Source organism: Lachnospira multipara LB2003 (assembly GCF_000702205.1).
Lineage (GTDB): Bacteria > Bacillota > Clostridia > Lachnospirales > Lachnospiraceae > Lachnospira > Lachnospira multipara_A.
In genome coordinates this window covers 57,672-104,966 of sequence record NZ_JNKW01000009.1, presented here as the reverse complement: position 1 = coordinate 104,966, position 47,295 = coordinate 57,672, and the positions used below count along the sequence as shown (strand labels likewise).

At 34.2% G+C, this 47,295-nt stretch carries 40 protein-coding genes and 1 pseudogene (1 of these 41 cut by a window edge); 33 read left to right on the top strand and 8 right to left on the bottom strand.

Features of this window, described 5'->3' with window-relative positions; all coding sequences use genetic code 11:
* Positions 1 to 216: 216 nt before the first annotated feature.
* Positions 217 to 2,034, top strand: coding sequence for a methyl-accepting chemotaxis protein (locus T537_RS0107095; protein WP_027438131.1), 1,818 nt, complete (start codon positions 217 to 219; stop codon positions 2,032 to 2,034).
* A 91-nt stretch (positions 2,035 to 2,125) separates the two neighbouring features.
* Here T537_RS0107095 and T537_RS0107090 read toward each other — a convergent pair whose 3' ends face one another.
* Entirely contained in the window at positions 2,126 to 3,565 is a 1,440-nt protein-coding gene (locus T537_RS0107090; RefSeq protein ID WP_031556922.1) for a PIG-L deacetylase family protein, read from the bottom strand.
* 117 nt (positions 3,566 to 3,682) lie between these two features.
* Here T537_RS0107090 and T537_RS0107085 point away from each other — a divergent pair, with 117 nt between their 5' ends.
* From T537_RS0107085 to T537_RS0107060, 6 genes are all read left to right on the top strand, one after another.
* On the top strand, positions 3,683 to 4,597 hold the full coding sequence (locus T537_RS0107085) for a hypothetical protein (protein ID WP_031556920.1): 915 nt from the start codon (positions 3,683 to 3,685) through the stop codon (positions 4,595 to 4,597).
* Positions 4,598 to 4,619: 22 nt separating this feature from the next.
* Positions 4,620 to 5,432 (top strand): adaptor protein MecA, encoded by an 813-nt coding sequence (locus T537_RS0107080; protein WP_031556918.1) that lies wholly within the window; start codon positions 4,620 to 4,622, stop codon positions 5,430 to 5,432.
* Positions 5,432 to 6,514: a S66 family peptidase gene (locus T537_RS0107075; RefSeq protein ID WP_031556916.1), complete on the top strand. Its 1,083-nt coding sequence runs from the start codon at positions 5,432 to 5,434 to the stop codon at positions 6,512 to 6,514. The genes T537_RS0107080 and T537_RS0107075 overlap by 1 nt, the downstream gene beginning before the upstream one ends.
* A 119-nt stretch (positions 6,515 to 6,633) precedes the next feature.
* Positions 6,634 to 7,899: a 3-isopropylmalate dehydratase large subunit gene (gene leuC, locus T537_RS0107070; protein ID WP_031556914.1), complete on the top strand. Its 1,266-nt coding sequence runs from the start codon at positions 6,634 to 6,636 to the stop codon at positions 7,897 to 7,899.
* A gap of 25 nt (positions 7,900 to 7,924) precedes the next feature.
* Positions 7,925 to 8,410 carry a 3-isopropylmalate dehydratase small subunit gene (gene leuD / locus T537_RS0107065; RefSeq protein WP_031556913.1) on the top strand — a complete coding sequence of 162 codons (486 nt, stop codon included), beginning with the start codon at positions 7,925 to 7,927 and terminating at the stop codon, positions 8,408 to 8,410.
* A 110-nt stretch (positions 8,411 to 8,520) separates the two neighbouring features.
* Positions 8,521 to 9,258: a CHAP domain-containing protein gene (locus T537_RS0107060; protein ID WP_031556911.1), complete on the top strand. Its 738-nt coding sequence runs from the start codon at positions 8,521 to 8,523 to the stop codon at positions 9,256 to 9,258.
* Between the two features lie 18 nt (positions 9,259 to 9,276).
* Here T537_RS0107060 and T537_RS0107055 read toward each other — a convergent pair whose 3' ends face one another.
* Positions 9,277 to 10,083, bottom strand: a complete 807-nt coding sequence (locus T537_RS0107055) for a hypothetical protein (protein WP_027438123.1) — start codon at positions 10,081 to 10,083, stop codon at positions 9,277 to 9,279.
* A gap of 331 nt (positions 10,084 to 10,414) precedes the next feature.
* Here T537_RS0107055 and thrC point away from each other — a divergent pair, with 331 nt between their 5' ends.
* Positions 10,415 to 11,902 (top strand): threonine synthase, encoded by a 1,488-nt coding sequence (gene thrC / locus T537_RS0107050; RefSeq protein ID WP_027438122.1) that lies wholly within the window; start codon positions 10,415 to 10,417, stop codon positions 11,900 to 11,902.
* 171 nt (positions 11,903 to 12,073) lie between these two features.
* The gene (locus T537_RS0107045) at positions 12,074 to 13,363 is read left to right on the top strand and encodes an EAL domain-containing protein (RefSeq protein ID WP_027438121.1); all 1,290 of its coding nucleotides are present in this window, start codon (positions 12,074 to 12,076) and stop codon (positions 13,361 to 13,363) included.
* Between the two features lie 128 nt (positions 13,364 to 13,491).
* On the opposite strand, the gene T537_RS0107040 is transcribed toward T537_RS0107045, so the two are convergent.
* From T537_RS0107040 to T537_RS0107030, 3 genes are read right to left on the bottom strand one after another with little or no spacing between them, the layout of a single operon-like run.
* Positions 13,492 to 14,346, bottom strand: a complete 855-nt coding sequence (locus T537_RS0107040) for a hypothetical protein (protein WP_027438120.1) — start codon at positions 14,344 to 14,346, stop codon at positions 13,492 to 13,494.
* 37 nt (positions 14,347 to 14,383) lie between these two features.
* On the bottom strand, positions 14,384 to 15,064 hold the full coding sequence (locus T537_RS12410; RefSeq protein ID WP_051637181.1) for a class D sortase: 681 nt from the start codon (positions 15,062 to 15,064) through the stop codon (positions 14,384 to 14,386).
* Position 15,065: 1 nt separating this feature from the next.
* On the bottom strand, positions 15,066 to 15,764 hold the full coding sequence (locus T537_RS0107030) for a hypothetical protein (RefSeq protein WP_027438119.1): 699 nt from the start codon (positions 15,762 to 15,764) through the stop codon (positions 15,066 to 15,068).
* A gap of 255 nt (positions 15,765 to 16,019) precedes the next feature.
* On the opposite strand from T537_RS0107030, the gene hrcA reads away from it, so the two are divergent.
* The 13 genes and pseudogenes from hrcA to T537_RS12030 form a co-directional block, all read left to right on the top strand.
* Positions 16,020 to 17,105 carry a heat-inducible transcriptional repressor HrcA gene (gene hrcA, locus T537_RS0107025; RefSeq protein ID WP_027438118.1) on the top strand — a complete coding sequence of 362 codons (1,086 nt, stop codon included), beginning with the start codon at positions 16,020 to 16,022 and terminating at the stop codon, positions 17,103 to 17,105.
* Between the two features lie 16 nt (positions 17,106 to 17,121).
* Entirely contained in the window at positions 17,122 to 17,733 is a 612-nt protein-coding gene (gene grpE / locus T537_RS0107020; RefSeq protein WP_027438117.1) for a nucleotide exchange factor GrpE, read from the top strand.
* A 71-nt stretch (positions 17,734 to 17,804) separates the two neighbouring features.
* Positions 17,805 to 19,685: a molecular chaperone DnaK gene (gene dnaK / locus T537_RS0107015; protein ID WP_031556906.1), complete on the top strand. Its 1,881-nt coding sequence runs from the start codon at positions 17,805 to 17,807 to the stop codon at positions 19,683 to 19,685.
* Between the two features lie 88 nt (positions 19,686 to 19,773).
* Entirely contained in the window at positions 19,774 to 20,895 is a 1,122-nt protein-coding gene (dnaJ, locus tag T537_RS0107010) for a molecular chaperone DnaJ (RefSeq protein WP_027438115.1), read from the top strand.
* Between the two features lie 183 nt (positions 20,896 to 21,078).
* Positions 21,079 to 22,350, top strand: a complete 1,272-nt coding sequence (locus T537_RS0107005; RefSeq protein ID WP_031556905.1) for an alpha-amylase family glycosyl hydrolase — start codon at positions 21,079 to 21,081, stop codon at positions 22,348 to 22,350.
* Between the two features lie 17 nt (positions 22,351 to 22,367).
* Positions 22,368 to 23,651: a polysaccharide deacetylase family protein gene (locus tag T537_RS12035; RefSeq protein WP_051554972.1), complete on the top strand. Its 1,284-nt coding sequence runs from the start codon at positions 22,368 to 22,370 to the stop codon at positions 23,649 to 23,651.
* A gap of 186 nt (positions 23,652 to 23,837) precedes the next feature.
* Positions 23,838 to 25,025: a CapA family protein gene (locus T537_RS0106995; RefSeq protein ID WP_051637180.1), complete on the top strand. Its 1,188-nt coding sequence runs from the start codon at positions 23,838 to 23,840 to the stop codon at positions 25,023 to 25,025.
* 740 nt (positions 25,026 to 25,765) lie between these two features.
* A complete protein-coding gene (locus T537_RS0106990; RefSeq protein ID WP_242839169.1) occupies positions 25,766 to 25,936 on the top strand; it encodes a thiazolylpeptide-type bacteriocin in 171 nt (56 codons plus the stop codon).
* A 132-nt stretch (positions 25,937 to 26,068) separates the two neighbouring features.
* Entirely contained in the window at positions 26,069 to 26,776 is a 708-nt protein-coding gene (locus T537_RS0106985; protein ID WP_031556897.1) for an ABC transporter ATP-binding protein, read from the top strand.
* The gene (locus T537_RS0106980) at positions 26,757 to 27,506 is read left to right on the top strand and encodes an ABC transporter permease (protein WP_242839168.1); all 750 of its coding nucleotides are present in this window, start codon (positions 26,757 to 26,759) and stop codon (positions 27,504 to 27,506) included. The genes T537_RS0106985 and T537_RS0106980 overlap by 20 nt, the downstream gene beginning before the upstream one ends.
* Before the next feature lies 1 nt (position 27,507).
* Positions 27,508 to 28,179 carry a hypothetical protein gene (locus T537_RS0106975; protein WP_031556894.1) on the top strand — a complete coding sequence of 224 codons (672 nt, stop codon included), beginning with the start codon at positions 27,508 to 27,510 and terminating at the stop codon, positions 28,177 to 28,179.
* Between the two features lie 58 nt (positions 28,180 to 28,237).
* Complete coding sequence (locus T537_RS13235; RefSeq protein WP_278244469.1) at positions 28,238 to 28,468, top strand: site-specific integrase; 231 nt, start codon at positions 28,238 to 28,240, stop codon at positions 28,466 to 28,468.
* A gap of 233 nt (positions 28,469 to 28,701) precedes the next feature.
* A pseudogene (locus T537_RS12030) lies at positions 28,702 to 29,025 on the top strand (HigA family addiction module antitoxin); the annotation flags it as partial.
* A gap of 244 nt (positions 29,026 to 29,269) precedes the next feature.
* Here T537_RS12030 and T537_RS0106965 read toward each other — a convergent pair.
* Positions 29,270 to 30,637, bottom strand: coding sequence for an MATE family efflux transporter (locus T537_RS0106965; protein ID WP_034244389.1), 1,368 nt, complete (start codon positions 30,635 to 30,637; stop codon positions 29,270 to 29,272).
* A 176-nt stretch (positions 30,638 to 30,813) separates the two neighbouring features.
* Here T537_RS0106965 and aspS point away from each other — a divergent pair, with 176 nt between their 5' ends.
* A complete protein-coding gene (aspS, locus tag T537_RS0106960; protein WP_031556889.1) occupies positions 30,814 to 32,613 on the top strand; it encodes an aspartate--tRNA ligase in 1,800 nt (599 codons plus the stop codon).
* Between the two features lie 582 nt (positions 32,614 to 33,195).
* On the top strand, positions 33,196 to 34,431 hold the full coding sequence (gene glyA / locus T537_RS0106950; protein WP_031556886.1) for a serine hydroxymethyltransferase: 1,236 nt from the start codon (positions 33,196 to 33,198) through the stop codon (positions 34,429 to 34,431).
* Positions 34,432 to 34,782: 351 nt separating this feature from the next.
* On the opposite strand, the gene T537_RS0106945 is transcribed toward glyA, so the two are convergent.
* Positions 34,783 to 35,997: an argininosuccinate synthase gene (locus tag T537_RS0106945; RefSeq protein WP_027438109.1), complete on the bottom strand. Its 1,215-nt coding sequence runs from the start codon at positions 35,995 to 35,997 to the stop codon at positions 34,783 to 34,785.
* Between the two features lie 289 nt (positions 35,998 to 36,286).
* On the opposite strand from T537_RS0106945, the gene argC reads away from it, so the two are divergent.
* From argC to T537_RS0106905, 7 genes are all read left to right on the top strand, one after another.
* Positions 36,287 to 37,333 carry an N-acetyl-gamma-glutamyl-phosphate reductase gene (gene argC, locus T537_RS0106940; protein WP_031556884.1) on the top strand — a complete coding sequence of 349 codons (1,047 nt, stop codon included), beginning with the start codon at positions 36,287 to 36,289 and terminating at the stop codon, positions 37,331 to 37,333.
* A 493-nt stretch (positions 37,334 to 37,826) separates the two neighbouring features.
* Complete coding sequence (gene argJ, locus T537_RS0106930) at positions 37,827 to 39,056, top strand: bifunctional ornithine acetyltransferase/N-acetylglutamate synthase (RefSeq protein ID WP_027438107.1); 1,230 nt, start codon at positions 37,827 to 37,829, stop codon at positions 39,054 to 39,056.
* A gap of 57 nt (positions 39,057 to 39,113) precedes the next feature.
* Positions 39,114 to 40,019 (top strand): acetylglutamate kinase, encoded by a 906-nt coding sequence (gene argB / locus T537_RS0106925; protein ID WP_031556879.1) that lies wholly within the window; start codon positions 39,114 to 39,116, stop codon positions 40,017 to 40,019.
* Positions 40,020 to 40,056: 37 nt separating this feature from the next.
* Entirely contained in the window at positions 40,057 to 41,241 is a 1,185-nt protein-coding gene (locus T537_RS0106920; RefSeq protein ID WP_031556877.1) for an aspartate aminotransferase family protein, read from the top strand.
* Between the two features lie 137 nt (positions 41,242 to 41,378).
* Complete coding sequence (locus tag T537_RS0106915) at positions 41,379 to 42,614, top strand: sugar ABC transporter substrate-binding protein (RefSeq protein WP_031556875.1); 1,236 nt, start codon at positions 41,379 to 41,381, stop codon at positions 42,612 to 42,614.
* 8 nt (positions 42,615 to 42,622) lie between these two features.
* The gene (locus T537_RS0106910; RefSeq protein WP_031556874.1) at positions 42,623 to 43,828 is read left to right on the top strand and encodes a class I SAM-dependent rRNA methyltransferase; all 1,206 of its coding nucleotides are present in this window, start codon (positions 42,623 to 42,625) and stop codon (positions 43,826 to 43,828) included.
* A 57-nt stretch (positions 43,829 to 43,885) separates the two neighbouring features.
* Positions 43,886 to 44,449 carry a hypothetical protein gene (locus T537_RS0106905; protein ID WP_031556873.1) on the top strand — a complete coding sequence of 188 codons (564 nt, stop codon included), beginning with the start codon at positions 43,886 to 43,888 and terminating at the stop codon, positions 44,447 to 44,449.
* Here the strand turns inward: T537_RS0106905 and T537_RS0106900 are convergent.
* Complete coding sequence (locus T537_RS0106900; protein WP_031556871.1) at positions 44,443 to 45,351, bottom strand: PHP domain-containing protein; 909 nt, start codon at positions 45,349 to 45,351, stop codon at positions 44,443 to 44,445. The two genes, T537_RS0106905 and T537_RS0106900, sit on opposite strands and share 7 nt — an antisense overlap.
* Before the next feature lie 185 nt (positions 45,352 to 45,536).
* Here T537_RS0106900 and T537_RS0106895 point away from each other — a divergent pair, with 185 nt between their 5' ends.
* Both T537_RS0106895 and T537_RS0106890 read left to right on the top strand, forming a co-directional pair.
* Positions 45,537 to 46,562 (top strand): D-alanine--D-alanine ligase, encoded by a 1,026-nt coding sequence (locus T537_RS0106895; protein WP_031556869.1) that lies wholly within the window; start codon positions 45,537 to 45,539, stop codon positions 46,560 to 46,562.
* A 37-nt stretch (positions 46,563 to 46,599) separates the two neighbouring features.
* Positions 46,600 to 47,295 carry the beginning of a UDP-N-acetylmuramoyl-tripeptide--D-alanyl-D-alanine ligase gene (locus T537_RS0106890; protein ID WP_031556867.1) on the top strand. The gene runs 696 nt beyond the window's last position, so the window shows 696 of its 1,392 coding nt (coding positions 1-696); it begins with the start codon at positions 46,600 to 46,602; its stop codon lies off the right edge, out of view.

Below are 47,295 nucleotides of genomic sequence, written 5' to 3'. Positions count from 1 at the left end.
AAACGCTCCGCGAGGATGCGCACGGATTCGGACAGGAATTTGTCTGCAGTAGCAGACCCGAATCCGGCGCGCAAGACTCGCGAGCGAGTCTTGACAGAGAAGGAGAAATCCTTCTCTTTTTTTATTCTATATTGATATTTTATAAGAAATAATATATAATTATTGATAGACAAAACGTGAAAACTAAATAAGAACATGAAAGTGAGGAATTATCTTATGGCTAATGTTAGTGGGAAAAAGGAATCAAAAATTCCTTTTTTAAAGACTGTTACTGGAATGAGTATGATTAGTTATGCAATACTCTTATGTGTATTTGTGTTTACTATTACGTCTGTAGTTGATAAAACTAAGCGAATTACGGATGCAGCAGAATCAGTATCTGAGGATTTAGAGTCTATGTTAACAAATTTAAGAGTATTTGAGGTTGATATGAGAATCCTTGATAATGATGGATTTGCACTTGCATCAATGTATGATATTCTTTTAAATTTAAAGGATGATAGTGGACAAAGTAATGTAGATTCTAAAATAGATGAAATGAATACTTGCCTTACAGAAATGTCTGATGCAGTTTCAAGTTTGGAAACTTTATTTAATAATTATAGAGGTACTCCTGAAACAGTTGCAACAGCTAAAGAATCATCGAAAGTATTAAAGGATGCTTATACAGATTTAAAAAAAGAATATGAAAGCGCAATATCTGCTGCTAAGACAGGAGATAAATCAACTATTAAAGGTGTTGTATATGGAGATGCTGTTACATTACTTGCAACCATGAAAGAACAACTTGATATTATAAATGTAGAAAGCATTAAGCTTGCAGATCAGATGAAACATTATATTGCTATATGTTCTTCTTCTGCCTTTGCTATTATAAATGTTATGATGATGGTTTATCTTATTGTAATTATTCTTTGCTTAATCTTTAATAATAATGTGGTTGGTAAGAAAGTTAAAGAAATAAGTAATGAGATTAATAATATTATTCAGAATATTAAGAATAATAAAGGTGATCTTACTGCAAGAGTTCAGACTAAGACAAGCTCTGAATTAGTATATATTAAAGACGGCTTTAATGAATTTATTGTTACACTTCAGGATATTCTTGGAGAAGTTAAGAATGGTACAGAATCTTTAAAGACATCTTCAGGGAATATGACTAGCCAGATTGCCCTTGCTAGAGATAACATTACTAATACTAGTGCTGCTCTTGAAGAGTTATCAGCTAGTATGGAAACAGTATCATCTACAGCTTCAATAATTGATAGTAGTCTTTCTGATGTAAATATTGCTACAGAAAGTATTAATACAAAGGTTGAAGATGGTGCAAGTAAGACTAAAGAAATTCAGACAGAAGCTAATAAAATTAAGAATGATGCTCAGCAAAAGAAGAATAATACTGGTAATAAGATGAAGACCTTATCAAGTGTTCTTGAACAGTCAGTTAAGGATAGTGAAAAGGTTAAACAGATTAACGAGTTAACAAATGTAATTTTAGATATTGCTAGTCAGACTAACTTACTTGCCCTTAATGCGTCTATTGAAGCTGCTAGAGCAGGTGAAGCAGGACGAGGCTTTGCTGTAGTTGCTGAAGAAATCAGTACTCTTGCTGATAATTCTAGAGAGACAGCAGGCAATATCCAAAATATCAGTAATGAAGTTACAACAGCAGTTAATTCACTTGCAGATAATGCTATGCAGGTATTAGATTTTATTAACAAGACAGTGCTTGCAGATTACGATGAATACGTAGGTATTGGTGAGAAGTACGAAGAGACAGCTATTTACATTAATGAGATGCTAGAGGGAATTGATGGACAGGTACAGAGTTTAAATAGCGCTATGAATGAAATGTCAAGTTCAGTTGAAAATATTACAAGATCAGTTCAGGAAGCATCAGAAGCAATTTCACAGTCAGCTGATAATTCACAGGATATTGTATATGAAATCAACGATATTAGTGTAGCAATGGATACTAATAACGAGGTAACTAATAAACTTGATGACAGCACTAAGAAGTTTACAACCTTCTAATTAAAAGGCCAAAGATTAATATAAAAATAAGCTAGGATTTAAGATTAAAACTTAAGTCCTAGCTTTATTATTAGTTTACTTATTTGTTTGTTTATTTGTCGTCTTTATGTTCATTTTTGTAGTCTTTAACTCTTTTATTGTATTCCTTTTCATGTCTTTTAAATTGAAAAAATATTACAATAAAAATTATAATTAATGCAATAAGAGTTGATATGATTTGCTTTACGCTAAGTGAAAGTCCTTTACTAGTCTCTTTGCCATCACTAGTTTCTGCATTTTTTTCATTAGCCTGTAAAGCCTCTTGATTAGCAGCTTCTGCCTTACTAGCTTCGGCTTTAGCAAGCTCTTCTTCATACTTTGTGCTTACATTATCTAGCATGTCATTATTAGAATCAGCGCCAACTAAGCTTCTGTATAATCCAAATTTTGCACAGCTGTATTCATATTCATCATCTACATAAAACCAACAGTATTGCTGAGATTCGTGCTTTTTATAAGCCTCTTTACAACAATCTAGGGCAGTTTGGTTATTTAGATATGAAAGAGGTGTTCTTAAATTAAGATTAATCTGATTTTCACCATAAAGATGAAGATATGTCTTTAATACATCATGTGTGCCATACTTAGCAGCAGATTCAGGGTTAAAGCTAGAATCATTGGAATGATCAACGGCCTCTGCTACACAGTGTGCTAGAAGTTGATGCCCACCATGACCATATTCTCCATTTAAATCTTGAGTTACCACAATTGTAGGCTTAAATTTACGAATTTGTTCTGTTACAAAGGCACTAACATCTGCATAGGAATAATTCTTTAATGCAGCATCATAATCTGCGCAGTAATAGTCATAGAAATTACCTTTAACAGGATAGTGTACTAGACCAACAGTCCATAAACCATCTAATTCTTCATGCTCTCTATATGGCTCAGATTGATAAAAATCACACATATAAGCAACTTGAAGATTTACATCATCTCTAGCGCCATAAGTTGCTAAAACTCCCCCAAGGAATAATATTTCATCATCAGCATGAGTGGAAAAAACTAACATATCAGGATTAGTACAAGGCTCTTCCCAGTTTTGAATCTGCATAGGAAGCTTACCATCACTAAGAGCTACAATCTCACAAATTCTCATATCCTCTGTTAGGTTAATAGTAGCTTCTGTAGTTTCCTCATCTAGGGCTATATATTCATGTAGGAATCCCTTGCTTCCACAACTAATCTGTTTTTGATTATAGCTAATTGTATATTCACTACTAGGATTGTGATACCACTTTATATATAAGCCCTTAATAGGAGTAGTTGTAGTAATGCTTACCCCTGTGCCAGCAAGATATTTAACTGAACTTTTATAGGAATTATCAGTAACAAGTGCTGTGTCACTGCTTGAATGATTAATGGTAAAATCCACACTAACAGCTTCATTAGTTTGAGTTTCATCAGCTTTTATAGTGCTTGGATTAATAAGAAAAAGAATGCCAAGCAAAAAAGGCATAAGTAGAATTTTTTTAGAAAATTTTAGCTTCATTTTATAATCTCCCTCCAATTTTTGTGCATAATAAAAATAACATTTTAATAATTAATCTACAAGTGATAATATATAAAATGAGTAGATATTTATTTGAGTAGAGAAGGGTAATTTAATATGAGAAGAGATTTTTGTAATATTAGGCTAGGAGTGTATGCAAGTACTCTATCTGTAAGGCTAGGAGAAAGTGTAATTAAGGAACTTCAGAAAGTAAATCCAGATAGATTTGTGGAGTTAATAAAGATAAAGCCGGTTCTAAAAAACACAAAGGAAGAATTTAGATTATTATCAGAGGCATTAAATAATGACGTCATTGATATGGCAGTTTGCTTTTTAGATAGAATTTATGTAATAGATAATAGGCCGGTTAAGGATGTATTAGCTGATAACGGATTAGGTCTAGCTACGGTTTTAAGCCGACTTAGCACAGATACAGTAATGGTTTTAAAGAAAAATACTATGATAGATAGTAAGCCAATTTTTGCAACTGATTGCAGGGAAAGAGCATATCAGATAAAGGATAGATTTCCGGATAGTAAAGTAAAAATAATAGATGGGGTTAATTCTTGCCTTAATGAATTAAATAGTGGCAATGTAGTGGGTGCGGTTTTACCAGAATGCGCCTTGAAGTTACTTAATAAGGAAAATTTTCGAGGCTTTGAATATTTAAACTATGATCGACATATGATGACACCAATAATGGGTCAGGCAATGGCTCTTTTACTTGAAAGAGATGGGGAAGGTCTAGAAAATTCATCTAAGAGATTATTAGATGGAGATGCCGCTTATGAACTATTTATGGAAAGGGAAATTTATGATAAAATAAAGGACAAGGATTTAGACGAAAGGATAAGTTATATAACAGTTAGTGTAAAATCCACAATGGATTCCCTAGATGTTAATATTTTTCTTATACTTGATAATAAACCTTTTAGAATAAGATTAGGCGGAAACAAATTAGAGAAAAATTTTATTATGCATAGAATATTAGAGGAAATTGATGAACTATTATCAGGCTTAAAGATAAGATAGCTTGGTTAGGAAGGAAGTTAATATGGAATTTAAAAGAATTGATGAAAATAAGTTTCAGTGCAGACTTTTAAAGGAGGATTTAGAGGATAATAACATTACTTTAGATGACTTCTTTAGAAATGATACAACTAAGATTCACAATCTTGTTGATGTAATTATGGAAGAGGCTAAAGAGAGCATAGGAATTGACCTAGATGGCAATGTTATGTCTTTACAGTTAGCACCTCAGCCTGATCATTCAATTGTACTTACAATTTCAGCAGGTAAAGATGATTTTAATAGTATGTTAAAGCAGGCAGGCACTGATATTGCTAAGAGAATAGAAGATAAATTAGATAAGGTCTATAAAGGGATAGAAAATACTAGGACACCTGATTTTAAGGACTTTAGTGAGGATGTTAATGACGAATCTAATGAAGATGATAATAATGAATTAGAAGACTTAGATGATAAAGAAATCGCCAATGTTGATGAAACTAAGGTGGAAAAATCAGAGATAGAAAAAAACAATAAGAAATCTAATAAGTCATATAAGAATAGAAAATTTGTAACTGGCATTTTTGCATTTGATTCATTGGATAACTTAGAAGAAATGTGCAATAGAATAAATAAGACATGGGGTGTAATAAACAGCCTTTATAAAAATGATGGAAAGTATTATTTAATTGTGGAAAAAGGTAAATGTAACAGCGAAAAATATGCTCATTTACTTAATGTAATTATAGAACATGGTAAGATTTATGGAGCCGGAAAAGAAAGAGTTGCATTTATTGAAGAACATTTCACACCATTTATTAAGGACAATGCAATTAATAGAATAAAGAGGTATTTATAATGCGTTATCCAGAATTTTTAAAAGATAAGGGAACGATAGCCTTTGTAGCTCCTTCCTTTGGATGTGCAACAGAACCCTATAAGACAGCCTTTGATATGGCATTAGAAAGATTTAAAAGTATGGGATATTCCCTTGATATTGGTCCTAATGCCTATAAGGGTGAAGGTATTGGAATTAGTTCTACACCAATTAACTGTGCTAAGGAATTAAATGAAATGTATATATCAGATTCTAATGATTGCCTTATTTCATGCGGTGGTGGAGAGTTAATGTGTGAAATATTAGATTACGTTGATTTTGAAGCTATTAAAAATGCCAAGGCAAAATTCTACCTTGGATATTCAGATAATACTAACTTTACATTTTTAGAGAATATACTTTGTGATACAGCAAGTATTTATGGAGTATGTGCAGGGGCCTTTGCTAATCCTAACTGGCATCAGTCTTTAACTGATACATGGGAGTGCTTAACAGGTAAGGGCTTTAAAAGGGATGTAGATGGTACACTTTTTAAGAAGGTAAGTGGATATGATAAATTTGAGCTTGAATCTTTAAAGACTAGTGATAACCCGGCACCAGATTATAACCTAACTCATACAAAAGAACTTAGTCTTTATATTGGTGATAAGGATATTAAGGCAGAAGATAAGAATAGCAAATTAGTATTTGAAGGAAGATTAATTGGTGGTTGCCTCGACTGCCTTTCTAATTTATGTGGAACAAGATTTGATAAGGTTTCAGACTTTATTTCAAAATACAAGGATGAAGGTATTGTATGGTTTTTAGAAAGCTGTGACCTTAATGTGTTTGATATAAGAAGAGTGTTATGGAAATTAAAGGAAGCAGGTTGGTTTAAATATACTAAGGGCTTTATTATTGGAAGACCAATGCATTATGATGAACCGATTATGAATCTTAATAGATTTAATGCAGTAACAGGAATTCTTGGAGAATTAAATGTTCCAATTGTAATGGATGCTGATTTTGGACACTTAAGTCCTAGTATGCCAATAATTTCAGGAAGCTATGCAAAAGTTATTGCAGAGAATAATAATATTGATATTTTTTATTATTTAAGATAAAATACAGATAGACATGTCAGACAATGTTTTAAACTTGTCTGACATTTTTTCTAATTTTTTAGTGGCTTTAAGAATTAGGAAAAAGTCTTTATTGCATAAGTTAATGGAGGATGATTTATATGGGAATGACAATGACACAAAAAATTTTGGCTGCCCATGCAGGACTTCAAAGTGTTAAGGCAGGACAGTTAATTGAGGCAGATCTTGACCTAGTACTTGGTAATGATATTACATCTCCTGTAGCAATTCATGAGATGGATAAGATGAAGTTAAATAAGGTTTTTGATAAGGACAAGATAGCTTTAGTTCCTGATCACTTTGTTCCAAATAAGGATATAAAGTCAGCAGAGCATTGTAAGTGCGTTCGTGAATTTGCAGCTAAACATGATATTACTAATTATTTCGAAGTTGGTGAAATGGGTATTGAACATGCACTTCTTCCTGAATCAGGTTTAACAGTTGCTGGTGATGTAATTATTGGAGCTGATTCACATACTTGTACATATGGTGCACTTGGAGCTTTTTCAACTGGTGTTGGTTCAACAGATATGGCAGCAGGTATGGCAACAGGTAAGGCATGGTTTAAGGTTCCATCAGCTATTAAGTTTAATTTAACTGGAAAGTTAAAGCCTTGGGTTTCTGGTAAGGATGTAATTCTACACATTATTGGTAAGATTGGTGTTGATGGTGCTCTATATAAATCCATGGAATTTAGTGGAGAGGGTGTTTCTTCTTTAACAATGGATGATAGATTTACAATTGCTAATATGGCTATTGAAGCAGGTGGAAAGAATGGAATTTTCCCAGTTGATGACCTTGCAAGAGCTTATATGAAGGAACATTCAAAGAGAGACTTTGTAGAATATAGTGCTGATCCTGATGCAGAATATGATGAGGTTATTGATATTGACCTTTCAAGTCTTGAATCCACTGTAAGTTTCCCACATCTACCAGAGAATACTCATGTAGTGGGAACATTTGATGATATTGAGATTGATCAGGTTGTAATTGGTTCATGTACTAATGGTAGAATAGACGACCTTAGATGTGCTGCTAAGATTTTAGATGGTAGACATGTTAAGAAGGGACTTAGAGTTATTATTATTCCTGCTACTCAAAAGATTTATATGCAGGCTATTAAAGAAGGTTTAATTGAAACTTTCATTAAGGCAGGAGCAGTAGTATCTACACCAACTTGTGGTCCATGTCTTGGTGGTTATATGGGTATTTTGGCATCAGGAGAAAAATGTGTATCAACAACTAATCGTAACTTTGTTGGTCGTATGGGTGCAATTGATTCAGAAATTTATCTTGCAAGCCCTGCAGTTGCTGCAGCAAGTGCAATTACAGGTAAGATAAGTAAACCAAGTGATTTAGGATTATAAGTTTAATATAGAGAGGTGGCCATTAATGAAAGCAGAAGGAAAAGTTTTTAAATTTGGTGATAATGTTGATACAGATGTAATTATTCCAGCTAGATACTTAAATTCATCAGATCCGGCTGAATTAGCTAAGCATTGTATGGAAGATATTGATAAGGATTTTGTATCCAAGGTTTCTAAGGGTGATATTATTGTTGCCAACAAGAATTTTGGTTGTGGTTCATCAAGAGAACATGCACCAATTTCAATTAAGGCAGCAGGAGTTTCTTGTGTAATTGCAGAAACTTTTGCAAGAATTTTTTATAGAAACTCAATTAATATTGGTTTACCAATTATTGAATGCCCAGAGGCTGCTAAGGAAATTAGTGATGGAGATGAAATTAGCGTGGATTTTAACACAGGAATTATTACTAATAAGACAACAGGCAAGTCTTATGAGGGACAAGCATTTCCAGAATTTATGCAGAATCTTATTAATGCAGGTGGATTAATTAACTATATTAACAATAAATAATAAGAAAAGTAAACATTTCGTAATATTTTTATTGCTTTTGTAATATTTATATAGTATGATATGTAGCATCGGGAGTAAAATTATACCAATACAATACAAGGAGAAGAAAAATGAGAAAAATCATAAAGCGTATTGCAAGTATTGTTGCTTACGTTAGCCTTATGAGTTTAACCAGTCTTACTACCTTTGCTTATGGTGAAAGCCCAGATTTTAATAAGGATAGCTATAATTCATCTAATATATTTGCAAGCATTGGATATTACGGACAATGTACATGGTATGCGTATGGAAGGGCAAGTGAAGTTAATAATAAGTCCTATCCTTTTAAGTGGGATGCTGCTAAGTGGTACTATTTCGCACAGTCAAGTGATGAATTTGAAGTAGGCAGTGAGCCAAGAGCTAATTCAATAGCTGTTTGGTCATACTATAATAGTGGACATGTGGCATACGTAGAAGATTACGATGGAGTAAATGTTACAATAAGTGAGGCTAATAATAATCATGCAATTGATTACAAAAGTTATAGTCTTAGTACAGGAATAAATCAGTATGATGGTATTAAGACATATACTAAAGAAGGCATGGTTACTAGATATTCTAAGGGAACACTCTTGGGTTACATATATCTTGGTAATATAGAAGAAACAAGTAGTGATGTGGATTTAATCACAAACGATGATCTTCCTAGTTTAGAAGATAATAATGAACAATTAAAGGAAGATAATAAGAAAAAAGCCAAGAATGAAAGCGTAATTATTTACAGTAAAGATGGTTATTATAGTCAATATAGCCTTAGTGATGATTTAATTATTCAATCAAAGGCCGTAATTTTAGAATTACCACAGTAAATTATAGACATTTGGAGATTATAGTTTTTCAACGTAATCTCTGAATGTCTTTTTTAATCTAACTGAATTATAAAGGGCAGCGTACTCCACACTTGATAGGCCTTCTATGTAGTTTTTGGCGTAGTTTTTATCAAGCTTTTTAGTTACAAGTTCAACTGCTTTATTATATGCCATTGCGGCTTCGTTCTCGCTACTGTAGATTCCAACAGTGTAGAGACCATTTATGTGAATCTTGGTTTTAAATACAATACGTCCGTTTTTTTCAATTTGAGAAACCCCAACGTATTTATTAACTACATATACATTTTCATAACGATAGTCATGGTCATCTCCATTTTTAAAAATATAGTCTGTGCCTTTAACAGAGTGATTTTTAATACCATATCTACTTAGTATGCTAGTTTGCATGCCATAATCGCTTACAAAATAATACCCGCCTCTAGTTTGGATTGTGTGATTACTGTAATAAAAAAGGTCATCTATGGAGAAGGTTAGAATTACACTTTCTGACAAAAAGTAGAGAAAGGACTTTTTTTGTAAATAAATTGGAGTCTTAATATAAATTCCGTTGTCTCTAAAATTAGTAAGAACAATGTATTTATCTAGGGAAATATGCATATTTTTGTAGCCAATGTTTTTATTATCAGGATCAACAAAATACTTCTTTGGATACTTTAGAATTCTTTTGGCTTCGCTATATATAGCTTTAGCCGTGTCTAAATCACTAGTACTTCCAAGGCTTATATGCTTTGATTTGTAAGTAATTGAAACACGGTAATAGGGTGTATTATCCTTTTTTCTAGCATGGTATATTCCTTTTTCCATAAAACCTCCCTATTAGAGATATTAATCACGTTATATATTAATAATATTGTATCATTATTTTTAGATACTATCAATTACATAAAGTGTCAGTGGTATAAATACAAATGTGCACCACAGAAAAACTTTTTGTTGTATTTCTTTGTATAAGTGTTGTATAATTAACCTTAACTTATCTGTATAGATGGAAGCTCTCGCATTAGAATTGCCCTTGGCAATCTGCTCGAGCCTACATGGCAACTGCTTCGCAGTTGTCACAACTAATGGAAGGAAAATGGATAAGGGAAAATATGGCGAAAAAATATAGACTTAGGAGTCTATAACGGAGGTAGTTATGAGTATTTTGTACAGCAGCACAAGAGATGACAGCGTAAAAGTTACAGCATCAGAAGCTATTTTAAAGGGCTTAGCACCAGATGGTGGTTTATTTGTTCCAGATAGTATTCCAGCTCTAGATAAGAGCTTAGTGGAATTTTCTAAGATGACTTACCAGGAAGTGGCTTATGAAGTAATGAAATTATTTTTAGATGACTTTACAAAAGAAGAATTATTACACTGCATTAACAGTGCCTATGATTCTAAGTTTGATACAACTAAGATGGCTCCACTTGTTAAGGCTGATGACGCTTATTTCTTAGAATTATTCCACGGTAAGACAATTGCTTTTAAGGATATGGCTCTTTCAATCTTACCTCATTTACTTACAACATCAGCTAAGAAAAATAATGTTAAGAATGATATTGTAATCCTTACAGCTACATCAGGTGATACAGGTAAGGCAGCTCTAGCTGGTTTTGCAGATGTACCAGGTACTAAGATTATTGTATTTTATCCTAAGGATGGTGTTTCACCAATTCAGGAAAAGCAGATGGTTACTCAGAAGGGTAATAATACATATGTAGTTTCAATTAAGGGTAATTTTGATGATGCTCAGACTGGAGTTAAGAAGATTTTTTCTGATAAGGAATTAGAAAAAAAGATGGATGATGCAGGATACCAGTTCTCATCAGCTAATTCAATTAATATTGGTAGATTAGTTCCACAGGTAGTTTATTATGTATATGCTTATGCACAGCTTTTAGCTAATGGAGAAATTAAGGAGAATGAGAAGATTAATGTTGTAGTTCCAACAGGTAATTTTGGTAATATCCTTGCTGCATTCTATGCTAAGAATATGGGACTTCCAATTAATAAGCTTATTTGTGCATCTAATGAGAATAAGGTATTATACGACTTCTTTACAACAGGTGAGTATGATAGAAATAGAGAATTTATTCTTACAACATCTCCTTCAATGGATATTCTTATTTCAAGTAACCTTGAAAGACTTATTTATAGAATTGCAGGAAATGATGCTAATAAGAATAAAGAATTAATGATGGAATTAAGCTCACAGGGTAAGTATACTATTTCAGATTCTATGAAGAATCAGTTAAAGGATTTCTATGGTAATTATGCATCAGAGGATGAAGATGCTAAGACTATAAAAAGAATTTATGAAGAAACTGGATATGTAATTGATACTCATACAAGTGTTGCAGCAACTGTTTATAATAAATACAGAGCTGAAACAAAGGATGATACTAAGACTGTTATAGCATCAACAGCATCACCTTATAAATTCACAAGAGCTGTTATGAATGCCATTGATACAAAATATGATTCATTATCTGATTTTGAGCTAGTAGATGAACTTGCTAAGATAAGCAAAGTTAAGGTTCCAAATGCTATTGAAGAAATTAGAACTGCTAAGGTTTTACATGATACAACAGTAGAAGTAAATGAAATGAAAGATATTGTAGAGAAGATTCTTTCTTTGTAAAAAATGGACATTATAAAAATTTGTCTAAATATTTATGAATTAATTTACAACAAAATTATATAGTAATATTCACATTTGCTATTGCATTGGTAAAAATACCGTGATACAATATTTTTAGATATTTGTGTAACGATTAAACAATGTAATAGCAAATTTTTTTGGGGTTTTTATATGGGCGTAGATTCAATTACAGGACTCTATGATTTTAATGAATTTTTAAGTAGAGCCAAAGCACACATAGCAAAATATAATAGCAATTATGCAATCATAATTAATGATGTAAGCAATTTTAAATACATCAATAAATTCTATAGTAAAGAGACAGGTGATGTATTTATAGATGATATGGCTAAGTATTATTTAGTCGGCAATCCAAGAAGCGTATGTGCATGTAGAATAGATGCAGAGCAGTTTGTAACTATTCTAGATTTAGGAGATATAAATGCTAATAATGAATTAAAGAGAATAGTATGGATGAATGAGGAATTTGAGAAGGTTATGAATAACAGATTCCCAGATATTTACATTCATGTTTATACTGGCATTTATTTCTTTAATGATAACAAAATCGACATACGAGAAGCTTTTGATAAGGCTAAGATTGCCAAGACAAGTATAAAGGGTAAGTTAGATATTCCATTTAAGGTTTATGATCCTGAAGAATATATTCATAAGGAGAATGAAATGGAGGCATCTAACCTCTTTAGAAAAGCTCATCAAGATGATAGAGTAATTCCGTTTTTACAGCCACAGTATTCCTTTAAGGAGAATAGGGTTGTAAGTGCAGAATTATTATCAAGAATTATTGATGAGGATGGAGATATTGTAGAACCTAAGTATTATATCTCTACTCTTGAACAGACTGGTATTATTAGTACATTAGATAAGCTTATGACAGAGAAAGCTTTTGCAATTCTTAGAAGATGGTTAGATGAGGGCAGAGATCTTATGCCTCTATCTGTTAATGTTGCAAGACAAGAGTATGTTAAGCCTGATTTTGTAAAGCGAATGAAGGACTTACAAAGAATGTTTAATGTACCACCAGAATATATTGAATTTGAAATTTTAGAATCGAGCTTTTTAGAGAATAGTGATTTGATTTTTAAGACAACTAAGGAATTAAGAGACTTTGGATTCCATGTAAGCGTGGATGACTTTGGTTCTGGTTTTTCGTCACTTAATCAGATTGCAACACTACCTGCAGATACAATTAAACTTGATAAGAAATTTGCAAGTAGTTCTCTAAAGACAGAAAAGGGAAAAATAGTTGTAAAATCCCTTGTTAAGATGTTAAAAGACATTGATTATAATGTTGTTTTTGAGGGCATTGAAACTGAGGAACAGTTTGAATTTGCAAAGGAAAATAATTGCGATTTTATACAGGGCTTTATTATTGATAAGCCAATTCCTGTAAGTAAGTTTGAAGAGCACTATAATAAACAACATAGACAAAGAAGCTAACAAGATTTTTTATTTTCATTTTATAATTCCTTTCTTTAGCCGTAGGGTAGATTTACTACCCTACGGTAAAACTATTTTATGGAAAAAATGGACAGGGTTTTAATCTTTCAATCTGTAAATCTTTCAATCTATGAATTTCTTAGGACATTTTTTCTCTTATAATAAGTGATATAAATGCTTATACATCCAAGCATAAAAAAGCAAAGAGAAAAATAAAGATATGTATTAAGGGATGCCCTTAAATACCTAGCAAGCATTCTACTAAAGTAAATAGGAGTGATATTTAGCTTAGCATATAGCTTAGTAAATAATAAAGTTAAGGGGATAATGCTTGTCATAATAGCAGCAGCTAGGCAAGAATAAGAAATAAAACGTAAGTTTCTATGTAGCCACTTATTACTTTTAAAAATAATTACAAGGCATATAGTGCTAAGAATTATAATGACAGGAAGCATTATCATAAATATTTGCTCTATTATTTTTTTTAGTGCGTTGTAATAATAAAGAAAAGGCACTGAAAGATTCTTTGAATACATATCAGCCACATCATCAATAAATATATTAATTCCCTCATTATTAATTGAATCAGCAGCTATATTTTGTTCGCTTATATATTTATTAATATTTTGGCGAAGGCTATCTTTAATGGAATCTGTTTCAATTGTATATTTTTTACCATCAAGACTGGCTATCAAATAAGACTTCCCTTCGTTGTAGGTATGCTGCAAGGTAAAGACTCCATCAAATATACTAGGATCTAAGTTACTAGGAGTTGCATAATCTATGGCAGCTTCTAAGGTATATTTGTTAACTTCTTCATAATAAGAAGATTTATTCATAGCATCAATTACTAGGTCCTTATTAAAAAGTCCTAAAAATGTGCCGGTTAGATATGCCAGAGCAGTAAGCATTATAGAGAGCACAAAAGATGCTATTGTGGGAATAATGTATTTCTTTAAGATTCCTTTTGTATTTTTTTTCATAGGCCCTCCAGTAACTAATAGTGAGTTTAATTTATCTTTAATAACTTACACTTGGTCCGTTGGTTTTCTTAGCATAAATAAATAATCTGTCCGTTTTTGCACCGATTAAATCAAAGGGATAACAAGTGTATAAGATAAGTTCTTCTTCGTTTTTGTTTAGATTAAAAGCTGTAGGATCTGACATATTTAAAACCCTTAGATCATTTATTGTATATTCAAATAAACCATAGTTGGTGCTTATACACAAAACATCCCCAACTTCCATATATTGCATTGGAAGACAGTAGCTTGTGTTGTGACCGCACAAAAGGATTGGTTTTCCAAACCCTGGCATGCTACTACCTATATACTGTCCCACTCCAAGACGAAGTATGTTAGAATCATCTCCAAAGAAAAGAGGAGCTAAAAAACCAACTCTATCACAATAGATTTTTCCATATTGAGTAGAATTAGTAGGCATAGATATATCAGATAGTTCTATACTTTCTAGATTCATTTCTTCTATGGTGTTTGCAGTTTTAATAGCAAGCTCTTCGTCATATAGCTGATACACCTTATTAGATCTAGTATTTACATTACCAGTAACGGCATTTCCAATTGATATAGCGCTTTTTAAAAATGGAGAAAATAAAAGGATAACAATGCCAATTCCTATTAAACTAAAAAATAATGGCATAATAAAATATGCCATTATCGTCTTAACTCGTTTAAAATTCATATTATTGCCTCTCGCTAGAATCTTTTTTAAAGGTTACATAACCACATACACTAAGAATTGCTATAAGACCAATAATAATGCCATATGTTATGTATAAATTGTTTCCAGTTTGCTTAACAACACCAGCTTGATTAGAATTAGTGCCAGCACTATAACCTGCATCCTTTGATGAAGAGCCCTGATTGTTAGTTGTATTGGTTGTATTAGTTGTGCTATTACTTGTGTTGTTATAGTTATTAGTAGTGTTGTAGTTATTAATTGTATAGTTAGTGAGAGAACCTGATGTATAATCTGCAACAGCAACGGTGTTGCCTTGTTTATCTGTAATAATAATTGTATCTGAAGATGCATCAACTGTAACGTTTAATCCAAGTAAATTACAAGAATTTGTTAAATCGTCTAATAGTCGTTGCTTTTGAGTGCTTGAAAGGCTTGAAACCTCTGTAGCATTATTAGCAGTTGCAACTGCATCATTAATATTAGAAATAATCTGATTTGCAGTGCTTGCATCTACCTCTACATCGTCACGTAAAAAATAATTAGAAACCTGTGTTGTATAGTTAGCAGAAATACTATTATTTGAAAGTGCATTAATAATATTTTGCTCATTAGCATTAAGACTTGCACCTAGACAACATGTAAACATCTCAAAGGAAAGAATAGCTGTTAGTATAGCTCCCCCAATTTTTTTAAGATACATAGGTAGCTCCTCCTTATTATAAATACAAAATGTAAAATTTCACGAATTACTTACTATAATAATATCATATTATTGAAAGATGTCAATAATTGAACCTATTCTCCCTTTTATTAGTTTATAAAATGTTTATGGAAAAAAACTTCTAAATTGTTGACATAAAATGCTGAGAGTGATATTTTAATTATGTTGATATTAGCACTCCAACCAAATGAGTGCTAACAAATAATAAACAGTTAATTAGAAGAGAGGTGTGCCATGGATTTAGATGAACGTAAAGTCAAGATTCTTAAGGCGATTATCCATAATTACCTCGAGACTGGAGAGCCTGTTGGTTCAAGAACAATTTCTAAACTAGAAGGTGTTAATTTAAGTTCAGCAACAATACGTAATGAAATGGCTGACCTTGAAGAATTAGGTTATATAATACAGCCACATACATCAGCTGGTAGAATTCCTTCAGATAAAGGATACAGATTCTATGTTGATGATATGATGAGACAGCGTGAAAGCAATGTTTCAAAGAGAGAAGCAAGACTTTCAATTAAGGAAGCAGAACTTGATAATGTAAGAGAAAGCCTAGATGAGCAGGTTGATAAAGTAGAAGAGCTTCTACAAAATGTTGCTAAGGTGTTAGCTACAACAACTAATTATGCCACAATGGTTTCAACTCCTAAGGTTAAGGGCAATAAGTTGAAATTTATTCAATTATCAAGCCTAGAGCCTAACAAGATTTTGGCAGTTTTAGTTATGGAAGGTAACTTAATTCGTAATAAGGTAATTAAGATAAGCGAAGGGATTTCACAGGAGAATCTATTAAAGCTTAATATCTTATTTAATACAACTCTTACAGGTTTAACACTTGAAGAAATGAACTTAAGCCTTATTTCTAAGTTAGAAAGTCAGGTTAAGGAACATGCAGGTATTGTTAAAGAAGTGCTAGATGCAATCGTTGAAACAATTAATAAGGCGGATAGCCTTAAGATTTATACTAGCGGCGCAACTAACATTTTTAAATATCCAGAGCTTAGCGATTCTGATAAAGCAAGCGAACTTATATATGCCCTTGAGGAGAAGAATGATTTATCTAATTTAGTTCTAGATCAGGGTGAATTAGTAGATAATGATGATCCTAAGAACACAGGCATACAGGTTTATATAGGTGATGAAACACCAGTTGAGTCAATGAAAGATTGTAGTGTTGTTACAGCAACCTATGAATTATCAGATGGCTTAAAAGGAACTATTGGAATTATAGGTCCAAAGAGAATGGATTATGAGAAGGTTGTGGAGAATCTCCAGAACATTCGAAGTCAGTTGGACAACGTATTTAAAAAATCTTGATGGAGGCTAGTAAATAATGTCGAAGAAGGAAACAAAGACTGAGACAGAAGAAATTAAGAAGGAAGAAACAGTAGAAGTTAAAGAAGATACAGAAGCTACTAAGACAGAGGGCGAAGTAGAAGAAACTTCTGAAGCTACTGAAGCTACTGAGGATTCAGAAGAGGAAGCTAGTAAAGCTCCTACAAAGAAGGATCCTAAAGATGAAAAAATCGCTGAATTAACAGATAGAGTACAGCGTCAGATGGCTGAATTTGATAATTTCAGAAAGAGAACTGAAAAAGAAAAATCAGCAATGTTTGAAATGGGTGCTTCTGATATTATTAAGAAGTTATTACCAGTTATTGATAACTTTGAAAGAGGCTTTAAATCAGTTTCAGAAGAAGAACTTGAAACACCATTTGCTAAGGGAATGGATATGGTTTATAAGCAGTTTATCAAACTCCTTGAGGATTCAGATGTTAAACCAATAGAGGCAGAAGGTAAGGAATTTAATCCAGACTTACACAATGCAGTAATGCATGTGGATGATGACTCAGTTGGAGAGAACATTGTAGTAGAAGAATTCGAAAAAGGTTACACATACAGAGATACAGTTATTAGACACAGTATGGTAAAGGTTGCTAACTAGAAATTTTAAATATGATAATAAGTAATTTTTGAATATTAAATTTTAGGCCATTGGCCGGAAAGGAATTTATCATGGGAAAGATTATTGGTATTGATTTAGGAACAACAAATTCATGTGTTGCAGTTATGGAAGGCGGTAAGCCAGTTGTTATTACAAACCAGGAAGGCGTTAGAACAACTCCATCTATCGTTGCATTCACAAAGACAGGTGAAAGATTAGTAGGTGATCCTGCTAAGCGTCAGGCAGTAACTAATGCTGACAAGACAATTTCGTCAATTAAGAGACATATGGGTACAGACTATAAGGCTACTATTGATGATAAGAAATATACACCACAGGAAATTTCAGCTATGATTTTACAGAAGTTAAAGGCAGATGCTGAGAACTACTTAGGTGAGAAGGTTACAGAAGCTGTTATTACAGTTCCTGCTTACTTCAACGATGCTCAGCGTCAGGCTACTAAGGATGCTGGTAAGATTGCAGGTCTTGATGTTAAGAGAATCATCAACGAACCTACAGCTGCTGCATTAGCTTATGGCCTTGATAATGAAAATGAGCAGAAGATCATGGTTTACGATTTAGGTGGTGGTACATTCGATGTATCTATTATCGAAATTGGTGATGGTGTTATTGAAGTTCTTGCTACAGCTGGTAACAACAGACTTGGTGGTGATGATTTCGATAACGCAATTACACAGTATATGTTAGATGATTTCAAGGCTAAGGAAGGTGTTGATTTATCATCTGATACAATGGCACTTCAGAGATTAAAGGTTGCTGCTGAGCAGGCTAAGAAGGAATTATCTTCAGCTACAACAACTAACATCAACCTTCCATATATTACAGCTACAGCTGAAGGTCCAAAGCATTTTGATATGACTCTTACAAGAGCTAAGTTTGATGAATTAACACATGACTTAGTTGAGAAGACAGCTGAGCCAGTTAGAAACGCATTATCAGATGCTGGTTTAACAGCTTCAGATCTTTCAAAGGTATTATTAGTTGGTGGTTCTACAAGAATTCCAGCTGTTCAGGATAAAGTAAAGCAGTTAACAGGTCATGAACCTAATAAGTCACTTAACCCAGATGAGTGTGTTGCTATTGGTGCTTCAATTCAGGGTGGTAAGCTTGCTGGTGATGCAGGTGCAGGTGAAATCCTTCTTCTTGATGTAACTCCACTTTCACTTTCAATTGAAACAATGGGTGGTATTGCTACAAGACTTATTGAAAGAAATACAACAATTCCTACAAAGAAGAGCCAGGTATTCTCTACAGCAGTAGATAACCAGACAGCTGTTGATATTAACGTAGTTCAGGGTGAAAGACAGTTCGCTAGAGATAACAAGTCACTTGGACAGTTCCGTCTTGATGGTATCCCTCCAGCAAAGAGAGGTGTTCCACAGATCGAAGTTACATTTGATATCGATGCTAATGGTATTGTAAATGTATCTGCTAAGGATTTAGGAACAGGTAAGGAACAGCATATTACAATTACAGCTGGTTCTAACATGTCTGATGAAGATATTGATAAGGCTGTTAAGGAAGCTGCTGAATTCGAAGCTCAGGATAAGAAGAGAAAGGAAGCTATTGATACAAGAAACGAAGCTGATTCAATTGTATTCCAGACTCAGAAGGCTATGGATGAAGCTGGTGATAAGATTGATGCTAATGAAAAGGCTAATGTACAGGCTGACTTAGATGCATTAAAGAAGCTTGTTGATGAATCAGATCCAGAGAATATGACAGATTCACAGGTTGATGCTATTAAGGCTGCTAAGGAAAAGTTAATGACAAGTGCTCAGAACCTTTTCGCTAAATTATATGAATCACAGGCAGCAGGCGCTAATGCAGGAGCTCAGGGCTTTGCAGGTGGTGCAGATGCTAATGCTAACGCAGGACAGACATCAAGCTATGGTGACGATGTAGTTGATGGAGACTACAAGGAAGTCTAAGCAATTGTGATGCAAAGTATAAATATTTTTGGGAGCCGTATTTCGGCTCCCTTAACATGCATATTAAATTAAGTTTGAGGAATAAAAGATGGCAGATAAGCGAGATTATTATGAAGTCCTTGGCGTTTCTAGAGACGCCAGTGAGGCAGAATTAAAAAAAGCATACAGACAACTTGCCAAGAAATATCATCCAGATATGCATCCTGGTGATGCTGAGGCAGAAGCTAAATTTAAAGAAGCCTCAGAGGCTTATGGCGTATTATCTGATGCAGATAAAAGAAGACAGTATGATCAGTTCGGCCACGCAGCATTTGAAAATGGCGGCGGTGGAGCTGGCGGCGGATTTGATTTTGACTTTAGCGATTTTGGAGATATTTTTGGCGATCTCTTTGGAGGTATGTTTGGCGGCGGTGGTGGCCGACGCAATAGCAATGGCCCTAGACGTGGTGCAGATATAAGAACTAACGTTAGAATTACATTTGCTGAATCAGTAACAGGTACTAAGAAGCAGATTACTGTAGTACTAAAAGATCCATGCCCAAAATGTAATGGAACAGGTGCTAAGCCAGGAACAAGTCCTGAGACTTGTAAGAAATGTAATGGTCGTGGCCAGGTAACAATGCAGCAGCAGTCATTATTTGGTATGGTACAGTCAGTACGTCCATGTCCAGATTGTGGTGGTAGCGGTAAGGTTATTAAGGATAAGTGCCCAGATTGTCAGGGTACTGGTTATATAAGCAGTAAGAAGACTATAGAAGTTACAATTCCAGCTGGTATTGATGATGGTCAGGCAATTAGAATTTCTGGAAAGGGTGAGCCAGGAACTAATGGCGGCCCAAGAGGAGACTTATTAGTAGCTGTTAGCATTTCTAGAGATCCTAATTTTGTAAGAGATGGTTATGATGTATTATCAGAAGTAAGAATTAGTTATCCTACTGCTGTACTTGGTGGAGAAATCAAGGTTAAGACAGTAGATGGCGAAGTTTTATACGATGTTAAGCCAGGTACATCATCAGGCACAAGAGTAAGACTTCGTGGTAAGGGAATGCCAACTCTTCGTAATGAAAATGTACGAGGAGATGCATATATTGACTTAATAGTTGATATTCCAACAAGTCTTACTAAGGAGCAAAAAGAAGCCCTATTAGCTTATGATAAGACTCTTACAGGTGTTGATAGACCAACTAAGAAAAAGGGACTTTTTAAATAAAAAGAAAAATAATATATAAATTTAGGTCATACAGAAACTATCATTTTTGATTTTTCTGTATGACTTTTTTGTTATACCTTTTTAATTATGGAAAATTGTTGTATACTATTTCTAGAAGATATTTGGAAACTTAATATGTAACAAACTCTAGACTTATATAAAAACAATAGGGGGAGTGAAACTATGTGGGCTTATGAAAGTACATTTTATCAGGTTTATCCTATTGGAATGCTTGGGGCACCAAGGGTAAATGAAAGCGTAAATGGAGAATTTAATGTGGTTAATAGGCTTAGTAAATTTAACGAGACATGGATTAATCATATTAAGGATATGGGGGCTGATGCTATTTATTTTTGCCCTGTATTTGAGTCTGATAGTCATGGCTATAATACAAGGGATTATAGGCTGATTGATAGAAGACTTGGCACTAATAATGACTTTAAGGATTTGGTTGCTAGACTACATAAAGCAGGAATAAGAGTGGTTATTGATGGCGTTTTTAATCACGTAGGTAGAGGTTTTTGGGCTTTTTTAGATCTTCTAGAAAAAAGAGAAAATTCCAAATATAAGGATTGGTTTTTTATAGACTTTAATGGAAATTCTAATTACAACGATGGCCTTTATTATGAGGGTTGGGAAGGTTGTTATGACCTTGTAAAGTTGAATTTAAGAAATGAAGAGGTGGTTAGATATTTACTTGATACTATTAAGTTTTGGATTGATGAGTTTGATATTGATGGTTTAAGACTTGATGTAGCTTATTTACTTGATAGGGATTTCTTAAGACGAATGAGGGCTTTTACAGACTCCTATAGGCAAGATTTCTTCTTACTTGGGGAAATTCTAGGAGGAGATTATAAGACTATTATGGGAGATGATATGTGCCATAGTGCCACAAATTATGAGTGCTATAAGGGTATTTATTCTGCACTTAATAGTCAGAATCTTTTTGAGATTATGCATTCCTTAAAGAGGCAGTTTGGAAGTGATAGTTGGGCTCTTTATAGGGATAAACATTTGTTATCTTTTGTAGATAATCATGATGTAACAAGGGCAGCATCAATTGTGGACAAGGAAGAATATATTGTATTAATGTATGCCTTTATCTTTACGATGCCTGGAATACCTTGTGTCTACTATGGAAGTGAATGGGGGATTAAAGGGGATAAAAAAGATGGAGATGATAGTTTAAGACCTGCCATTGAGACACCAGAATGGAATCATATTACAGATACTATAAAGACCTTTAGCGCCTTTAGAAAAAACTTTAAAGAAATGATTTATGGTGATTTTAAGGATATTTTAATTACTAATAAACAGTGTGCCTTTGAAAGAAGTTTAAATGGGGCCACATGTATTTGTTTATTTAATGCTGATGATAAGGAATATACTTTTAATATTAGAGGAAAGGATTACATATTAGATTCTTATACTGCGCAAGTTATAAAAATCTAATTTTAGGGAGGATTAGTATGCATAAGAGGAGTTTTTTAAATTATTGTTTAATAGCAGTAGTGGTGTCTGCTTTTGTTATTTTAATAGCAGGTGTGGCATTTTTTGTAGTAGCAGATGAGAAAAAGAATAAGCACGCCAGCCCCTATGCCAACAATGAGGTGGCTGCAGATGAGTCAGTTCCCCTTACTTTTACCTTAAATGGGGATGCGGTTATGGACTGGCCTGTGGGCGAGGATTTTGTAGATCCAGGTGCATATGCCTTTGATGAATTGGAAGGAGATATATCAAAGAATGTAACAGTAGAGAGTAATGTTAATAAAGACGTTATAGGGACTTATACATGTTTTTATTATATAACTGACGTGGATAATACAAGACTTAGCCTATCAAGAACAGTTAATGTGAAGGATATGACTCCTCCAAATATAAGTATTTCTGGTGCTAATGTCTATTTAAGAAGGGGAACACAGTATGTGGATCCAGGCTATAATGCAGTTGATAATTTAGATGGAGATATAACAGGAAATGTTGAGGTAAGTTCTAACGTTGATGTTAATAGTATCGGTGTATATACAATTACTTATAATGTTAAGGATTCATCTAATAATCCGGCAAGTTCTAGTCGTAAGGTTTTTGTATATGAGCCACAAGCTGATGTTAGTACAATAAATCCTGGTAATAAGATTATTTATCTAACATTTGATGATGGCCCATATATGTACACAAAGGATCTATTAGATACCCTTGATAAATACAATGTAAAGGCAACTTTCTTTGTAACTAACCAGTATAGTGCTTATCAAGGACTAATAGGTGAGGAATATAGAAGAGGACATACAGTTGCTATTCATAGCTATTCTCATGTATATTCTAATATCTATAGTAGTGAGGAAGCTTATTTTAATGATTTAAATGCAATGCGAGAAATAATTATAAATCAAACAGGAGTTGCTCCTTCAATAGTCAGATTTCCAGGTGGAACATCTAATACAGTAAGTGCAAGATATTGCCAAGGTATTATGTCTAAACTTGTGGAAGATTTAAATAATACAGGATATTTGTATTGCGATTGGAATGTGTCATCAGGTGATGCAGGTGAGACTACAAGCACTGAGGTGGTTGTATCTAATGTAATTAATGGAGTATCTAATCATAATGTATCTTATGTATTGCAACATGATATTAAAAAATTTAGCGTAGATGCTGTTGAGGACATAATAGTATGGGGCTTATCTAATGGATATACCTTCCTTCCATTAACTAATAGTTCGCCAATGTCTCATTTTAGCCCTAATAACTAGTAAATAATTCCCCTTAGGTGTTAACTTCACCCAAGGGGATATTTTTATGGAACTAACTAGCATTAATATAGGCATTATCTTTATAAAAATAAAAAAATATGCTAAGATGACATAAGATTTTATGAAAAAATGTGCCATTTACAAAGAAAATATTTTGTAAAAAAAGGACACATAAAGGGAGGGTATATGCGTAGAATAAACGTAGTAAAAAAATTCATGGCTGTACTTATGATGACAAGTCTTATGTCCACTTTATTCACAGGATGCAGTGCAAAAAAAGATGAAAATTCTGTAGAACCTGATGCAGTAGTAGAAGAAACACAAACTGAAGCAGATGCAGAAATCGATTTAATAATGGTTGGAGATATTTTACTTCATACACCAATTGAGGAATACAGTAAACAAGCAGATGGGACTTATGATTACTCTGCAATTTTTACTAATCAAAAGGAAGATATTTCAGATGCAGATTTAAGTCTTGTAAACCAGGAAGTAATAATTGGTGGAGAAGATTTAGGAATTTCAGGATATCCAGCTTTTAATTGCTCTTATAACTTAGCTAACAATTTAGAAAGTACGGGATTTAATGTTATTTTACATGCTACTAATCATGCACTAGATAAGGGCAAGAAGGGTGTTGTTAACTGCCTTAATAACTGGAAAACTAATCATCCTAACATGACAGTTCTTGGAATTAATGATAGTAAGGAAGCTAGTGATAATATCTATGTATATGAAAAGGATGGCATGAAGATAGCTATTCTAAATTATACATATGGAACTAATGGAATTCCTCTTCCATCAGATATGCCATATGCAGTTAATATGCTTGAAGAGGATAAGGTAGTAGCTGATATTGCTAAGGCAAAGGAAATATCTGATTTTGTAGTTGTCTGCCCACATTGGGGAACTGAGTATTTACTTGGTACAGATAGTATGCAGAAGAAGTGGACTAAGATTTTTATGGACAATGGTGTAGATCTAGTAATTGGTACACATCCTCATGTTATTGAGCCAATTGAAATGCTTACCGATGAGACTACAGGTCATCAAATGTTGGTTTATTATTCTCTTGGTAACTTTGTAAACTGGACCTCAAGTACAGGTAGCGGAATTTCAGATAGAATGCTTGGCGGTATGGCCAAAGTTAAATTAGGCCGTGATGATAACGGTAATGTAGTAATTAAGGATTATGGGGTTAAAGCAATAGTATCCCACGTTACAAGTAAGCTAAATGGCATAACAGTTTATAATCTATCTGAGTATACAGATGAGTTGGCAAAGGAAAATGAAATTATAAAGCAAGATTCAAACTTTAGTAAGGAATACCTTGTAAACCTAGCTAATAAGGTTTGGGGAGATTCGTGGAAGTAAGAATTGTTCTTAATAGAAGGGTTTATTGTTGCAGGAAACAAATTCACAAAGCAGCAAAATAACAGTGATTTTGGAGATGTGACATACAATTACATATGGCGAAAGCACACTTGCTCTTAAGTGTGCTTGGCTACCAATAAACAACCCCATCGGGTCGTGTCAAAAGCAGTAAAGATATGCTGTAGTTTGACGCGGTCTGGTGGGGTTGTTAGTTGTTTGAACATATAAATTTTTATCATTGATTATGTCAACAGTGTTGGCACAATTTGAAAAAAATAAAAGATGACAAGGAAATGAAAGTAGGAATCGCTCCGAGTTGGACATTTTGATAAATATTCTTATAAGCCTATAAAAACTCTTAAAATCGCATAGCATAAGGCTTTGCGGAAAATTCTATCCCTATAAATTTTGTTATAGATTCATAAAATTCATAAAAAAAGGCACTCGATGGCACCTGTGGGATTGTCGTCGGAACTTTAAAAATTATCACCAAATCAGCAAAATTGAATATGTAGAGAAAGCCGGAATCTCCAGAACGTATTTGGCTAGTTATGTTAAGGAAAGAGGACTGGAGAATGCATCAATAGTAAAAAGTAGTATACAATCGACTTTTGTTTATTTTTTTTTTATAAAAAAATAAATGAATTTTATTGACAAAAAATAAATTTTAATTAAAATTTAAGAGCATTCTGTGAAAAATATAAATAAAATATAAATAAAATATAAATATGAGGGCACTTATGGAAGACAAGAAAGAATTAGACGATGTTTTTGAGGGAATTGAAATCGTTGAGCTTGACGAGACAACAACTTTATCAGAGACAGCTGCTTCTTCAGGAATCAGCTCATGCAATAGTTGTTCATGTTGTTTATCAACTTCATGTTGTAGCGTACATATTCATGCATATTAGTAGGGATTAGGTAATACAGTAAATAATAAAAGGTAATTAAATGCACTTTCATAGGATGTTGAGACAAATAGATAGGGACCTTCTTACAGAGGGTTCCTATTTTACAGAAAGGTATTGTTGGGAAAGGAAAAAATGAGAGTTAATAATATAAAAAAAGATTTTAAGGATGTTGAAGCTTTAAAGGATATATCCTTTGAATTTGAGGCACCTTCTTTTGTAGGTGTAATTGGGCATAACGGCAGTGGTAAGACTACTATGTTAGAGATATTGATGGGTATTCAGACTGCAACAAGTGGAACCGTTGATTATTCAAATGAGTTTGAATTAAAAGACATGAAAGAGAATATTGGAGTTATTCTTCAGTCTAATGCTTTTTATAGCAATATGAAGGTTATAGAGCTTCTGCGTCTTTTTAAGAGCTACTACAAGGATTCTTTTGATATCAATTATTTGATGGAAAAGCTGAAGATAACAGATTATCAAAACAAATATTATGACAAGCTGTCAGGTGGAATGAAGCAAAAAGTCAACCTGGCTTTAGCATTTATTAATAAGCCAAAGGTTGTATTTCTTGACGAGCCTACAACAGGTCTTGATCCAAGAGCCAGACATGATTTCTGGACAGTACTTAAAGAGCTTTGTAATGACACTCTTCTGTTCTTGTCATCTCACTACATGGAAGAGGTACAGAAGTATTGTGATAAGATCGTATATCTTAAGGATGGTGAACTTTTGTATGCTGGAGCATTAGACAAATTCTTTGATCAGCAAGAAAGTAAGGATTTGTCAGAAATATATTTAAGAATTTCAGGAGGTAAAGATGATGGCGATGTTGATTGAGCAGTTAAAGGTGGAAATAAAAGTGTATCTTAGACAGCCTTTCTATTTGTTGTTTAGTTTACTTATGCCTGTTTTCAGTTTCTTGTTTTTTGGAATGATGTACGGAAATGTAGATTATAACGGATTCAGTTTTTTTGCAAACTACATTCCTGGATTTTCTGTAATTATTCTTTTTGCTTCGTCAGTATATAACATTGGTAATCAGGTTGTGGGTGACAAGGAAAAAGGAATTTATAAGCGTTTATCAGCAACTCCAATCAGTCTTGGCAGAATCATGGGTGTAGTTGTATTTAAGGGCTTTTTACTTGCTCTTTTGGGATTTGTTATTATTTTGCTTTTAGCAGTATTCAGATTCAATGTAACTATTCCTAATCCAGTAATTTACTGCGTGTCATATGTGGTTACTATTGTTTACTCACTGTGTCTTGGATTTGGAGCAGGTATTTTAATAGATAAGCTCAATACATATTCAGCAGCAATGATGGCTTTCTTTATGCCAATGTTCATTCTAAGCGATACTACTATTCCTTTAAGTATGATGCCAGGATCATTCCAGAAGGTAGCTATGATCAATCCGCTTTATCACATGACAAATGTTCTTAGAGTAGCATGGGATATTGAGCGATATAGCAGCGATGTTAAGGGCTTTTGGTTTTCAATGGTATTCTTAGTAGGCTTGATTATTGTAGCGGGAATTTTTGTTGGAATTAAATGGAAGAAGAAAAAATAAGATGAAAATACATCCTATAACAGTTTGCAGAGAAAAACTGCAGAATAATGATTTTATTACAACAAATTATAGAAAAAAAGCAGAAATGTTGGAAGATATTATAGCGGAGGAAGAGGAGTTAAGGAATTTTGCGGCTGAGATATATTTTGAAATCAGCAATAAGATTCTTGTTCGTAATAGCAAGAGAAGAAAGGTTCTTGATTGCCTTAAGAAACTTGACCTCGAATACAATTACACTTCCTATGTCACTGATTTTGATGAAATAAACACTACGCTTGAGCAGTTTGAGAATCGTTGCCGACAGTTGCACGAGAAGAAAAATGATTTTTCTGATGCGATTGAAAATGATTATTTAAATTCAAGAAATATTCTTCGTAATTCAATTATGGATGATACAGATATTTACAATTCTATATCAACTGTTAATCCCAAAATATACGAGAAGATGAAATGGTATCTTGAAGGTGAATTGAGGAATAATACTGAGACAAGAAAATTGGAGCTTGTGCTTGCAAGAATAGTGTCTCATGCATTTACCAAAACAAGTCCAATGGGCTGGCTTAATAAGGTTGGAATCATAGGTACTATGAATCCAATCAGATATGAACTCAAAAAGAATAATATATCATTGAATTTTGTCCTTCTTTTCCGGATGTATAGGATTAGCCTATAGTATTTATGAGGGTTCTAGAGTTGCGAAGTTTTTTATTCTATTTCACACGTGACTTAGAATTTCAGAGTTTGTAGGACTTACCATAAATGATATTGATTATACAGAGATGAGGATCAATGTTACGCATCAGCTTCAGCGAAAGAGAAATATGGAATATATCATTAAAAATACCAAGGCTTCCAGTTGTACCAGAGATGTTCCGATGACTTCCGAAGTGGCAGAGTGCTTTCATAGGATTATTGATAAGAGAAAGAAAGCAAAGATGGATCGACTATCAAAGGCTCAGTAATAGCGAGTTGTATGGAATTAAAATTTATAACTTTTTATAGCTAATTTACCTCTGAGGTAAATCAGTGGTTGACTATTATATGAATATAAGTTATTGTTAATTTACCTCAAAGGTAAAACTTGTGAAAGATATGATGCGTTGGAAATTACGTACAAAACTAATAAGATCAAGAAAGTTTGTACTGATGCCAAATTTTCAGATAGAACCTATGAAAATGAATAGGAGGTAGCACTATGGTGAGAAGTCGCAGTTATATTGCAACACCACCTGGAGCGACAATTAAGGAACAGCTTAATGACAGAGGAATGAGTCAGAGAGAGTTTGCTGCTAGAATGGATATGTCCGAAAAACATATTAGCAGGCTCATAGACGGAAACGTACAGTTGACTCCAGAGGTTGCTGTGAGATTGGAAGTGGTACTTGGTGTACCAGCAAAGTTTTGGAATAATTTAGAGGCTATTTATAGAGAGAAGTTAGTTAAGGTTGAAGCTGAAAATGCTATGGAAGAAGACGAAATTTTAGCAAAGCAACTTCCTTATAGAGAGATGGCTAAATTTGTAGAAAAAAGTAGCTTTTCTGAATTTAGTGTTCGTTCATTCGCTAAGCAACAAGGCATTGCACCAGGAATTGTAGTTGGTAGATTACAAAACGAAGGATTTATAAAACACAGTATGATGAATGATCTTAAAGAACATTATGAAATTGCAATATAAAATGTGTATTTCAGATGGTTGGTTATTCTAATGGAATTAATGAAAAAGGATTATCCAAAAGACATTAAGTCTAGGATAATCCTTTTATTTAAATCAATATTGCTTCATGCTTGTTAGTTGTCGAATCGGATTTAAAAGAAATCTTTTTATAACAGTAAACAAAGTATGCAACTTCAGCAACACCTGTAATTATAAATGAGAATGGGTAGAGTAAATAAAGGGAAGGAATGCTTCCTATAAGTGCAAATACTGTCTTTACCCATAAAACTCTAAATACGCAAGAGCCCATTATAACAATAAAAGTTGGCCATGCACTTTTATGTAGGGCGCGGCTTGCAGCAATTGATACATCCATTAATGCTGAAATAAAATAAGATGCAGCCATAAGATTAAGTCTTTTTAGACCAGCATTTATTACATTTGTCTCATTGGAAAAAAGAGACAAGAATTCTTTACCAAAGAATAATAGGGCAATTCCCATAATCAAACCTAAGGTCATTGATGAGAATAGGGCTGTTAAGTAGCTTTTTAGCATACGCTTTTTATCTTTAGCACCGTAGTTTTGTCCGATAAATGTAGCGCCTGCTGTATTAAAGGCAGCCATACTTTCATAGACAATGCTATCTGCGTTAGTGGCAGCAGAATTGCCTGATACAAGAATGGTATCAAAGCTGTTAACACCGGCTTGAACAAAGAGGTTAGCAAAGTGAAAAACTGCACTTTGAAAGCCAGATAACACGCCAAGAGACACAATAGGTTTTACCTTTTTTTCTGTGATTCTTATCTTTTTTAATTCTAATTTTGCGTCAGATTTTTCATTAAGCATAGCAACAATAATAATAATTGCCAAAATATATTGAGAAATAACACTAGCTAATGCCACGCCTGCAACTCCCAAGTGGCAAATAATTACAAAAAATAAGTTTAATACTATATTTATTACGCCGCTAATTGTTAGGAAATAAAGCGGTTTTTTAGTATTACCTGTAGCTGATAATACGGCATTACCCCAGTTATAAATTCCAAGAGCTGGCATTCCTACAGAACATATTCTTGCATAAAGAATGGCACCGCTAATTAAATCATCTTTAGTGTGGAGTAATTTTAAAATGATAGGAGAGAAAGTTATACCAATAATTAGTATAATAACTCCTTCTACAAAACTGATAATAATACTGGTATGAACTGTTTCTGATAACTCTTTTTTATTCTTGGCGCCAATATACAAAGCTGTGAGAACGTTAATACTTCCACTCATACCAATTATGAAAGCAAGAAAAAGTTGCACCAAGATTACTGATGAACCAACACTTCCTAAGGCAATTGAACCTGCGAATCGACCAACAACTGCAACGTCACATAGGTTAAATAAGACTTGGAGCAGATTGGTAAAAATCAAAGGTATGCTAAAAATAAGCATTTGCCCAAAGATTGGACCTTTCGTATAATTTTTCATTGTATCCTTCCTTCTTTTCTTTTTAAGCAAGGGTAATATAGCATTATAAATGTAGCTCTATCAAGCCAACGCTTTAAACGAACGAAGACAATTGCCTATTGAAAAATTAGCGATAATTTATTATTATAAAGGTTGTGTTTTATGACTTATATTTTTTTAGAAAGAGGTAACTAATCATGGCAGAGTCAATGGTAGGTTTGAAGAGAACTCATAGATGTACAGAAGTATCTAGCGCCAACGTTGGAGAGAAAGTTACAGTTATGGGTTGGGTACAAAAAAGAAGAAATTTAGGTGCTTTAATCTTCGTAGATTTAAGAGATAGAAGTGGTCTTTTACAGATCCTTTTTGATGAAAATGTAATTGGTAAGGAAGGCTTTGATAAGGCTTATACACTTCGTAACGAATTCGTTATTGCTGTAGAGGGTACAGTTAATAAGCGTTCAGGTGCCGTAAATGAGAATTTAAAGACTGGTGATATTGAAGTTATCGCAGAGTCTCTTAGAATTCTTTCAGAATCTGAGACACCTCCTTTCCCAATTGAAGAAAATATTCAAACTAAGGAAGAAATTAGACTTAAATATAGATGTCTTGATTTAAGAAGACCTGATATTCAGTCAAATATCATTATGAGAAGTAAGGTTGCTACTTTAACAAGAGCTTTCCTTGCTAATGAAGGTTTCCTTGAAATCGAAACACCAATGCTTACTAAGTCTACACCAGAAGGTGCTAGAGATTATTTAGTACCATCAAGAGTTCATCCTGGTAAGTTCTATGCACTTCCACAGTCACCACAGTTATTTAAGCAGATGCTTATGTGCTCTGGCTATGATAGATATATGCAGATTGCAAGATGTTTCAGAGATGAGGATTTAAGAGCTGATAGACAGCCTGAATTTACTCAGATCGATATGGAATTATCATTTGTTGATGTTGATGATGTAATCGATGTTAACGAAAGATTACTTGCATATCTTTTCAAGGAAGTACTTGATGTTGATGTACAGCTTCCAATTCAGAGAATGACATGGCAGGAAGCTATGGATAGATTTGGTTCTGATAAGCCAGACCTTCGTTTTGGTATGGAACTTCATGACGTATCTGAAATCGTTAAGAATTGCGGCTTTGGTGTATTTACATCAGCTCTTGAGAATGGCGGTTCAGTTCGTGGTATTAACGCTAAGGGTCAGGGCAGCATGCCTCGTAAGAAGATTGACGCTTTAGTTGATTTTGCTAAGGGTTATGGTGCTAAGGGCTTAGCTTATATTTGCATTAATGAAGATGGTACATATAAGTCTTCATTTGCTAAATTTATGACTGATGAAGAAATGGATGCCTTAGTTAAGGCTCTTGACGGTGAGAAGGGTGATTTATTACTCTTTGCAGCTGATAGAAATAAGATCGTTTGGAATGTACTTGGTGCATTAAGAGTTGAGCTTGCTGATAAGATGGGCTTACTTGATAAGAACGATTATAAATTCTTATGGGTAACAGAATTCCCTCAGTTTGAATGGTCAGATGAGGAAGAAAGATGGGTAGCAATGCACCATCCATTTACAATGCCTATGGACGAAGATTTAGATAAGCTTGAATCAGATCCAGGTGCAGTACGTGCTAAGGCTTACGATATCGTACTTAACGGTACAGAAATCGGTGGTGGTTCAGTAAGAATTCACCAGGCTGATATTCAGTCACGTATGTTTAAGGCTCTTGGCCTTACAGAAGAAACAGCTAATGAGAAGTTCGGATTCTTACTTGATGCCTTCAAGTATGGTGTTCCGCCACACGCTGGTTTAGCTTATGGTCTTGATAGACTTGTAATGCTTATGGCTAAGCGCGATTCAATCCGTGACGTTATTGCCTTCCCTAAGGTTAAGGACGCAAGCTGTCTCCTTACTAACGCACCAGATGTTGTTGATGAAAAGCAGCTCAAGGAATTAAGCATTGATATTGCTAAGGATGAGACAGAAGAAAACTAATAAAGATTGCAGGTATAGACCTGCTTGTAAAAAGGAGCCGGACGGCTCCTTTTTTTATTGCTAGGACGGGGCTTTCTAGTTTTCTTGCTTTTTTTGGGGATTATGAGACGGGAGATTTCTAGCTTAACTAGTGGGGGATTTGAAATATCTTGCCCTATCTAGTAGGTTAGTTGACTAAATGAGCAAAAAAGTTGCCAAAAAGATTACAAATCTTGCTTTTGGAAAGTTCAATAAATTTACAACTAATCCGTATTGTAAGAAAGTTGCTCATAAAGGCAACGTTTTCTTGCTTTTTTGGGGATTTTAAAACTGAGAATTACCCATAAGAGAAAAAAGAGGGCGAAAAAGATGAAAAGCAACTAAGAAATTTCTAGATTTGTTGACCTAGAGCAGAAAAAATAATGCATATGGGCAATAAGGCCAGACAAACACCAACCACACATATGGGCAATAAGGCCAGGTAAACGCCAACCATACTTTTAAAATTAATTGACTTATATCACATTATTATTATATTATAAATAATCGTAAGGGCTTTTAAACCTAGAAAGTTCTTATGAATTACAATTTGGGAGGATTTGTATGTATTCATTTAATGAAGTTGCTAGTTTTGATCCAGACTTAGCTAAAGCTATGGATGAAGAACTAGGAAGACAGAGAAGCCATATTGAGCTTATCGCTTCAGAGAACCTCGTAAGTAAGGCTGTTATGGCAGCAATGGGAAGTCCACTTACTAACAAGTATGCTGAAGGTTATCCAGGTAAGAGATATTATGGCGGATGTGAGTATGTAGACGTTGTGGAAACTTTAGCAATTGAGAGAGCTAAAGAACTATTTGGATGTACTTATGCTAATGTACAGCCACATTCAGGTGCACAGGCTAATATGGCAGTGTTCTTTGCACTTGTAAAGCCAGGTGATACAGTTATGGGTATGAGCCTTGACTGTGGTGGACATTTATCACATGGTTCAGCAGCTAATATCTCAGGTACTTATTTTAATATTGTTCCTTATGGCGTTACAGCTGACGGTTATATTGATTATGATGAAGTTGAAAGAATTGCTAAGGAGTGTAAGCCTAAGATGATTATTGCAGGCGCATCTGCTTATGCAAGAACAATAGACTTTAAGAGATTTAGAGAAATCGCAGATGAAGTAGGCGCTTATCTATTTGTTGATATGGCACATATTGCTGGCCTTGTTGCTGGTGGTGCTCATCCAAGCCCAATTCCATATGCACATGTTGTAACAACTACAACACATAAGACACTTCGCGGACCTAGAGGTGGTATGATTTTATCATCTAAGGAATTTGCAGAAGAGCATAAATTAAATAAGGCAATTTTCCCAGGAACACAGGGTGGCCCTTTAATGCACGTAATTGCAGCTAAGGCAGTTTGCTTAAAGGAAGCACTTGATCCAAGTTTCAAGGTATATGCACAAAATATCGTTAAGAATGCTAAGGCACTTGCTAACGGTCTTACAAATAGAGGCTTTGACCTTGTTTCAGGTGGAACAGATAACCATCTAATGTTAGTAAACTTATTATCTAAGAATAAGACAGGTAAGGAAGTTGAAAAGCTTCTTGATGCAGCTAACATTACATGTAACAAGAACACAATTCCTAATGATCCTGCATCTCCATTTGTTACAAGTGGTATCAGACTTGGTACAGCAGCAGTAACAACAAGAGGCTTTAATGAAGCTGATATGGATGTGGTAGCTGAAGCTATTCATTTACTTGTTGATAATGGTGATGAAAGTAAGGCTAAGGAGCTAGTTAAGAGCCTTACAGATAAGTATCCTTTATATGAATAATATTTAAGCCGTATTATTTGTGAGAATACTTTTTGTTAATTTTAAGAAAAAACGGGGAGAAGTCCCCATAATCTAAGTTTTAATAATTCTGTTTTGTTTGTATTTAAATATAGCCGTAGGGGTTTTGCCCCTGCGGTTTTTTTAGCTAAGAAAAATTTATTAGAAGTCTATTAGAAGTTTTTTAAGAATGGATGCTTTATTATAATAAAAAAACTGGGAAGTCCTAGGATTGATTATCTTAGGAACTTTCCAGTTCTTTTTCTTATTTGACACATTTACTTATAGCTTTTACTTATAGCTTTTATTTATAGCTTTTACTTACAAGATGTAAGGTAAGTATTTTTCTAATAATTACTTATTATTTTCAGCTTCCTTCATAGCACGAACCTTAAGTGATAAACCAAAGAGGTTGATAAAGCCTTCAGCATCGTGATGATCGTATAGGTCACCAGTTGTAAATGATGCGATAGATTCGTTATAAAGTGAATATGGTGATGTAGTACCAGCTTTGATGATGTTACCCTTGTAGAGCTTAAACTTAACCTGGCCTGTTACATACTTCTGAGTTGATTCAATGAAAGCCTGACAAGCTTCACGAAGAGGAGTTTCCCACTTTCCTTCATAAACGATCTGAGCAAATTTGTTACCCATATCAAGCTTCATTGTTGTTGTATCTCTATCAAGAACTAACTCTTCAAGCTGCTGATGTGCTTCGTAAAGAATTGTTCCACCAGGAGTTTCATAAACGCCACGAGACTTCATACCAACAACACGGTTTTCAACGATATCAATGATACCAATACCATGCTTACCACCAAGCTTATTAAGAGTTCTAATAATATCAGAAACCTTCATAGCTTGACCATTAACCTTCTTTGGAACACCAGCTTCAAAATCGATTGTTACATATTCTCCTTCATCTGGAGCCTTCTCAGGTGTCTGAGATAATACGAGTAAGTGGTCGTAATTTGGCTCATTAGCTGGATCTTCAAGTTCAAGACCCTCGTGGCTGATATGCCAAATGTTTCTATCACGGCTGTAGCTTGTGTCAGCTGAGAATGGAAGATTAATTCCATGCTGCTTACAATATTCAATCTCATCCTCACGAGACTGCATTGTCCACTTTTCATTTCTCCAAGCTGCAATAATCTTGATATCTGGTGCAAGAGCCTTAATTGTAAGTTCAAATCTAATCTGGTCATTACCCTTACCTGTAGCACCGTGGCAGATTGCTGTTGCGCCTTCTTTTCTAGCGATTTCTACTAATCTCTTAGCAATAAGAGGTCTTGCCATTGATGTACCAAGTAAATATTTATTCTCATAAACTGCATGTGCCTGAACACATGGAACAATATATTCATCACAGAATTCATCAGTTAAATCTTCGATGTAGAGCTTGCTAGCGCCACATGAAATAGCTCTTTCTTCTAAGCCATCTAATTCTTCTTCCTGACCACAGTCAGCACAAACACAAATAACTTCGTAATCGAAATTTTCCTTTAACCAAGGGATGATGGCAGTTGTATCAAGTCCGCCTGAATAAGCTAAAATAACCTTCTCTTTCATATTTTCTTTCCTCCATTTTTTTAATAACTAGGTCTGTTATTATATTCTAAAAGTTAATTAATCTTGTAAAGAAAATAACTCTCTGAACCATATGATATACCACAGTATTTAAAAAAGCAATAGGAAAAATGAATATTTTGTATTTTTATGCAAAAATAATGTATAATTATGCAAAAATCAAAAAATCAGATAAACCCCTTTACAACTAAGGAAAACTTGTTATAATGAAACTTATCTAATGAATATTTATTCATGAGATGCGAATAATATGCATGGAGGAAGGCTTTTTATGGTTAAGGTAGGAATTATAGGTGCTACAGGATATGCTGGTAATGAGTTGGTTAGACTTTTACTAGGACATAAAGATGTGGAAATTGTATGGCTTGGATCTAGATCTTATGTTGATAAAAAATATTCTGATGTATATAGGAATATGTTCAAATTAGTTGATGCGAAGTGCTTAGATGACAATATGGAAGCATTAGCAAGTGAGGTTGATGTGATTTTTACAGCAACTCCACAGGGTTTATGTGCATCTTTAGTTAATGATGATATATTGAATAAAACAAAAATTATTGATTTATCTGCTGATTTTAGATTAAAAAATGTTAATATATATGAAGAGTGGTACAAAATTGAACATAAAGCTCCACAGTATATAGATGAAGCAGTTTATGGTTTATGTGAAATTAACAGAGATAAGATAAATAAGGATACAAGAATTATTGCTAATCCAGGATGCTATACAACTACATCAATTCTTACATTGTATCCAATGGTTAAGGAAGGAATCATTGATCCAGATACAATTATTATTGATGCAAAAAGTGGTACAAGCGGTGCTGGTAGAGGTGCTAAGGTTAACAATCTTTTCTGCGAAGTCAATGAGTCAATGAAGGCATACGGGGTTGGCACTCATAGACATACACCTGAAATTGAGGAACAGTTAGGTTACGCAGCTAATAGAGATGATATAAAACTTATTTTTACACCTCATCTTGTTCCTATGAATAGAGGAATTTTAGTGACTGCCTATGCAAACTTAACTAAAGAAGTGACTTATGATGAAGTTAAGGCAATCTATGATAAATATTATGGAGATGAGTTTTTTATAAGAGTCTTAGAAAAAGATATTTGCCCTGAGACACGTTGGGTTGAGGGAAGTAATTTTGTGGATATTGGCTTTAAGATTGAGCCAAGAACTAAGAGACTTATTATGATGGGCGCTCTAGATAATTTGGTAAAGGGCGCTGCAGGACAGGCAGTTCAGAATATGAATTTGATGTTTGGGTTTGAGGAGAATGAGGGCTTGAAGATGGCTCCGTTATTTCCGTAATCCCGAGGAGTGTGGGGGACGCAGGGTTTCGCAGAGCCTGATTTTGGGAGCAGGCTCGCGCGCTCTAAGGCTCGTAGCGGTACTTGCATTCCCGGCCCAACTCACTGTGGCTTCGCCCCAGTTTCCCCGGCCGGGTCATGCAGTGCCGACGGCCTTAGAAGGCTCCCAAAATCATCTCTGCTTCACCCATGCTACTGCCACACAACACCCCCGGCGATGAGGAACTACCGTCGAAGGCGGATAGCATACGGCAACTAGCTTCGCGGTTGCCTACCGGGAGTGAGAAACAGCCGGGAGGGAATATCATACGGCAACTAGCTTCGCGGTTGCCTACCGGGAGTGAAAAATGGCTGGGAATTGTGACGGCAACTGGCTACGCGGTTGCCTGAAGTGGAAGTGTGACGGCAAAGCGCTTCGCTGTTGCCTGTGTGGAAATTGAATACGGCAACTGGCTTCGCGGTTGCCTGTGTATTTTTTTATTATAGGAGGAAATATGGTTAAGATTATTGATGGTGGTGTTACTGCTGCTAATGGCTTTGCAGCTGCTAGCACTCATGCTGGTATTAAGGCTAGCTCTTCTAAAGATGATATGGCTTTCATCTTTTCGAAGGTTCCTTGTGTTACTGCGGGTACTTTTACCCTTAACAAGGTTTTTGCTGCTCCTGTTAAATGGGATAAGGCTAGAGTTTATAGTGAGGATTTAGCTAGTGCTATTGTTATTAATTCAGGTGTTGCTAATGCTTGTACTGGTAAAGAGGGTGATGATGCCTGTCTTATGGAGGCTGAGGCTATTAGTAAGGCACTTGATGTACCTGTTAATTCTTGCTTAGTGGCTTCTACTGGTGTTATTGGGGCTAAGCTTCCTATGGATAAGATTTGTGCTGGTATTGAGGATATGGCTAAGAATCTTGATGAATCTAGAGAAGCTGCTAAGAAAGCTGCCATTGCCATTATGACTACTGATACTAAAGCTAAGGAAGTAGCTTGTGAGGTTGAAATCGCTGGTTCTTTAGTTAGAGTTGGTGGTATGTGTAAGGGTGCTGGCATGATTCATCCTAATATGGCTACTATGCTTTGTTTTATTACTACTGACTGTAATATTGATAAAAAGCTTTTACAGGAAGCTACATCTGCTATTGTGGATGATTCCTTTAATATGATTTCTGTTGATGGAGATACTTCAACTAATGATACTGTATTAGTTCTTGCTAATGGAACTAGTGGTAATAAGAAAATTGATTGTAAAAATGAGGATTACAATAAGTTTTATGAGGCACTTTCCTATGTATTAACAGAACTTTCTAAAAAAATTGCTGGTGATGGTGAGGGTTGTACTTGCCTTTTTGAAGCTAGAGTTTTAAATGCTAAGACTAAGAAAGATGCTAAGATTTTGGCAAAGTCTGTGATTACATCTAATTTAACTAAGGCTGCAATTTTTGGTCATGATGCTAACTGGGGAAGAATTCTTTGCGCTCTTGGTTATTCTGGTGCAGATTTTAATCCTGAAAATGTTGATATTTATTTTGAATCTGAAGCTGGCAAGTTAAAAATCGTTGAAGATGGTGTAGCTACTAATTACAGTGAGGATGAGGCTACTAAGATCTTATCAAAAAATCCTGTTGTTGCTATTTGCGATATGAAAGAGGGAAGTGAGAATGCAACTGCTTGGGGCTGTGATTTGACTTTTGACTATGTAAAGATTAACGCAGACTATAGAAGTTAAGCTCTCTAGTTACATTTTCAAAATTATAATTGGAGAAAAAAGGAAGGAAAAAAGAAAATGACTACTATTGATATGAAAGAGGAGCTTTTTAAGGCTCAGGTTTTAGTAGAGGCTTTGCCCTACATTCAGAAGTTTAATCGTAAAATTATTGTTGTAAAATATGGCGGTTCAGCAATGGTTGACGAGGAATTAAAAAGAAAGGTTATTCAGGATGTTGCCTTACTTAAATTAGTTGGTTTTAAGCCTATTATTGTTCATGGAGGCGGCAAGGAAATTAGCTCTTGGGTTAAGAAAGCTGGCATGGAGCCAAAGTTTGTTAATGGACTTAGAGTTACAGATGAGCCTACTATGGAAATTGCCGAAATGGTGCTTAATAAGGTTAATAAAAGCTTAGTATCACTCCTTGAGGAATTAGGAATTAAGGCTTGTGGTATTAGTGGTAAAGATGGCGGAATGCTAAAGGTTACTAAGAAATTATCTGACGGAGAAGACATTGGTTTCGTTGGTGATGTAAAAAGTGTAGACACAAGCCTTATTCATTCTTTATTAAAGGATGACTTCTTACCTGTTATTTGCCCAATCGGTTTTGGCGATGATCATCATGCCTATAATATAAATGCTGATGATGCAGCTTGTGCTATTGCTAGAGCAATTGGAGCTGAAAAACTTGCCTTCTTAACAGATATTGAAGGGGTTTATAAGGATTTTAATGATAAGGATTCCTTAATTTCTGAACTTTCAACTAGCGAGGCTAGAGAATTACTTGAAGGCGGCACAATAGGTGGAGGCATGCTTCCAAAGCTTAATAATTGCATTGATGCTGTTGAAAATGGTGTTTCAAGAGTGCATATCCTTGATGGTAGAATTCCACATTGTTTACTTCTTGAAATTTTTACTAATAAGGGTATTGGTACAGCTATTCTTTCTGAGGAAGCTGAAAAATTCTATCAGGAACAGGAATAGTTTTTTCTAAGATTAATTGAAGAAAAAAGGAGACATTATGGAAACTACAGAACTAATAAAACTTGGGGATGAGAAACTTTTTCATACATACAATCGTTATCAAATAGTGCTAGATAAGGGTGATGGTGTATATCTTTATGATAAAAATGGCAAGAAGTATCTTGATTTTGGATCAGGTATTGCTGTTTTTGCCCTTGGATATAACAATAAAAAATATAATGATGCACTTAAAAATCAAATAGATAAGCTTGTTCATACATCTAATTATTTTTACAATGAGCCAGCTATTCTTGCAGCTAATGAGTTAACAAAATTATCTGGACTTGATAGAGTGTTTTTTACAAATTCAGGTACAGAGGCAATTGAGGGTGCTGTTAAGTTAGCTAAAAAGCATTATTATCTTAATCATAACAATTCATGTGATGGTGAGATTATTGCAATGAATCATTCCTTCCATGGAAGAAGTATGGGAGCCTTGGCTGTAACTGGCAACGCTCACTATAGAGAGGCTTTTGGACCTATGATTCCAGGGGTTAAATTTGCAACATTTAATGACTATGAAAGTGTAGAAGCCCTTGTAACTGATAAAACAGCTGCAATTATTCTAGAGACTGTACAGGGCGAGGGTGGAGTTTATCCAGCTAATAAGGACTTTTTACTTAAAGTAAGAGAACTTTGTGATAAGAAGAATATCTTACTTATTTTTGATGAAATTCAGTGTGGTATGGGTAGAACTGGCACTATGTTTGCTTATGAGCAGTATGGTATTAAGCCTGATATTTTAACGGTTGCTAAGGCACTTGGTTGTGGCGTTCCTGTTGGGGCTTTTCTTGCAAAGGAAGAGGTGGCAGCTTCCCTAGTTCCAGGAGATCATGGCTCAACTTATGGTGGAAATCCATTATGTGCAGCTGCAGCTAATGCGGTTTTACAGATTTTTAAAGAGGATAAGATTCTTGATAATGTTAATAGCGTTTCCAAATACCTAGAAGATGAGTTACAAAAGCTTGTGGATGAATATGATGTGTGTCTTGAAAGACGTGGAAAGGGACTTATACAAGGATTAGAGCTAAGTATTAACCCTAAGGATCTAATAGCTAAGGCACTTGATAATGGTCTTATACTATTTTCTGCAGGCACTAATGTTATTCGTTTTGTACCACCACTTATTATTTCAAAGGCTGACGTGGATGAGATGATTACAAAGTTAAAAAAATGTTTGTAAATTAAAGAATGGCAAAAAGTTGTAAAATACTTAGTTGATAGAGTATAATACCTAAGGTGTTTAAAGCACCTTGGGTATTTTTTTATGAAATTTATTTATGATGATTTTAGATAAAGAGCTTATGGAGGGTTTATTTTATGATAAATTTTAAGAAAATTGCTGCCATATGTATGGCGACACTTTGCACAATTACAGGAGTTGCCTGCACTAATCAACAAAAGGAGCCAGCAGCGAAACACCTTGATTTAGAAAGAGAAGTTACAGTTAATGTCTGGTACAATGACGATACTTATACTAAGTATTTAGACTATGTTTCTAAGCAATTTAATAATGACAATGAGCTTGTAAAAATTAATCCAGTTCTTGTTTCTGAACCAGATTATTTACAATATATTTATGACGAATCAATTAGAAATGATAATGCATGTGATGTTTATCTTTGCTCATCAGATAACCTAGAAGAGGTTTATTTAAGAGGATTAGCTCTAGCAAATACTGAATTTGATAAGGTTTATACAGAAGATATTTATGGTAAGGCAGGCCTAGAGGCAAGTAGTTATAATGAGCAATTATATGGATATCCTGTAACTTTTGATACTGCTGCTTTTTGTTACAATAAAAAATATGCTGAGGCAGTTTCAAGTATTAGTGATATACCAAGCACTGATATGGAACAATTAAAGACAGTTGATGGTCTTGCTATGCCTTTTGCATATGATACAGGAAACTTTATGACAAACTTCCCATTTATTGGTAAATACATCAGTTTTGAAGGCAATAGTATTGATAATACTAACATTTATATTAACGATGAAGCTAGCTTTAAGAATAGCTTAACTGAATATCAGAAATTAAGAGATAGATATGGTTTAGCAAGAGATGCACAAAGTGCCTCTAGTTATTTAGATTTATTCAAGCAAAATAAACTAGCTTATGGGATTTTTAAAGCATCTGAGATTGTAGCTATTGATAAGACTGTTGATTTTGGCGTAAGTGAAGTTCCAGGTTTAACAGCTGACTTAACAAGTAAGTCTCTTTCAACAACTACAATGGCTATTGTAAATCCTTATACACAGGATATTGATTGTGCAAGAGCTGTAGCTAAAGCAATTTCTTATGACTATGCAGCAAATATAACACCTCTTACTGGTTTAGCTACTGCAAGAGGCGATGTTTCTAAGGATGCTAATTTAATAAGATTACATGAGATTTATTCAAATTCAATGGTTAAGCCTGTATATACAGGTATTGATGAGATTTTTGCTCAATATGAGATTATGCTTCATAAGATTTGGGATCAAGAAGATGTAAATACTGCTTATGACAGTTTTAAGGCAGTTGTTTCAAAATACACTAAGACAAATGCAGAATAGGAGATAATATGTTTACAATTACAGGTACTGTTAAATTAAGAAAAGGTGAAGGAAGAACAATAAAATCCGGCGGAGCTTGGATTTATGATAATGAAATTGATGAAATTTCAGAAGGTGTTATAGATGGTAGATTAGTAGAGGTTCACGACTTTGATGATTATTTCATGGGCATTGGATTTATTAATAGAAAGTCTAAGATTACAGTTAGAATGTTATCTAGATTTGAAAAGAATGTGGATGAAGCCTTTATTGAAAAAAGAGTAAATGCAGCAATTGACTATAGAACTAAGACAGTTGATATGTCTAGTTGTAGACTTATTTTTGGTGAAGCAGATTTCCTACCTGGTATTGTTATTGATAAATTTAGTGATGTATTAGTTGTGGAATCCTTAGCTCTTGGTATTGATAATTTAAAGCCAGTTATTATTGAAAAAGTAAAAAAGGCTTTGGAAAAATTAGACATGCCAATTCGTGGTGTCTATGAAAGAAGTGATGCCAAGGTTAGAGAATTAGAGGGCATGAAGCGTACTAAGGGCTTTATTGGAGAAGAGTTTGATACTAAAGTCCTAATTGAAGAAAATGGCGTTAAGTATTATGTTGATGTTAAGGATGGTCAAAAGACAGGATTTTTCCTAGATCAAAAATATAACAGACTCGCAATGCAAAAATTCTGTAAGGACGCAAGGGTTTTAGACTGCTTTACACATACAGGATCTTTTGCACTTAATGCTGGTATTGCTGGTGCTAGAGAGGTTATTGGTGTTGATGCATCTGAGCTTGGATGTAACCAGGCTAGAGAGAATGCTAGATTAAATGGTCTTGAAGATATTGTAACTTTTAAATGTGCTGATGTGTTTGAACTTTTACCAGAACTTGTAGAAGCAGGAGAAAGCTTTGATGTAGTAATTCTTGATCCTCCTGCATTTACAAAGTCTAGAGCTACAATTAAGAAGGCTATTAAGGGTTATAGAGAAATTAATATGAAGGGTCTTAAGCTTGTTAAAAATGGTGGCTATTTTGCAACTTGTTCTTGCTCACATTTTATGGATCCTGAAACATTTACAAAGACTATTCATGAGGCTGCAAGATCAGTACACAAAAGACTTCGCCAGATTGAATATAGAACTCAGTCACCAGATCATCCAATTCTTTGGTCTGCAGATGAAAGTTTATATCTTAAATTCTACATCTTCCAGGTTGTAGATGAGTTATAATAAAAGAAAGTATTAGTTTAAAGCTAGATTTTTTAATAAATATAAGGGGGGATACTTATGTTTAGAAAAAACTATAAGGCTGTGTTAGTATTCTTAATGGGACTTATGCTTTTTACAAGTGCCTGTTCAGTTTCTAGTGGTGAAGAGGAGACAACTATGGAGGCCACAACTGTAGAAACTACTGAAGCAATTCCTAAAAGTCCTGTTGAAATATTAAAATTTGCAGGTGAATACAGAGATACCAATGATTCATCTATTATGTATATGAAGGCTTATGGAGACTATCTTGATATTAAGATTATTTTTCCAAATGAGAATAATAGTTATTTTAATTTGTGGGAAATGAGGGCTAGCCTTGATAGACAGACTAATGTACTAAGTTATAATAATGCCACAAAGACCACATATACAATGGTTAATGATAAGACATATAATAAGACTGTTGTTTATGTGGGGGGTTCTGGCACTATTAGAAATGAAATACAAAATGATGTTAATATGTGCATTTGGCACGGAGATATGGCAGGAGATAAGAAGAGGGATGTTAAGTATGTTTATGCATTCTCAAATCCTTCTCCTCTCCTAAATGATTTATTAACTATTATAGATAATAATCAATGATTCTTAGTAGATAATCTATATGCTTTTAATTTGTCTAAGATTTCTTCGGGGATAAAAAGTTTACCCATACCTGTTCCTAGGGATATGTGTGGCTTGTTATCTCCGTGGTAATCAGAACCGCCAGATAAAAGCAAATCGTATTTATTGGCCAATTCCTTAATTTGGCGTTCATCAGCTGCTTTATATGTAGAATAAAGTGCTTCTATTCCATCAAGTCCAGCTTCCTTTAATTCAGATATAAGTCTTTCTAGACTTTCATTTCCTAGATGATAAAGAATAGGGTGGGCAAGAATTGCAATACCACCTGCCTTATGAATATATTTAATAGCTTCCTTTGGATCTACTTTACTACGCTTAACATAGGCTGGTTTTCCAGGATTTAAGTATCTATCAAAGGCCTCGTTTCTATCACCAACATATCCATTTTTTACAAGATAATCTGCAAAATGAGCTCTTGTTATAACAGCATCAGGATAATTTTCAAGCATAGTTTCATAGCTAATTGGTATTCCAATATTGGTGAAATTCTCGCATACTTTGATATTTCTTTCTATTCTTGAATCCCTTTGCTTTCTAAGAAATTCTAAAAATTCTTTATTGTGATGGTCAACAAATAGTCCAACAATATGGACTTCTACCTTATCCCAGTGGGTGCTAACCTCAACTCCAGGAATTAATTCAATAGCTGCTTTTTTGCCAGTAAGAAGGTCAACGCTCATTAATTCACCAGAATTATTTATCTTATCACAAGCTTTTAGGGCAAACTCAATTCCATCAAGTGTATCATGGTCTGTTAAAGCGATGGCTGCTAGATTTTTCTCAACTGCTATTTTTAATAATTCCTCTGGACTTTTAGTTCCATCAGAAAAAGTTGAATGTGTATGTAAATCGACTGCTCTCATTAAGTAACCTCCAAGATTAATATCTATCATTTTATCACAAATCATTACTTTATTGCATTAATCAGGCGCAAGTGCTATATTAGACCATGGTGTCTTAACTTGCCAAATTATATGGGTTAAGAGCTAAAATGGTAATAGAATTATTGCTTTCTATGTTTAAATATAGGACTTTTTAGGAGGAATTTATGAAGATTGTAGTATTAGCAGGTGGTACAAGTACAGAAAGAGATATTTCTTTGGTTACAAGTCATTACGTATGTGAAAGCTTAAGAAGAAATGGACATGACGCTAATGTTTTAGACGTTTTTTATGGTATAGATGATAATAAGGCTGCTTCATTTTTTACAGAAAAAAATGATTTAGATGAGCTTGAGAAGGAATTAAAGGCTAAAAGCCATGAAATAGAGACAGAAATTAAGAATAGAAAGACAACAAGACAGGGCTTTTTTGGTCCTAATGTATTAAAGCTTTGTAAGGAAGCTGATGTAGTATTTATGGGACTTCATGGTGCTAACGGTGAAGATGGTAAGATTCAGGGAACATTTGAATTATTAGATATTAAATATACAGGTACAGATTCACTTAGTAGCGCAATTTCAATGGATAAGGATTTAACTAAGAAAGTATTAGTTCCTAATGGAATTCCAATGCCTAAGGGTATTGTTCTTCATAAGGGTGAAGAGGCAAGAGATATCCAGTTCCCATGCGTTGTTAAGCCAGCTAATGGTGGTTCTTCAGTAGGTGTTTCTATTGTTAATTCTAAAGATGAATTTACAAAGGCTCTTGATTACGCTTTTGAATCAGATGATACAGTTTTAATAGAGGAATATGTAAAGGGTAGAGAATTCTCTGCTGGTGTATTAGATGGAAAGCCACTTCCTGTAATTGAAATTGTACCTTTAAAGGGTTGGTATGATTATGAGAATAAGTATGCTGATGGTGCAACAAAGCATGTTTGCCCAGCTAATATTCCAGATGATATAACAAAGCAGATGCAGCACTGGGCAGTGGAATGCTTAAAGGTTGCAGGTGTAACAATTTATGGTAGAGTAGATATGTTACTTGATGAGAATAATAATATTTACTGCCTTGAAATTAATACACTTCCTGGCATGACACCAACAAGTTTACTTCCTCATGAAGCAAGTGAGGCAGGAATTAGTTTTGATGAATTAACACAAAAAGTAATTGATTTATCAATTAATAGATAATTAATTAGGGCAGGGACTCTAAATATAGGAGAATAAGATGAAGGGCATGACGCTTAAAGAGATGGCCTTGGCATGTGACGGAAAGTTATATTGTCATAAGGCATTAGAAGATAGAGAAGTTAGCTCTATTACAATAGATAGTAGAAAAGTTGAAGAAAATGGACTTTTTATTGCCATTAAAGGTGAGAGAAGTGATGGTCATGATTATATTGACTCATGCTTTGAAAAAGGTGCATTATGTGTAATTTCAGAAAAGGAATTAGATAATCCTAAAGGGGCTTACATTAAGGTAGAATCAAGCCTTAAAGCTTTAAAGGATCTTGCAAGTCTTTATAGAGGCAATTTAACTAATTTAAAGGTTGTTGGAATTACAGGTTCAGTGGGAAAGACAAGTACTAAGGAAACAATTTATTCTGTACTTTCCACAAAATATAATACATTAAAGACCCTTGGTAATTTTAATAATGAAATTGGACTTCCATTAACTGTTTTTAGAATAACAGATGATACTGAAATTGCAGTACTTGAAATGGGAATCAGTGATTTTAATGAAATGACAAGACTTGCAAAGATTGCAAGACCAGATATTGCAGTTATTACTAACATCGGTTACTGTCACTTAGAAAATCTTAAGGACAGAGATGGTGTATTAAAGGCTAAGACTGAAGTCTTTGACTATATTAAGGATGGCGGAAAGGCTATTCTTAATGGTGATGATGATAAATTGGCTACT

Excerpts from the sequence above, each read along its gene's own strand:
- T537_RS0107095 (WP_027438131.1), top strand. The coding sequence starts at position 217 with ATGGCTAATGTTAGTGGGAAAAAGGAATCAAAAATTCCTTTTTTAAAG.
- T537_RS0107090 (WP_031556922.1), bottom strand. The coding sequence starts at position 3,565 with ATGAAGCTAAAATTTTCTAAAAAAATTCTACTTATGCCTTTTTTGCTT.
- T537_RS0107085 (WP_031556920.1), top strand. The coding sequence starts at position 3,683 with ATGAGAAGAGATTTTTGTAATATTAGGCTAGGAGTGTATGCAAGTACT.
- T537_RS0107080 (WP_031556918.1), top strand. The coding sequence starts at position 4,620 with ATGGAATTTAAAAGAATTGATGAAAATAAGTTTCAGTGCAGACTTTTA.
- T537_RS0107075 (WP_031556916.1), top strand. The coding sequence starts at position 5,432 with ATGCGTTATCCAGAATTTTTAAAAGATAAGGGAACGATAGCCTTTGTA.
- leuC (WP_031556914.1), top strand. The coding sequence starts at position 6,634 with ATGGGAATGACAATGACACAAAAAATTTTGGCTGCCCATGCAGGACTT.
- leuD (WP_031556913.1), top strand. The coding sequence starts at position 7,925 with ATGAAAGCAGAAGGAAAAGTTTTTAAATTTGGTGATAATGTTGATACA.
- T537_RS0107060 (WP_031556911.1), top strand. The coding sequence starts at position 8,521 with ATGAGAAAAATCATAAAGCGTATTGCAAGTATTGTTGCTTACGTTAGC.
- T537_RS0107055 (WP_027438123.1), bottom strand. The coding sequence starts at position 10,083 with ATGGAAAAAGGAATATACCATGCTAGAAAAAAGGATAATACACCCTAT.
- thrC (WP_027438122.1), top strand. The coding sequence starts at position 10,415 with ATGAGTATTTTGTACAGCAGCACAAGAGATGACAGCGTAAAAGTTACA.
- T537_RS0107045 (WP_027438121.1), top strand. The coding sequence starts at position 12,074 with ATGGGCGTAGATTCAATTACAGGACTCTATGATTTTAATGAATTTTTA.
- T537_RS0107040 (WP_027438120.1), bottom strand. The coding sequence starts at position 14,346 with ATGAAAAAAAATACAAAAGGAATCTTAAAGAAATACATTATTCCCACA.
- T537_RS12410 (WP_051637181.1), bottom strand. The coding sequence starts at position 15,064 with ATGAATTTTAAACGAGTTAAGACGATAATGGCATATTTTATTATGCCA.
- T537_RS0107030 (WP_027438119.1), bottom strand. The coding sequence starts at position 15,764 with ATGTATCTTAAAAAAATTGGGGGAGCTATACTAACAGCTATTCTTTCC.
- hrcA (WP_027438118.1), top strand. The coding sequence starts at position 16,020 with ATGGATTTAGATGAACGTAAAGTCAAGATTCTTAAGGCGATTATCCAT.
- grpE (WP_027438117.1), top strand. The coding sequence starts at position 17,122 with ATGTCGAAGAAGGAAACAAAGACTGAGACAGAAGAAATTAAGAAGGAA.
- dnaK (WP_031556906.1), top strand. The coding sequence starts at position 17,805 with ATGGGAAAGATTATTGGTATTGATTTAGGAACAACAAATTCATGTGTT.
- dnaJ (WP_027438115.1), top strand. The coding sequence starts at position 19,774 with ATGGCAGATAAGCGAGATTATTATGAAGTCCTTGGCGTTTCTAGAGAC.
- T537_RS0107005 (WP_031556905.1), top strand. The coding sequence starts at position 21,079 with ATGTGGGCTTATGAAAGTACATTTTATCAGGTTTATCCTATTGGAATG.
- T537_RS12035 (WP_051554972.1), top strand. The coding sequence starts at position 22,368 with ATGCATAAGAGGAGTTTTTTAAATTATTGTTTAATAGCAGTAGTGGTG.
- T537_RS0106995 (WP_051637180.1), top strand. The coding sequence starts at position 23,838 with ATGCGTAGAATAAACGTAGTAAAAAAATTCATGGCTGTACTTATGATG.
- T537_RS0106990 (WP_242839169.1), top strand. The coding sequence starts at position 25,766 with ATGGAAGACAAGAAAGAATTAGACGATGTTTTTGAGGGAATTGAAATC.
- T537_RS0106985 (WP_031556897.1), top strand. The coding sequence starts at position 26,069 with ATGAGAGTTAATAATATAAAAAAAGATTTTAAGGATGTTGAAGCTTTA.
- T537_RS0106980 (WP_242839168.1), top strand. The coding sequence starts at position 26,757 with ATGATGGCGATGTTGATTGAGCAGTTAAAGGTGGAAATAAAAGTGTAT.
- T537_RS0106975 (WP_031556894.1), top strand. The coding sequence starts at position 27,508 with ATGAAAATACATCCTATAACAGTTTGCAGAGAAAAACTGCAGAATAAT.
- T537_RS0106965 (WP_034244389.1), bottom strand. The coding sequence starts at position 30,637 with ATGAAAAATTATACGAAAGGTCCAATCTTTGGGCAAATGCTTATTTTT.
- aspS (WP_031556889.1), top strand. The coding sequence starts at position 30,814 with ATGGCAGAGTCAATGGTAGGTTTGAAGAGAACTCATAGATGTACAGAA.
- glyA (WP_031556886.1), top strand. The coding sequence starts at position 33,196 with ATGTATTCATTTAATGAAGTTGCTAGTTTTGATCCAGACTTAGCTAAA.
- T537_RS0106945 (WP_027438109.1), bottom strand. The coding sequence starts at position 35,997 with ATGAAAGAGAAGGTTATTTTAGCTTATTCAGGCGGACTTGATACAACT.
- argC (WP_031556884.1), top strand. The coding sequence starts at position 36,287 with ATGGTTAAGGTAGGAATTATAGGTGCTACAGGATATGCTGGTAATGAG.
- argJ (WP_027438107.1), top strand. The coding sequence starts at position 37,827 with ATGGTTAAGATTATTGATGGTGGTGTTACTGCTGCTAATGGCTTTGCA.
- argB (WP_031556879.1), top strand. The coding sequence starts at position 39,114 with ATGACTACTATTGATATGAAAGAGGAGCTTTTTAAGGCTCAGGTTTTA.
- T537_RS0106920 (WP_031556877.1), top strand. The coding sequence starts at position 40,057 with ATGGAAACTACAGAACTAATAAAACTTGGGGATGAGAAACTTTTTCAT.
- T537_RS0106915 (WP_031556875.1), top strand. The coding sequence starts at position 41,379 with ATGATAAATTTTAAGAAAATTGCTGCCATATGTATGGCGACACTTTGC.
- T537_RS0106910 (WP_031556874.1), top strand. The coding sequence starts at position 42,623 with ATGTTTACAATTACAGGTACTGTTAAATTAAGAAAAGGTGAAGGAAGA.
- T537_RS0106905 (WP_031556873.1), top strand. The coding sequence starts at position 43,886 with ATGTTTAGAAAAAACTATAAGGCTGTGTTAGTATTCTTAATGGGACTT.
- T537_RS0106900 (WP_031556871.1), bottom strand. The coding sequence starts at position 45,351 with ATGAGAGCAGTCGATTTACATACACATTCAACTTTTTCTGATGGAACT.
- T537_RS0106895 (WP_031556869.1), top strand. The coding sequence starts at position 45,537 with ATGAAGATTGTAGTATTAGCAGGTGGTACAAGTACAGAAAGAGATATT.